Genomic DNA, 43,469 nt, shown 5'->3' on the forward strand with positions numbered 1-43,469 from the left:
GAACTCGCGAGTTCCGGGCCTGATCACGCGAGTTCCGGTCCCCATCACGCGAGTGACGAGTTCGAGCACGGGCCGCGGGCTGGTCAGGTGGCGAGGCCGAGGTGGGTGGCGAGGGCTTGGGAGCCTTCCGGGGTGAGGCGGAGGGCTCGGTGGGCCGGGGAGCGGCGTGTCACCCAGCCCGCGTCGAGGAACCTGGTCGCCAAGGCCGCGCCCAGCGCGCCCGCCAGGTGGTGCCGTTGCTCGCTCCAGTCCAGGCAGAACTTCAGCAGCGGACGACGTCCGGCCGCGGCCAGGTCCAGATCCACCCCCAGCGAACCGAACACCGCAGCGGCCGCAGGACCCAGCGTGTACGGGTGTTCGCGCAGCGGAGCCGAAATCCGATCCCCCGGACGCCGTCGCGTGTCGGAAGCCCCGGCCAGGGCGCCCCGCAGGAGCAACGCCGACGTCACCGCCACCCCGAGCCGTCCGGCCAGGTGGTCGTAGCACGTCCGGGCCGTCCGCAGCGCATCCGCCCGCGTCCCCTCGCGCAACGACGTCACCGTCTGTGACGGCGAACACCGCGCCAACGTCTCCAGCAGCTCCGCGGTGTCCGGGCCGGCCAGCCGGTAGAACCGGTGCCGCCCCGACTTCTCCGCGACGACCAGCCCCGCCGACCGCAGCTTCGCCAGGTGCGCGCTGACGCCCTGTGCCGACAACCGCGCCTCGGCGGCCAGCACCGACGCCGCCAGCGCCCGGCCGTCGGCGAGCGCGAGCAGCACCCGGACCCGCGCCGGGTCGGCGAACAGCGCGGCCGTGCGCGCGATGTCGGCGTCGCCCTCCACGTCACCCAGGATGCCCGCGCGACACTTCCACCCAAACGGAAGTGTCCCCGCGGTCCACTGGGGGCATGCTCCTGTTCACCATGTGCGCCGGGATGTTCCTGGTGCAGCTGGACGTCACGGTCGTCAACGTCGCCCTGCCCGCCATCGGCGCCGGCCTCCACGCCGGCCTCGCCGCGCAGCAGTGGGTGGTGGACGGCTACTCCGTCACCCTGGCCGCGTTCCTCCTCACCGGCGGCGCCCTCGGCGACGTTCAAGGCCACCGCCGGGTCGTCCTGACGGGCTTCGCGCTGTTCGGCACCGCGTCGGCCGCGTGCGGGCTCGCCACCTCCGCACCCCTGCTCGTCGCCGCCCGCGCCGGCCAGGGCCTGGGTGCGGCGTTGCTGCTGCCGGGCACCCTCGCCGTGATCACGAACGCCTACCCGGGACACGCCGAGCGAGCGCGGGCCCTCGGCATCTGGGCCGGGGTCTCGGCACTCGCCCTGGCCGCGGGCCCGGTGCTCGGCGGCGCCGTGGTGACCGCGGTGGGCTGGCAGCCGGTCTTCTGGCTCAACGTCCCCGTCGTGCCGGCGGCCGCGTTCGCGACGGCGCGGCTCGTCCCGCGCGGCGCGCGCGTGCCCGGACGGCGGATCGACGTCGCCGGCGTCGTCACGGCGGTGCCCGCCCTCGGCGCCGGCGTCTACGCGGTCATCGACCGGAACGTCGTGGCCGGGATCGTGGCGGCCGGCGCACTCGCCGCCTTCGTGGCCGTGGAACGCCGCTCGCCCGATCCGATGCTGCCCCCGGACGTCGCCCGCCGGACGCTCGGCCCGAACTTCGTCGCGGCGGCGATGAACTTCACCGGCATCGGCGCGATCCTCGTCCTGACGCTCTACCTGCAGGGCGTGCGGCACGCGAGCCCGCTGCAAGCCGGCCTCGAGGTCCTGCCGCTGTTCGGCCCGCTCTCGCTCCTGGCTCCCGTCGCGGGCCGGCTCACCGGCCGCTTCGGCCCCCGCCCGCTCATGGTGACCGGCTTGGCCCTGGGCGCGCTCGGCATGCTGAACCTGCTGCTGCTCAACGAAACCAGCGGCTACCCGGCCCTGCTGCCGACCCTGCTCGGCCTCGGCATCGGGATGGGCCTGCTGACGACGGCGGTGGTGACGGCCGCGGTCGGCGGCATCCCGCCCGAGCGCGCCGGCGTGGCCAGCGGCGTCAACAACACCGCCCGCCAGGCCGGCGGCGCGCTCGGGGTGGCGGTGCTCGGCACCGCCGTGGCCGGCCCGTTCGTCACCGGCCTGCACGAGGTCGGCCTGATCGCGGGCACGCTCTGGCTGGTCGCGATCGGCGTGACCGTACGTGCCCCTCGTGACAACCCGGTTGCGCGGGCCGGTTAACCTGGTAGGCAACACGGCGTCGATCCGGCCATCACCGGGGAGCCTCCGGAAGAACCGAGCGTCACGCTCTCAGTAGAACCGGACGGGTGCGGCCCGTGACAGCCGTTCAACGAAGCGGCCTGTGAGAACAGGCAAGCGGGGTGGTACCGCGGAACACCGGAAGGTGTCTCGTCCCCGTGTGGGTGACCGGTGCGGGAGCCGGTCGTCCGTACGCGAGCGACGAACCGAGGAGCACCCGGATGTACCCCCAGGCCCAGCTTGGCGACGGCGCAGGAGTCCCGTCGCAGCCGTCGTTCCCCGCCCTGGAAAAGCAGGTCCTCGCCTACTGGGAGAGCGACCGGACGTTCCAGGCGACGATCGACGCGCGTCCCGCGGGCGAGAAGGGCGAAAACGAGTACGTCTTCTACGACGGCCCGCCCTTCGCCAACGGCCTGCCGCACTACGGCCACCTCCTCACCGGGTACGTCAAGGACCTGGTGCCGCGGTACCAGACCATGAAGGGCCGCAAGGTCGAGCGCCGGTTCGGCTGGGACACCCACGGCCTGCCCGCCGAGCTCGAAGCCATGCGCCAGCTCGGCATCACCGAGACGTCCGAGATCGAAGAGATGGGCATCGCGAAGTTCAACGCGGCTTCGCAGGAGTCCGTCCTCCGCTACACCGACGAGTGGCGCGAGTACGTCACCCGCCAGGCCCGCTGGGTCGACTTCGACAACGACTACAAGACCCTCGACGTCACCTACATGGAGTCGGTGCTCTGGGCCTTCAAACGCCTGTGGGACAAGGGACTCGTCTACGAGGGCTACCGCGTCCTGCCGTACTGCTGGCGCGACGCGACGCCGCTGTCCAACCACGAGCTGGGCATGGACTCCGACGTCTACCGCAACCGCCAGGACCCGGCCGTCACCGTCGGCTTCCGCCTGGAGGGCAACGACAACGAGCTCGACGGCGCCTACCTGCTCATCTGGACGACGACCCCGTGGACGCTGCCGTCGAACCTCGCCACGGCCGTGCACCCGGACGTGCAGTACGTCGTCGTCGAGAACGACGGCAAGCGGTTCCTGCTCGCCGAAGCGCGCGTTGCCGCGTACGCGCGTGAACTCGGCGAAGAGCCCACGGTCGTCGCGCACTACACCGGCACGGAGCTGCTCGGAACCCGTTACGCGCCACCGTTCCCGTACTTCACCGGCACCGAGAACGCCCACCAGGTGCTGGCCGCCGACTACGTCACCACCGACGACGGCACCGGGATCGTCCACATCGCACCCGCCTACGGTGCCGACGACAAGCTCGTCACCGACGCCGCCGGCATCCCGCCGGTCACCCCGGTCGACGCGCACGGCAAGTTCGACGCGACCGTGCCGGACTACGAGGGCCAGCAGGTCTTCGACGCCAACCCGAACATCGTGCGGGACCTCAAGAACGGCACCGGTTCCGCGGCGCAGCAGGGCGCCGTGCTGCTGCGGCACGAGACCTACGACCACAGCTACCCGCACTGCTGGCGCTGCCGGAACCCGCTGATCTACCGCGCGGTCTCCTCGTGGTTCGTCGCGGTGACGCAGTTCAAGGACCGGATGGTCGAGCTGAACCAGCAGATCACCTGGTACCCGGAGAACGTCAAGGACGGCCAGTTCGGGAAGTGGCTGGAGAACGCCATCGACTGGTCGATCTCCCGCAACCGGTACTTCGGCACGCCGATCCCGGTGTGGCAGTCCGACGACCCGGCGTACCCGCGCACCGACGTCTACGGCTCGCTCGACGAGCTCGAGGCGGACTTCGGCGTGCGGCTGGACAACCTGCACCGGCCCTACATCGACGAGCTGACCCGGCCGAACCCGGACGACCCGACCGGGAAGTCCACCATGCGCCGCGTCCCGGACGTCCTCGACGTCTGGTTCGACTCGGGCTCGATGCCCTACGCCCAGGTGCACTACCCGTTCGAGAACGCCGAGTGGTTCGAGCACCACTACCCGAGCGACTTCATCGTCGAGTACATCGGGCAGACCCGCGGCTGGTTCTACCTGCTGCACGTGCTCGCGACGGCGCTGTTCGACCGGCCGGCCTTCCGCACCTGCGTCTCGCACGGCATCGTGCTGGGCTCGGACGGCGCGAAGATGTCCAAGTCGCTGCGCAACTACCCGGACGTCAACGAGGTCTTCGAGCGCGACGGCTCCGACGCCATGCGCTGGTACCTGATGGCGAGCCCGATCCTGCGCGGCGGCAACCTCGTCGTCACCGACAAGGGCATCCGCGACGCCGTCCGCCAGGCCGTGCTGCCGCTGTGGAACTCGTACTACTTCCTCGCGCTGTACGCGAACGCCGAGGGCGTGGAAGGCCAGTGGCGCACGGACTCGCCGAACGTGCTCGACCGGTACGTCCTGGCGAAGACGCACGAGCTGGTCACCGACGTCGAGTACGCGATGGACAACTACGACGTCGCGGGCGCGTGCCAGACCGTCCGGGACTTCCTCGAAGTCCTCACGAACTGGTACGTGCGCCGCTCGCGCGACCGCTTCTGGGCCGGCGACCAGGACGCGATCGACACGCTGCACACCGTGCTGGAGGTGACGTCGCGGGTCGCGGCGCCGCTGCTGCCGCTGACCACCGAGGTCGTCTGGCGCGGCCTCACCGGCGGCCGTTCGGTGCACCTGAGCGACTGGCCGAACGCGAACGACCTGCCCGCGGACGCGGCGCTGGTCACCGCGATGGACCGGGTGCGGCAGGTGGCGTCGTCGGCGCTGTCGCTGCGGAAGGCGAACAAGCTGCGCGTGCGGCTGCCGCTGTCGTCGCTGGTCGTCGCGGCCGAGGACGCCGAGACCCTGGGCGCCTTCGCCGACATCCTGCGCGACGAGGTGAACGTCAAGGCGGTCGAGCTGACCACCGACGTCGCCGCGCACGGCGGGTTCGAGGTCGCGGTGAACGCCCGCGCCGCCGGGCCGCGCCTGGGCAAGGACGTCCAGACGGTGATCAAGGCCGTCAAGGCGGGGGACTGGTCGTTCCAGGGCGGCGCCGTGGTCGCGGCCGGGATCGCGCTGCAGGAGGGCGAGTTCGAACGCCGGCTGGTCGCCAAGGGCAGCGGCGCGGCAGCGGAACTGCCCGGCGGGTCCGGGCTGGTCCTGATCGACACCGACGTGACGCCGGAGCTGGCGGCCGAGGGCCTGGTCCGCGACCTGGTCCGGGTCGTGCAGCAGGCGCGTCGCGACGCTGGGCTCGACGTCGCCGACCGGATCGCGCTGACCGTCGACGCGCCCGCCGACGTCGTGGAAGCGGCGCGGACGCACGAGGAGTTCCTCGCGTCCGAAACGCTTTCCACGTCGGTGACCCACGGCCCGGCCGGCGAGGGCTTCGCCGGGACGGTCGGCGACGGCACGAAGGTGACCGTGGCGGTGGCGAAGGCCTGATTGTCAGGGGTGGCCGGTAGGGTGCAGACTCGATCGGCCACCTTCGGGTGGCTCCTTGGGGGAGGGGAACCGGGATGAGGCCTGGCACGAGACGCGGCGTCCTGATCGGTGGCGCGCTGCTGGTCGTCGTGGTCGTGGTGGCCGCGTTCTTCCTGCTGAACAGCGGGAATTCGACACCGGAGGCCGCCGCCGGCGCGACCACCGTGGAGAGTCCGGGTGCGCTCGACCCGAACTCGGCGATCACCGAGTACCTGCAGGACCTTTCCGAGAACAACCCCGACGCGGCGGGCCGGCTGACCGACGACAACGCGGCCGCCGCGGTGGCGCTGCGGGCCACGCGGAACACGCTGAACCCGACGTCGGTGGCCGCCAAGCTGACCGTCCTGCAGCCGTCCCCGGCCGGGGCGAAGCGGACGGGCGGCACGTTCAGCATGGCGTGGACGCTGAAGCCGGGCCAGGTCTGGACCTACGACGTGCCGTTCGAGCTGGTGCAGAGCAGCGGGAAGTGGCTGGTGCACTGGGCGCCGTCGCTGGTGCACCCGAAGCTGGAGGCGGGCCAGCGGCTGGTGATCAGCACCGCCGCGCAGGACACCGTCGCGGTCGCCGACCGGGACGGCAAACCGCTGGTGATCAGCGGGTCCGGCGGCCCACGGATGGTGGATGGCAACCCGGCGCCGCTGCTGCGTTCGGCGCTGGTCGGGCAGGTCACCGCCGCGGCGGGCGCGGGCTTCGCCGTCGAACGCGTCGATGCCGGCGGCAAGAGCCTCGAGCGGCTGTACGGGAAGACGTCGGACGCCGAGGCGAAGCCGCTCGTGTCGAGCCTGAGCCTGACCGCACAGAACGCCGCCCAGGCCGCCGTCGACGGCTACCAGGGGTCGGCGATGCTCGTCGCCCTCGACACGGGTTCGGGGGACATGCTCGCCGTCGCGCAGAACGCCGCCGCCGGGAACTCGCCGAAGGCGCTCAACGGCCTGTACGAGCCGGGGTCGTCGTTCAAGATCGCCACGGCGGTGGCGGCGGTCCAGCAGAGCGGCCTCAACGCGACGTCGCCGGTCGACTGCCCGGGCGTCGCGACGATCGGCACGCGGACGGTCAAGAACGAGGGCTTCGAGCTGGGCGCGACGAACCTGCAGACGGCGTTCGCGCGCTCCTGCAACACGACGTTCGGCCAGCTCGCGCTCGGCCTGCCCGCGGACGGGTTGAAGAAGGCGGCCGACGAACTGGGCCTCAACGCCGACTACGACATCCCCGGGATCAAGACCGAGCTGGGGAAGGTCGAGCCCGCGGCGAGCAAGGACGAGCAGGTCGAGGACGGGTTCGGCCAGGGCCGGATCCAGGCCAGCGCCCTCGGCGGCACGCTGATGGCGGCCACGGTCGCCACCGGCAAGGCGATCACGCCGAGGCTGTGGCACGACCTGGAGACGACCGTGGTCAAGGGCTACTCGCCGCCGCCGTCCTCGGTGCTCGGTGAGGTGCGGAAGCTGATGCGCGCGGTGGTGACGAGCGGCACCGGCCGCGCGGCGGGGGCGGCCGGGAACGTCTTCGGCAAGACGGGCACGGCCCAGTTCGGCGACGGTTCGAACGCGACGGGCTGGTTCGTCGGCTACCGCGACAAGATCGCCTTCGCGGTGGTCTTGGAGAACTCGAACGACTCGGGCCCGGCCGTCCAGCTGGCCGCCAAGTTCCTCAAGGCCCTCTGACCCCGCCCACGGGTAACTTTCCCAGGGAAAGTGCGGCTCAGGCCGGCCTCGAGCGGCACTTTCGTAGGAAAAGTGCCGCGTCGCTTCGGCCGTGGCCGACGGGTCGGGGCTCTAGCGTGGGGGCATGGAGACGATCGCGCTGGCCGAGGTGGCCGCGGTGCTGGCCGACCCGAGCCGGGCCACCATGTGCCTCGTGCTGCTGGACGGGCGGGCCTGGACCGTCGGCGAGCTCGCGAAGGCCGCCGGGATCGCCCTGTCGACGGCCAGCGAGCACGTCACCCGGCTGGCCGGGGCCGGCTTCGTCGCCCGCGTCAAGCAGGGGCGGGCCAGCTACGTCCGGATCGCCGACCCGCGCGTCGCCGAGCTGATCGAGCACCTGGCCCAGCACGCCGAACACCGGCCCGTCACCAGCCTGAAGTCGTCGCTGCGGGCCCGGCGGCTCGGGTTCGCCCGCACCTGCTACGACCACCTCGCCGGCGAGCTCGGCGTCGCCCTCCGCGAAGGCATGCTCGCCACCGGCCTGGTCGACACCGCCGACGGCCTGGCGCTGACCCCGCGCGGCCGCGACGTGCTGGCGAACCTCGGCGTCCCCGTCGCCGCCGGGCGGCGGCCGCTGCTGCGTGACTGTCTGGATTGGACGGAGCGCCGCGACCACCTCGCCGGGGCCCTGCCCGCGGCGCTGCTCGACCGGGCGGTCGACGCCGGCTGGGTGGCCAGGGACGGCCACCGCGCGGTCAAGGTGCTGCCGGCGGCGGGGGAGCCGTTCGCCGCGCTCGGTGTCGATCTCGACGCGCTCGGTGGTGTCGCGGCGCCTTAACACACCGGGTGTCCGGCGCCGGGCAGCGGTACACGAACGAGTTAACCCTCGCGCCTCACTATTCTGAGGGCCCCACGGCACTCGGGAGGAGGCGGGCATGGACCAGCTTCCCGTGCTGCTCGGCGTCGGCGGCGTCGTGCTCCTCGCCTCCGTGCTGGCCGTGCGCGTGTCGATCCGGCTCGGCCTGCCCTCCCTGCTGCTGTACCTGGGGATCGGCGTGCTGCTGGGCGAAGCCGGGTTCGGCATCCGGTTCGACAACCCGGAACTCACCCAGTCGCTCGGCCTCGCCGCGCTCGTCATGATCCTCGCCGAAGGCGGGCTGACCACCCGGTGGTCGGCGGTGAAACCCGCACTGGGCCGCGGGATCGCACTGTCCACAGTGGCCGTCGTGGTGAGCGTCGCGGCCACCGGCGCGGCCCTGCACTGGCTGCTGGGCCTCGACTGGCGGCTGGCGCTGCTGTGGGGCGCGGTGCTCGCCTCGACCGACGCGGCCGCGGTGTTTTCGGTGCTGCGCACGGCGGGGATCGGAAAACGGCTCACCGGCGCGCTCGAACTCGAGTCGGGGATCAACGACGCACCGGCCTACATCGCCGTCGTGGTGCTGGCCGAAGGCACCACTGTGGACTGGACGCTGCCGCTGCTGGTGGTCTACGAGCTGACGGCGGGCCTGGTCATCGGGCTGGCGTTCGGCTGGCTCGGCGGGATCGCGCTGCGCCGGGCCGCGCTGCCGGCGACCGGCCTCTACCCGCTGGCCACGGTCGCGGTGTGCGTCGTGGCGTACTCGTCCGGGCAGCTGCTGCACGCGTCCGGGCTGCTCGCCACCTACGTCGCCGCGCTGGTGCTCGGCAATTCGAAGCTGCCGCACCGGTCGGACACGCTCTCGTTCGCCGAAGGCCTGGGCTGGCTGGCGCAGATCGGGCTGTTCGTGCTGCTCGGCCTGTTCGCTTCGCCGAGCCGGCTGCTCGACGCGATCGTGCCGGGCCTGGTCGCGGGCGCTGTCGTGCTGCTGCTGGCGCGGCCGGTCTCGGTCGTGCTGTCGATGCTGCCGTTCCGGCTGCCGTGGCGGGAACAGGCGTTCCTGTCGTGGGCCGGGCTGCGCGGTGCCGTGCCGATCGTGCTCGCGATGATCCCGCTGTCGCAGGGCCTGCCGGGCGCGCAGCGGCTGGTCGACGCGGTGTTCGTGCTGGTCATCGTGCTGACCCTGGTCCAGGGGGCGACGCTCGGCCCGCTCGCCCGCCGGCTCGGGCTGGCCAAGAAGTCCGAGGCGCACGAAATCGAGGTCGACTCCGCGCCGCTGGACGAGCTGGGCGCCGAACTGCTGCAGGTCCGGATCCAGCCGGGGTCGAAGCTGCACGGGGTGTACCTGTCCGAGCTGCGGCTGCCCGTCGGGGCGACGATCAGCCTGGTCGTGCGCGACGGCGCGAGTTTCACCCCGCAGAAGACCAGCCGGCTGCAGGAGCACGACCAGCTGCTGGTCGTCACGACGAGCGCGGTCCGCGACGCGGCCGAACGCCGGCTGCGCGCGGTCGACCGGGCCGGGCGCCTGGCTCGCTGGAGGGGCGAGTCCGGCAAGTAATTCACGAACAGTCTTCCCAGTCGTCCCTCTTTTGGCTTAATGTGCGCTCGATCGAGTGAACATTGCGTCAGAGGAGAACACGCCGTGACTGTTTCCGTGCGCGCGGCGGGCTTGACCGCCGCGGTCATCGCGGCCGTGGGCCTGCTCGCCGCTCCGGCGTCCGCCGCGGCGTTTCCGGAGCTCACCTTGCCGTTCGAAGCGGGCCAGCAGGTCTACTCGGCGGGCATCCACTCCGACGACGGCAGCACCGGCGTGAAGAACGCCATCGACTTCAGCCCCGCCGACGGCACGGTCCGCGCGCCCCTGGCCGGCACGGTCCACCTGCAGCACTGCTCCGGCGGTGACTGGGTGACCGTCGATCACCCGGATGGGTGGCGGACCGGCTACTACCACCTGGAGGGCATCCGGGTCACCGACGGTGAGCAGGTCGAGGCCGGAATGGTGCTGGGCTCGACCGGCAACGCCCTCCCTTGCGGGGGCAGCAGCACCGGCGCGCACGTGCACTTCACGCTCTGGACGCTCCCGGACGCGGCCGCGGGGAACTGGGACGGCGTCGCCTTCTCCCGGATCGCGACGACGGTCGCGGCGGCGCTCGGCGAGCCGATCGACGGCAAAACCCTCGGCGGCTGGCGCTTCACGGCGGGCTCCGAGCAGTACTCCGGCACCGCGACGCACCTCGCGGACGGCGCGGTGGTCCAGCTGCCGGGCAGGTTCCGCGCGAGTCTCTGACGCCGCGACCGCCGCCGGCCGCGCTCGGTGCTCCGCCCCGAGGTGGCATCGCGACCGCCGCCGGCCGCGCTCGGTGCTCCGCCCCGAGGTGGCGTCGCGACCGCCGCCGGCCGCGCTCGGTGCTCCGCCCCGAAGTGGCATCGCGGCGGCTACCGTCTGTGAGCGGCGTCTCAGAATGTGAGTCCGGGGTTGGCCGCCGCCCGCCTTCTCGGTTACCTTCTGCCTCAGGTCATGAGTGCCAGCGCGAAGCCCCGGCTTGCTGGCCGGCAACCCTCCTACCGCGGTGGGGTGCCCCGGGTGAAGACCGGGCCGGTCGCGCCGTGCGACGGGCAAGCGCGGGCCCCTCGCCGGGGTCCCCCGGATCGCCGAGGAGGCACCCCGATGACTCTCGCCATCGACCGCACCCAGTTCGAAAGCCTCGAAACCGAGGAAACTCGGGAACCCCACGGCATCCCCACCGTCGCCGGGGCGTCGCTGCGGGTTCCGCTGGTGACCGGCGAAACCATCGGCTACGCCAACCTCGACCACGCCGCGAGCGCCCCCTGCCTCGACGCCGTCCGCAAGAAGGTCGACGAGTTCCTGCCCTGGTACGCCAGCGTCCACCGCGGTGCCGGCTTCGCGTCGCAGGTCTCCACCAAGCTCTACGAACGCACCCGTGACGTCCTGCGGCGCTTCGTCGGCGCGCGGCGGACCGACACCGTCGTCTTCACCCGCAACACCACCGACTCCTTCAACCTGCTCGCGCGCAGCCTTCCCCGCCACACCACGGTCATCGTGTTCGACACCGAGCACCACGCCGCGCTGCTGCCGTGGCCGGGCCCGAACGTCCGGCGGCTGCCGACCCCGCGCACCCGCCTCGCCGCGGTGTCCGCTGTGGACGAAGCACTCGCGAGCGCCCCGCAGGGACCGCGGCTGGTCGTCGTCACCGGAGCGTCCAATGTGACCGGTGAGCTGCTCCCGGTCGCGGAAATCGCCGCCGTGGCGCGGAAACACGGCGCCCGCATCGCCCTCGACGCCGCCCAGCTGGCCCCGCACCGCCGGATCTCGCTCAAGGAACTGGACGTCGACTACGTCGCGCTGTCCGGCCACAAGCTGTACGCACCCTTCGGCGCGGGCGCCCTGATCGGCCGCGCCGACTGGCTGCGCGCGGCCCGCCCCTACCTCGCCGGCGGCGGCGCGACGAAGCTCGTCACCGAAGACGCCGTCGTCTGGAACACCGGCCCGGAGCGCCACGAAGCCGGCTCGCCCAACACCGTCGGCGTGTACGCGCTCGGCGTCGCGTGCGAAACCCTCGGCGAAAACTGGGCCGCGATCGAGGACCACGAGCAGGTCCTGCTCACCCGGCTGCGCAAGGGCCTCGAAGGCATCCCGGGCTGCGCCGAGCTGCGGCTGTTCGACGCGCCGGTCGACCGGGTCGGCACGGTCAGCTTCGTCGTCGACGGCTTCGACCCCGGCTGGCTCGCCGCGGTGCTGTCCGCCGAGTACGGCATCGGCGTCCGCGACGGCGCCTTCTGCGCCCACATCGCGGCCAAGCGGCTGATCGGCGTCACCGGCGGCGACGGGCAGCAGGCGGTCCGCGTCAGCCTCGGCCTCGGCAGCACGGAGGAGCACGTCGACCGCGTCATCCTGGCGCTGCGGCAGATCGTCGCCCGCGGGGCCCGCTGGGAGTACGCGAAGGTGGACGGCCGCTGGGCGCCGGTCGGCGACCCGCGGGAGCTGCCGCCCTTCTGCTGAGCGCTAGCCTGGGCCGATGGGGAGAGGGCCGCGTTTCTGGTTTCCGCTGGCACTGCTGGGGTTCGCCGAGGTCGGCGTGGCTGCGGCGGAACTGCTGGCCCGCCGCAGCGGCGCCGAAGCCGAGTCCGCGAACCTCCTCCTCCACCCGGTGGTCCCGACCGGCCCGACCTACGGCTACGCGCAATTCCTGACCCAGGACGAGTTCTTCGCGCACGGCCGGGAACTGCCCGACGGGCCGGCGTGGCTGGTCGCGCTCGGCGTGGTGCTCGTCGGCACGGCCGTCTGGTACGCGGTCGCGTCGCGGCCGGTCCGCACCGGGTGGTTCGTCCTGGGCACGGTGGGCGCGCTGCTCGCCGTCCCGCTGCTCGACCTGGTCGGGTCCTGGCAGTTCCGGCTCGACGACAACCTGCGCGGCCCCCTCCTGGCCACGCTGGGCCTGCTCATCCTCGCCGCCTACGAGCGCAGCCGCTTCGTCCTGGTGACGACGGCCGCGTTCGCCCTGGTCGCCGTGGTGCTCTCGGCGGACATGGCGGGCGTGCTGATCTCGGCGCTGATCCTGCTGGCCGCCGCCTTCATCGCCCTGCTGCGGGGAACCCCGCGCTCGATACCCTGAGGCGATGGGGAGTTCACGGCAGTCCTGGTTCCCGCTGGCGGCGCTGGGGTTCGCGCTGCTGGTGATGGTGGCCGTCGAAGTGGTCCCGGCCGACATCGAAGCCGCGCAGGTGTACCAGCCGTCCCAACGCCTCTACGGCTTCGGCACCGGCGGGGTCGGCGGCACCGGCTATCCGGACGGGAACGTCTTGCACGGAGTGGCGACCGCCGTCGCGGTCGCCGGGGCGCCCTCGGCCAGGCTCGGCTGGCTCGCCGGTCTCGTCTGCGTGGTGCTCGCCGTGGCCGCCTGGTACTGGTGGCAGCTGCGGCCGCCGCGGCCGGCCCGGTTCCTGCTCGGCACGCTCGGGGCGGTGGCCGCCGTCCCGCTGCTCGACCTGGTCGGCGCCCTCGAGTTCCGCCTGGGCGCCGACGTCCGCGGCGCCCTGCTGGCGGCGCTCGGCCTGGTGCTGCTGGCCGGTTACGAACGCAGCTGGTTCCTGCTCGCCGTCGCCGGGGTGTTCACGCTGGTCGCGACCGTGTTCCTGCCCCCGGCCGCCGGTGCGCTCGCCGCGGCGGGCGTCCTGCTCGCGGCCGCGTTCGCCGTGCTCCTGCGGCCGCGTCCGGACGGGCCCGCCGCCGCCTGACCCGGGCCGTGGACAATGGACCGGTGAGCACCGAGCCCAGCCACTCCGAACCCGACACCGCCGCGCCCGCCGATGCGGTGCCCGATCCGGCCGCCGACGCGCCCGAGAACCCGGAGGTCCCGGCGAAGCCGCTGCTGCCGAAGCGGCGGGTCGGCTGGGTCTTCGCGGTCGCCGTCGTGTTCTGGGCGATCGACCTGGTGACGAAGAACCTGGTCGTGGCCAACCTGGAGGGCAAGGAGCCGGTCAAGATCCTCGGCGGGCTGATCTACCTGCAGGTGATCCGCAACCCCGGTGCCGCGTTCTCGATGGCCACCGGCATGACGTGGGTGCTCGCCCTGGTCGCGCTCGCCGTGGTCATCGCGATCATCTGGCTGTCGCGGCGGCTGCGCTCGATCGGCTGGGCGATCGGCCTCGGCCTGGTGCTCGCCGGCGCCACCGGCAACCTGACCGACCGCATCTTCCGCGCGCCCGGCGGGCTGCAGGGCCACGTCGTCGACTTCATCTCGGCCTTCGCCCCCAACGGCAAGGGCTTCGCGATCTTCAACATCGCCGACTCCGCGATCTGCGTCGGCGGCGCCCTGATCGTCCTGCTGTCGCTGCTGGGCAAGGACTACGACGGCACGTCGACCAAGGACAAGAAGAAGCAGGACCAGCAGGAGGAGCAGGCGTGAACTCGCGGATGCTCCCGGTGCCCGACGGGCTCGACGGGATGCGGGTCGACGCCGGCCTCGCCAAGCTGCTCGGGCTGTCCCGCACGGTCGTCGCCGAGCTCGCCGAGGCCGGGGACGTGCTGCTCGACGGCCGTCCCGCGGGCAAGTCCGACCGGCTTTCCGGCGGCGGCCTGCTGGAAATCACCCTGCCGGAGCCGGCGAACCCGGTCGAGGTCGTCGCGGAGCCGGTCGCGGGCATGCAGATCCTGCACGACGACGACGACATCGTCGTGATCTCGAAGCCGGTCGGCGTCGCGGTGCACCCGAGCCCGGGCTGGACCGGCCCGACCGTCGTCGGCGGCCTCGCCGCGGCCGGCCTGCGCATCGCGACCTCGGGCGCGGCCGAGCGCCAGGGCGTGGTCCACCGGCTCGACGCGGGCACCACCGGCGTGATGGTGGTGGCCAAGAGCGAGCACGCCTACACCGTGCTCAAGCGCGCGTTCAAGGAGCGCACGGTCGACAAGGGCTACCACGCGATCGTCCAGGGCCACCCGGACCCGACGCGCGGCACGATCGACGCGCCGATCGACCGCCACCCGCGCCACGACTACAAGTTCGCGGTGGTCCAGGGCGGCCGCCCGAGCGTGACGCACTACGAGGTCGTCGAGGCGTTCCGGGCGGCGTCGCTCGCGCACATCAAGCTCGAAACCGGGCGGACGCACCAGATCCGCGTCCACTTCTCGGCGCTGCGGCACCCCTGCGTCGGCGACCTGACCTACGGCGCCGACCCGGTCCTGGCCCGCCACCTCGGCCTGAGCCGGCAGTGGCTGCACGCGAAGACCCTGGGATTCGCCCACCCCGCGGACGGCCGCTGGGTCGAGTTCGAGTCGGAGTACCCGGACGACCTCGCGAAGGCCCTCGAGATCCTGCGCGACGAAAGCTACTAGTCCTCGATCGACCAGGTGAGCGTGCGCTCGTCCGGCTCCGGCCGCGGGCTCCAGCGCACCGAGACCACGCGGGTGGCGTCCGGGAGGACGTACACCGTGTGGCCGCCCAGCGTTTCGCCCGGTTTGACGCCGATCTTGTGCGGTGGCCGGGACGTCAGCGACACCGGCGCCTTGCCGATCGCCTGGCCGTCGGCGGCGAGCAGCTCGAGGTAGTTGTCCGGCAGCGACGCGAACGGGATCGACCCGCGGTTGGTGATCTCGGTGTGCACCACCACCGCGCGCTCGCCCTCCTCCAGGCGGTAGCCGGCCGCGCTGAACAGGTAGTCGGCCGGGTCCTGGACCTCGAGGAGCTGCACCGACAGCTGCTCGCCCTCCAGGCCCTGGGTCTCCATGACCTCGCCGAGCCTGCCCTGCCGGCCGGCCGCGGGCCCACTCGGCCGGGCGGGCTCGTCGCCGCGGGCCCACGACGCGGTCTGCGGCACGCCCCAGGTGCTCACGGCCGGGTCGAGCGGCACGGGCGGCGGCGTGAACGGCCGGGGCGGGCGCGGCGGCTGCGGTTGCTGGGGCGGCGGGCCCGGGTAGCGGCCGGACGGCGTCCCCTGCACGTGGTGCGGCCCGGACGGCGTGCCCTGGACGTTGTAGGGCCCCGAGGGCGCGCCTTGGACGTTGTAGGGCCCGGATGGCGCGCCCTGGACGGTGTACGGCCCGGAAGGGGCGCCCTGCACGGTGTACGGCCCCGAAGGCGTCCCCTGGACCGGCGGGGGCATCGGCGGGCCGGGCGGCTGCGGCTGCTGCGGCACGGGCTGCGAAGGCGGCGGCGGGAACTGCTGCTGCGGCGGCCGGTTCGCCCACGACGGCGGCGAGCCGGCGATGGCCGCGCGGAGGCCGTTCGGGTCGCTTTCGACGCCGACGAGCAGGGGAAGCCCGCTGCCGGAGAGGGCGACCAGCCGGTAGGCGACCTCGCGGGGGTCCATGCCGACCTTGGCCGCCAGCTCGTGCACCGCCGCCTTGCCGAGGTCGGCGAGCGCGGCGAGCAGGCGGGTATCCACGGGATCGGTCACGGCCACCCGAAGAACGCTACCGCCTGGCCGATCGGCGGTGCCGCAGGCCGTCCGCCCCGGGCGAACGGCCCGCCGTTCCTGTCGGTGATCTCCGTTAGGGTCGGCCGGGAGCACATCAGCCGAAGCTGGGGGTCCTGCCATGACCGCGGTCACCGAACTCGCCGACGAGTTCGTCGAAGCGCTGTTCGCCGCCGATCCGCTGACGCCGGCCCTGCTGGGCATCCGCCCGGCGGAGCCCGGCCTGGCGGACCTGTCGGCCGAAGCCGAGCGGGCGTTCCGCGCCCGGCTCGTGGCGTTCCTCGAGCGGGCCCGCGCGCTGGAGACCGCGGACGCCGAGGACCGGGTCACCCGCGAGGTGCTGATCACCACGGCCGAGAACCGGATCGCCTCGATCGACAGCCGGCTGGCCGAATTCGCGGTCACCGACCTGTCCATCGGGCCCGCGGCGGGCCTGCTGATGGCCCTGCCGATGACGACGGTGACTGCGGGCGAGGCCGCGGAGGCCCAGCTCGGCCGGCTCGCCGCGATCCCCGGGTACCTGCGCCAGGCCGCGCGGCGGCACGCCGAGGGCATCGCCGACGGCCTGCTCCCGGTGGCCCACCTGGTCGACGCCGCGGTCGCGCACCTCGACCGCTACCTCGCCGACCCGGCCGCCGATCCGCTGCGCCGCCAGCCCGCCCCGGACGAGGAGTTCGAGCGGCGGCGGGAGGAGCTGCTCGCCGACGTCGTCCGGCCGGCCTTCGCCGAGTACCGCGACTTCCTGATCACCGAGGTCAAGCCGCACGGACGGCCCGCGGACCGGCCCGGCGTGTCGTGGCTGCCCGGCGGTGGGGAGACCTACGTCCGCTTGGCGCGGATGCACACGACCACCGGGCTCACCCCGGAAGAGCTGCACCGGATCGGCCTCGACACGATCGAGGCGCTCGCCGTCGAGTACCGCGAGCTGGGGCTCAAGGTGTTCGGCACCGACGACCTGGCCGCGATCTTCGAGCGCCTGCGCACCGATCCGGAGCTGCGCTGGCGCAGTGCCGACGAGCTGCTGGAGACCGCCCGCACGGCCGTCGCCCGGGCGGCCGCGGAAGCCCCGAAGTGGTTCGGCCGGATCCCGGAGCAGCAGTGCACGGTCGAAGCGGTGCCGGCCGAGGTCGCCCCCGGCGCGCCCGCGGCGTACTACCTGCGCGCGGCCGCCGACGGTTCCCGGCCGGGCATCTACTTCGCGAACACCCACGAAGCCACCGAGCGGTTCCGGCACATGGCCGAGACGACCGCGTTCCACGAAGCCGTGCCGGGCCACCACTTCCAGATCAGCATCGCGCAGGGGCTCACCGAGCTGCCGCTGCTGCGCCGCATCGGCATGTTCAACGCGTACGTCGAGGGCTGGGGGCTCTACAGCGAGCGCCTCGCCGAGGAAATGGGGCTCTACTCCGACGACATCGCCCGGCTCGGCATGCTGGCCGGCGACTCGGTGCGGGCGGGCCGGCTGGTCGTCGACACCGGGCTGCACGCGCTGGGCTGGAGCCGGCAGCAGGCGGTCGGCTACCTGGCCGAGCACACGCCGATGGCGCCGCTGGAGATCGAATCCGAGGTCGACCGCTACATCGCCTGGCCGGGTCAGGCGCTCGGGTACATGGTGGGGCGGCTGGAGATCCAGCGCGCCCGGGCCCGCGCGTCGCAGCGGCTCGGCTCGCGGTTCGACGTCCGCGCGTTCCACGACCTCGTGCTGGCCGGCGGCCAGCTGCCGCTGTCGGTGCTGGCCTCCGTCGTCGACGAGTGGGTGGCCGGGCACGGTGACACCGTCGACGGCCTGGCGAGCGAGCTGGTCGAGCTGTCGTTCGAGCAGGAGCCGCTGCACCCGTCGGTCCTCGGCCTGCCCGGCGACCACGACCGGCTCGGTGACCAGACGCGGGCGGCGCAGGAGCGCTTCCGGACCGGGTACCGCGCCCTCGCGGCCCGGGCGCGGGCGCTGGCCACCGACGGCCTGACGCCGGAGGAAGCCGTCACCCGCGAGGTCGTGATCGCGTCCGCCGAGGTCGAGGCCGACCGGCTCGGCGCGCGGTCCGCCGATCTCGCGGTCAGCGACGGGCTCACGTCGCCCGCCCTCGGGCTGCTGATGTACCTGCCGTACTACAAGCTGGACGACGAGAAGAAGGCGCGCGGCTACCTCGCCCGGCTCGCCGCGATCGAGCCGTTCCTCGCCGAGTTGACCGAGCGGCAGCGCGCGAGCCTCGCCGAAGGCCTGGTGCCACCGGCGTACCTGGCCCGCGTCGGCATCGAGTACATCGGCCGCTACCTGGCCGCGGCGGACACGGACCCGCTGAAGGTGGGCACGACCGCGGCCGTCGAGGGCTTCGACGTCGAGCGCGATCGCCTGCTCGCCGAGGTCGTCCACCCGGCCTACGCGCGGTACCGGGACTTCCTGCGAACGGAGGTCGAGCCGGTCGGGCGGCCCGACACCGCCCCGGGCATCTCCCACGTGCCGGGCGGGGCCGAGCGGTACGCCGCGCTGATCCGCGCGGAGACGACCACCGAGCGCACGGCGCAGGAGCTGCACGAGACCGGGCTGGCGCTGATCGGGAAGCTCGCGGAGGAGTACCGCGAGCTGGGCGCGAAGGTGTTCGGCACCACCGAGCTCGCCGAGATCTTCGAGCGCCTGCGCACCGATCCGGCGTTGCGCTGGCGGGACGGCGAGGAGCTGCTGGCCGCGGCCCGGGACGCGATCGCCCGCGCCGAAGCCGTCGCACCGCGGTGGTTCTCGCGCATCCCGGCCGAGAAGTGCGAGGTCGCGCCGGTGCCGGAGGCCGACGCGGCGAGCGGCACGATCGCGTACTACCTCCAGCCGTCGCTGGACGGGACACGCCCTGGCACGTACTACGCGAACACGCACGAGGCGGAGAAGCGGCCGCGGTTCACCAGCGAGGCGATCGCGTTCCACGAAGCCGTGCCGGGGCACCACTTCCAGCTCAGCCTGGCCCAGGAACTGGGGGACCTGCCGCTGCTGCGGCGGATCGGCATGTTCAACGCCTACGCCGAAGGCTGGGGCCTCTACGCCGAGCGGCTGGCGGACGAGATGGGCCTGTACTCCGACGACGTCTCGCGGCTGGGCATGCTGACGCAGGACTCGATGCGGGCGGGCCGGCTGGTCGTCGACACCGGGCTGCACGCGCTGGGCTGGAGCCGGCAGCAGGCCATCGACTTCCTGGTCGAAAACACGCCGATGGCCCAGCTGGAGATCGAAGCGGAGATCGACCGGTACATCGGCTGGCCGGGGCAGGCCCTGGGCTACATGGTGGGGCGGCTGGAGATCCAGCGGCTGCGTGCCGAAGCCGAGCAGGCGCTGGGCGAGCGCTTCGACATCCGCGGCTTCCACGAAGTCGTGCTGGGCCACGGCATGCTGCCGCTCTCGGCGCTGGCGAAGGTGGTCGAGGACTGGGTGGCCGAGCGGCTCGACACGCCCGATCGGCTGGCCGACGAGCTGGTCGCGCTGGACTTCGAACGGCAGCCGCTGTACCCGTCGGTGTTCGGCCTGCCCGGCGACCACGACCGGCTGCCCGATCCGAGCGCGGAGGAGGCGGCCCGGCTTCGCGCGGGCTACCTCGCGATCGCCGAGCGCGCCGAAGCCGTCGACCCCACCGGGCTGCCCGCCGTCGAGCGCGTCACCCGGGAAGTCGTGCTCTCCCAGGCGAAAGCGGCCATCGACGAGATCGACTCCGGCCGCGCCGACATCTCGGTCAGCGACGGGCTCGGCGCGCCCGCGCTGCAGCTGCTGCTCTACCTGCCGCAGACGGTGCTGGACGACGAGCCGAAGGTCCGCGGCTACCTGAGCCGGCTGGCGGGCCTGGGCGGCTACCTCGACGCGCTGATCGACCGGCAGCGCGCCGCGGCGGCCGAAGGGCTGGTCCCGCCGGACTTTTTGGTGCGCATCGGCGTCGAGTACGTCGACCGCTACCTCGCCGCGCCGGAGAGCGACCCGCTGCGGGTGACACCGCCGTACGCGCTCGAGGGCTTCGAAGCCGAGCGCGACCGCCTGCTCGCGGAGGTCGTCCGGCCCGCGTATGCGCGGTATCGCGCGTTCCTGGCCGACGAGCTCGCGCCGGTGGCCCGGCCCGAGACGTCGCCGGGCATCGGCGCCCTGCCGGGCGGGCCGGAGCGGTACGCCGCGCTGATCCGCGTCGAAACGACCACCGACCGGACGGCGCAGGAGCTGCACGAGACCGGCCTGGCGCTGATCGGGAAGCTCGCGGAGGAGTACCGCGAGCTGGGCGGGAAGCTGTTCGGCACCACGGACCTCGGGGAGATCTTCGACCGGATCCGGACCGACCCGGCGCTGCGCTGGAAGGACGGCGAGGAGCTGCTGGCCGGAGCCCGGGCCGCCATCACGCGCGCGGAAGCCGTGGCCGGGCAGTGGTTCTCGCGGGTGCCGGAGCAGAAGTGCCAGGTGGCGCCGGTGCCGGCGGCCGAAGCCTCCAGCGGCACGATCGCGTACTACCTGCGGCCGTCGCTCGACGGGACGCGTCCGGGTGTCTACTACGCGAACACGCACGAGGCGGAGAAGCGGCCGCGGTTCACCAGCGAGGCGATCGCGTTCCACGAAGCCGTGCCGGGGCACCACTTCCAGCTGTGCCTGGCCCAGGACCTCACCGGCCTGCCGCTGCTGCGCCGGATCGTGCACGTCAACTCCTACGGGGAGGGCTGGGGCCTCTACGCCGAGCGGCTCGCGGACGAGATGGGCCTGTACTCCGACGACGTGTCGCGGCTGGGCATGCTGACGCAGGACTCGATGCGGGCCGGGCGGCTGGTCGTCGACACGGGCCTGCACGCACTCGGGTGGAGCCGGCAGCAGGCGGTCGACTACCTCGCCGAGCACACGCCGATGGCGCGGCTGGAGATCGAGGCGGAGATCGACCGGTACGCGGCCGATCCGGGCCAGGCGCTGGGCTACATGGTGGGGCGGCTGGAGATCCAGCGGCTGCGCGCCGAGGCCGAGCAGGCGCTGGGCGAGGCGTTCGACATCCGCGAGTTCCACGACGTCGTGCTGGGCAGCGGAACCCTGCCGCTGCCGGTGCTGGCCGGCGTGGTCGCCGAGTGGGTGGCCCAGCACCGCGACACGCCCGAGAAGCTCGCCGACGAGTGCCTGGAGCTGATGTTCGAGGCGGAGCCGCTGTTCCCGTCGCTGTACGGCCTGCCGGGCACGCACGACAAGCTCGCCGACCAGACCGCCGAAGCCGCTGCCCGGTTCCGCGCCGGGCTCACCGGTGTCATCGCGCGCGCCGAGGCGATCGACGCGGCGGCGCTGACCCCGGCCGAGCGGGTCACCCGGGACGTCGTGATCTGGCAGGCCCGCACCCAGATCGACGTGCTCGACTCGGGGCGGGCCGACATCGCGGTGAGCGACGGGCTGGACGCGCCGGCCCTCAGGCTGCTGATGCAACTGCCGCAGACGATCCTCGACGACGACGTCAAGGCACGCGGCTACCTGAGCCGGCTCGCCGCGATCGGGACGTACCTGGACCAGGTGATCGAGCGGCAGCGGGCCGCGCTCGCCGAGGGGCTGACGCCGCCGGAGTTCCTGGCGCGCATCGGCGTCGGGTACGTCGAGCGGTACCTCGCCGCCCCGGACACGGATCCGCTGAAGGTGCCGGTCCGCGGCCTCGAGGCCGAGCGCGACCGGTTGCTGGCCGAAGTGGTGCGGCCGGCGTACCGCCGGTACCGGGACTTCCTGGCCGACGAGGTCGTCCCGGTGTCCCGCCCGGAGACCTCGCCGGGGATCGGCGACCTCCCGGGCGGCCCGGAGCGCTACGCGGCCCTGATCCGCGCCGAGACGACGACCGAGCGCACCCCGCAGGACCTGCACGACACGGGCCGGGCGATCATCGAGCGGCTGGCGGCGGAGTACCGCGAGCTGGGCGCGGAGCTGTTCGGCACGACCGAGCTCGCGGAGATCTTCGACCGCATCCGCACGGACCCGGCCCTGCGCTGGCGCGACGGCGACGAGCTGCTGGAATCCGCCCGCGCGACGATCAGCCGGGCGGAAGCCGCGGCGCCCCAGTGGTTCTCGCGGGTGCCGGAGCAGAAGTGCCAGGTGGCCCCGGTGCCCGAGGCGGAAGCCGAAAGCGGCTCGATCGCCTACTACATCGAGCCGTCACTGGACGGTGCCCGGCCGGGCACGTACTACGCGAACACGCGCGACGCGGACCAGCGGCAGCGGACGCTGAGCGAGTCCGTGGCGTTCCACGAAGCGGTGCCGGGCCACCACTTCCAGCTGACGTTGGCCCAGCAGGTGACCGACGTGCCGATGCTGCGCCGGATCGGCATGTTCAACGCGTTCTGCGAAGGCTGGGGCCTGTACGCCGAGCGCCTGGCGGACGAAATGGGCCTGTACTCGGACAGCACGTCCCGGCTCGGCTTGCTCACCCAGGACTCGATGCGCGCCGCCCGGCTGGTGGTGGACACGGGCCTGCACGCCCTGGGCTGGAGCCGCCGGCAGGCGGTGGACTACCTGGTGGAGAACACGCCGATGGCCCGGATCGAGATCGAGGCGGAGATCGACCGCTACGCGGGCCTCCCGGGCCAGGCCCTCAGCTACATGGTGGGCCGCCTGGAGATCGAGCGCCTGCGAGCGGAGGCCGAGAGCGCACTGGGCGACCGGTTCGACATCCGCGAGTTCCACGACACGGTCCTGGGCAGCGGAACCCTGCCCCTCCCGGTCCTGGCGGACGTGGTGGCGAACTGGGTGGCCACCCGCACCGCAAAGGCCCCCAGGTGACAACAGCCGGCGGCCCCCACCGCCGAGCCCAGCCCCACCTGACGGCGGCCGGCTTGGTTGCCGGTGCGGGCCGCCCAAGGCGGGGCGTGCTGGCCGCCGCCGGCGCGGCCCAGCGGCCCGAGGCGGAGCGCGGTGGCGGCCGGCTGGCGGCAAGGACGGCCCGAGGCGGAGTGCCGTGGCGGCCGCCCTGGCGGGCCGAGCGGCCTGGCCGTGCTGCCTCGCGACCGGTCCTGGCGGTGCCTGCCGCGGAAGGCGGGCAGTGATGGCGACGGCAGGCGTGGCTTGCCCGAGGGTGAGCCCGACCGCCGCGGACCTGGCCGGCGCCGCGGGCCGCCCACGGCGATGCTCGATCGTGGCGGCCGCCCCGTCCGGCGGCGCCGCCGACCCGAAGCCCCGCGTGATCGTGGGCGATTACTCGGCGGTGCGAGCCGCCTCGGATGAGGAGTTGACGTGACCTGGCTCGAGCTTGCCGAAGACAGCCCCTTCGGCCTGGACAACCTGCCCTACGGTGTCTTCTCCGTCGGCGGGGCACCCGCGCGGCGGGTCGGCGTGCCCGTCGGCAATCAGGTGCTCGACCTGACCGCCGCGGCCGCCGAAACGGCCGCCGCCTTTGCGCCGCTGCTCACCGCCGGTGTCCTCAACCCGCTGCTGGCCGCCGGGCCCGCCACCTGGCGCGAAGTCCGCTCGAGCCTCACCGAATGGCTGACCGAACCCCGCTACGCCGACCAGCTCCGGCCGCACCTCGTGCCGCTGGCCGAGGTCACCACGCACCTCGCCGTCGAGGTCGCCGACTACGTCGACTTCTACTCCAGCGAGCACCACGCCCTCAACGCCGGCAAGATCTTCCGCCCGGACGCGACCGAGCTTCCGCCCAACTGGAAGCACCTGCCGATCGGCTACCACGGCCGGGCCGGCACCGTCGTCACCTCGGGCACGCCGGTCGTCCGGCCGCACGGGCAGCGCAAGCCCCGCAACGCCGATGCCCCTTCGTTCGGCCCCTCGCAGCGGCTGGACATCGAGGCGGAGGTCGGCTTCGTCGTCGGTACTCCGTCCGCTGCGGGCACCCGGGTGTCCACAGCGGACTTCGCGGACCACGTGTTCGGCGTCTGCCTCGTCAACGACTGGTCGGCGCGGGACATCCAGGCCTGGGAGTACCAGCCGCTGGGCCCGTTCCTCGGCAAGTCGTTCGCGACGTCGGTGTCGCCGTGGATCGTCCCGCTGGCCGCGCTGGAGCACGCGCGCGTCGACGGCCCGCCGCAGGACCCGGAGCCGTTCGAATACCTCCGGACCTCCGAAAAATGGGGGCTGGACCTGGCCCTGGAGATCCGGCTCAACGGTCACCTGGTGTCGAGCCCGCCGTTCGCGACCCAGTACTGGACGGCTCCGCAGCAGCTGGCGCACATGACGGTCAACGGCGCGAGCCTGCGCACGGGCGACCTCTACGCCTCCGGCACGGTGACCGGCCCCGAGCGCGACCAGCGGGGTTCGTTCCTGGAGCTGTCCTGGGGCGGCCAGGAGCCCCTCGAGCTGCCGGGCGGCGTGACGCGCACGTTCCTCGAGGACGGCGACGAGGTGGTGATCAGCGCGACCGCTCCCGGCCCGGGCGGCACGCGCATCGGCTTCGGCGACGTGCGGGGGACGGTGGTCGCGGGCGGATAGTGGCGGTGCCCATACCGGCCGGAGCCGGGCAGCGCGCATAATGACCTGCGACTAAGCGCTTGCTCACCACGGGAGGACGCCCATGAAGATCGGGACCGGGATCAGCTACTCCGGAGGCTTCGCCGAAAGCGTCGCCGACGTCGTCGAACTGGAGAAGGCCGGCCTCGACGTCGTCTTCGTGCCGGAGGCGTACTCGTTCGACGCGGTCAGCCAGCTCGGCTACCTGGCCGCGAAGACCGAGCGCGTCCAGCTGGCGTCCGGCATCTTCCAGATCTACACCCGCACGCCGACGCTGACCGCGATGACCGCGGCGGGCCTCGACTTCGTCTCCGACGGGCGGTTCATCCTCGGGCTCGGGGCGTCCGGCCCTCAGGTCATCGAAGGGTTCCACGGCGTGAAGTACGACGCGCCGCTGGGCCGCACGCGCGAGATCGTCGACGTCTGCCGCCAGGTGTGGCGCCGCGAGCGCGTGGTGCACGAGGGCAAGCACTACACGATCCCGCTGCCGCCCGAGCAGGGCACCGGGCTCGGCAAGCCGCTCAAGCTGATCAACCACCCGGTCCGCGAGCGGATCCCGGTGCTGCTGGCCTCGATCGGGCCGAAGAACGTCGCGCTGACGGCCGAGATCGCCGAGGGCTGGCAGCCGATCTTCTTCCACCCCGAGAAGGCGGCCGACGTCTGGGGCGCGTCCCTCGCCGAAGGCAAGGCCAAGCGCGACGCGGCACTGGGCGAGCTGGACACGTTCGTCACGGTGGCCCTGGCCATCGGCGACGACGTCGAGCCGCTCCTCGACCACGTCCGGCCGGTGCTGGCCCTGTACATCGGCGGCATGGGTGCGCGCGGCAAGAACTTCTACAACGACCTGGCCTGCCGCTACGGCTACGAGGCCGAGGCGAAGCTGATCCAGGACCTGTACCTGGACGGCAAGAAGGAAGAAGCGGCGGCGGCGGTTCCGCTCGAGCTGCTGCGCGCGATCTCCCTGGTCGGCCCGGCGGGGTACGTGAAGGAGCGCGTGGCGGCCTTCGCCGAGGCGGGTGCGACGACGCTGGTGGTGAACCCGCTGCAGCCGGGCCGTGAGGGCCGGGTGGCGGCGGTGTCGCAGCTGCGTGAGCTGATCGGCTGACCTCGCCGCGCCGTGAATGACTCTTTCCTTGCGGTCCCACGCAGGAAAGAGTCATTCACGACCCACCGCGCGTCAGGCCGGGGACGCGTAAACCGCAACCCGCGTCTCGCCGAGCCCCGCGCCGTCATACGTTCCGTCGCTGGTGATCAGCCGCAGCTCCGGCCCCGCCCCGTCCGGCGCCACCAGCGCCCCGTCCGGCTCATCCGCGGGGAACACCGCCGTCCGCCGAACCGTGAAGCGCGCCTCCTGCCCTCGAGCGTCACGCACCGTGATCACCGCTCCCGGCGAGAGCTTGCCCAGGCGCGCGAACGCGCCCGCCGAGTACCCGAAACTCGCGTGCGCGGACAACACCGCCACCCCGGGCGCTCCCGGCACCGGCCCGTCGGCGAACCAGCCGACCCCCAACGCGGTTCCCGGCTGCTCGCGGCGCCCGTCGACGTGACCGAGCGCGATCACGGGAGCCGGCGTCAGGCCCAGTGCCGGGATCAGCACCGTGACCGGCGGAGCTCCGGCCACCGGGGGACGATCCGCCGCCGGGGCGATCGCGGGCGCCGGGGACAGCACCGAGGTCACCCCGAGCAGGACGCAGCCGAGCCCCGCCACGACCGCGAGCACGACCGCGGCCGGCCGCACGAGCCGCTCGGGCCGTTGCATCTCTTTCCCCTGCTCTACGCCGGTTCCGATGTCCGATTAATCGCCGTGCGCACACGGGCGTTACCGAATCGTGTCCGGTTGCACCGTAGTTCACTCGATCGGGTTATCTCACTGTGACCTTCGCGTCAGGAAGGCACGCCCGGAGGGCCTCAATACCGGAAATGCCCGGCGGCGAGCCGTGAGATCGGACATCATTGCTGGTTTCGAGCGGCCGGACTGGGGATATTCAGCAGGCGGAAGTGAGGTGCGCCGAGCAGTGCGAAAAAGAGAAGAGCCCGCGGTGGGCGTGCTGGACGTCGGTTCGTTCAGCGCCCGGCTCGTGGTGGTGCCGGTGGACGGCTCACCCCGCGAGCCGGTGGTCAACCACCAGACGCGGCTGCGCCTGGACCGCGAGCTCGACGTCCGCGGCCGCCTCTCCGATCGCGGCATCGAGGCCGTCACGGCCGCCGTCGCGGCCGGCATGACCACGGCGTACCGCCACGGCGTCAGCGACGTCTACCCCCTGGCCACGTCCTCGATCCGGGACGCGGCCAACGCGGCGGACGTCGTCCGGCACGTCGCCGGCGAAACCGGGGTCGAACTGCGGTTCCTCTCCGGCCGTTGCGAGGCCGAACTGACCTACCTCGCCGCCCGCCGCTGGTACGACGCCGAGCCCGGGCCGATGCTCGTGCTCGACATCGGCGGCGGCACGGTCGAACTGGCCGCCGGCTCCGGCGAAAAAGCCACGTTCGCGCGCTCGCTGCCGCTGGGCGCCCGCTCGATGACGCGGGACTGGCTGCCGTCCGAGCGCGTGTCGAACAAGCAGGTCAAGGCCCTGCGCGCGCACGCCCTCGACGTCGTGACCACCACGCTCGGCGCCGCCGACGTCGACGACCCGCGGGTGGTCGGCTGCTCGAAGGTGCTCCAGCAGCTCGCGCGGCTGGCCGGCGCCCGCCCCGGCAAGTGCAAGGAACTGCGCCTCGGCGACCTCCGGGCGTGGATCCCGCGGCTCGCCGCGCTGCCGCCGTCGAAGCGGGCGGAACTGCCGGGCATCTCGCGCAGCCGCGCCCACCAGGCGCTGGCCGGCGCGATCGTCGCGGAAGCCCTGCTGACCGTCGCCGGCGGCAAGGTGACGATCTGCCCCTGGTCGACCCGCGACGGCCTGCTGCTCACCCTGCAGGACAAGGCGCGGGCCGCGGCGGGCAAGCGCGCGGCCTGATCCCGCTGGCCGTCGCCGGGAAAACCGGGTATTCCGGAAGGCATGAGCGAGCAGCAGCGCCGCCACGGCCGCGACGAAGAAGACGAAGAGCTCCCGAAGCTCCCGACCCCCGGCAAGCTGACCCACGACGTGCCGACCGCACCGGATCCGGACGTGAGCCCGGGTGGGACCGAGGAAGTCCCGGCCCCACCCGCACGCGAGGCCGCTAGCGACCTTCCTCGGTGATCGGGTTCGCCGGCTCCGCGTACTGACGCACCGCCTCCGAGTCGCGCCGCATCGGCGCGCGGCCGGGAGGCTGCTTCGGCGGTGTGCCGGGGTCGACCTTCGGGACCGCGTACCGCCGCGGCTCCGCCGTGACGGTGATGCGCTCGCCGTGGTGCAGCACTTCCAGCGGTGGACCGGCGATGACGTGGTACGTGGCCTGGTCGGGGTCGATCTCGACCTGAAACCGGGTGCCCCGGAACATCAGGCGGAAGGTGATCCGCCCCAGCTGCGGGGGCAGCCGCGGCGCGAAGGCCAGCGTCCCGCCGTGGTCGCGCAGGCCGCCGAACCCGGCCACCGCGCCCTGCCACGCCCCGGCCAGGGACGCCATGTGCAGGCCGTTGCGCACGTTGTTGTGGACGTCGTGCAGGTCGGTCAGCGCGGCTTCGGCGAGGTAGTCGTAGGCCAGCTCCAGGTGCCCCACCTCGGCCGCGATGACCGCCTGCGTCCCCGCCGACAGCGAAGAATCGCGCACGGTCCGTGCTTCGTAGTAGGCGAAGTTGCGGGCTTTCTCCTCCGCGCTGAAGGAATCGCCGCACAGGTGCAGCGCCAGCACCAGGTCCGCCTGCTTGACGACCTGCTTGCGGTAGAGGTCGAAGTACGGGAAGTGCAGCAGCAGCGGGTAGTGCGCCTGGTCGGTGCCCTCGTAGTCCCACTCGTCGTGGTCGAGGAAGCCCTCCGACTGCGGGTGCACGCCCAGTTCTTCGTCGTAGGGCAGGAACATCGCCGCCGCGGCCGCGCGCCAGGAGTCCAGCTCGACGGTGTCGACGCCGAACCGCGCGGCCACGCCCGCGTGCCGCTCGCACGACTCGGCCGCCGCCTGCAGGTTCCGGCGCGCCATCAGGTTCGTGTAGACGTTGTTGTCCGCCACCGCCGAGTACTCGTCCGGCCCGGTGACGCCGTCGATGCGGAACGCGCCGTGCCGGTCGTGGTGGCCCAGCGACGCCCACAGCCGCGCGGTTTCCAGCAGCAGCTCGGTGCCGTAGTCGCGTTCGAACTCCTCGTCGCCGGTCGCGTTGAGGTAGCGCACGACCGCGTCGGCGATGTCCGCGCTGACGTGGAACGCCGCCGTGCCCGCCGGCCAGTACGCCGAGCACTCGGCGCCGTTGATCGACCGCCACGGGAACGCCGCGCCGCGCAACCCCAGCTGGTGCGCGCGTTCCCGCGCTTTGTCCATTGTGGAGTGACGCCAGCGCAGGGCGTCGCGCGCCGCGTCCGGGATGGTGTAGGTCAGCACCGGCAGGACGAAGGATTCGGTGTCCCAGAAGGCGTGCCCGTCGTAGCCGGGCCCGGTCAGCCCCTTGCCGGCGATCGCGCGGCTCTCGCCGCGGGCCCCGGCCTGCAGGATGTGGAAGAGGGCGAAGCGGACGGCCTGCTGCAGTTCCGGATCGCCCTCGATCTCGATGTCCGACGTGGTCCAGTAGTCGTCCAGGAACTCGCGCTGCTCGGTGAGCAGGCCCTTCCAGCCGGTCTGGCGGGCACCGGCCAGCGCCGCCTCGACCTGCGAGCGCAGTGCCGGCACCGAGCGCTGCGCGGACCAGCCGTAGGCGAGGAACTTGGTGATCCGCAGCCGGCCGCCCTTGGGCACGTCGACCGCGACGGTCAGCCGCGCGAGGTCCTCCTCGGCGTGGATGCGGGCGCGGATCCCGTCGTCCACCTCGATCTTGTGGTCCATCGCCGCGGCCATCCGCAGCCCGGACCGGCGGGTCCGGTGCACCAGCACGGCGTTGTACTCCGACGCGCGGTGGAACTCACTCACCAGCGGTGCCTCCAGCGCCGCGGCCACCCGCGGGTCGCTGGTGTCGGATTCGATCGGCTCGTTGGCCAGCAGGTCGGACTGGACGACCAGCTGCAGGTCCTCGTCGAGCGGCTCGACCTCGTACCGGATCGCGGCGATCGCGCGCTGGGTGAACGACACCAGCCGCTCGGTGCGCACGCGGACCCGCCGCCCGGTCGGCGACGACCATTCGGTGGTCCGGCTCAGCGTGCCCTTGCGGAAGTCCAGCACGCGGTCGTGCGCGGTGGCCGCGCCGTAGCGCATGTCGAGCGGTTCGTCCTCGACGAGCAGCCGGATGATCTTGCCGTCGGTCACGTTGACGACGGTCTGCCCCTCTTCGGGGTAGCCGTAGCCCGCTTCGGCGTAGGGGAGTTCGTGCTGCTCGTAGAAGCCGTTGAGGTAGGTGCCGGGCAGCCCGCGCGGCTCGGCCTCCTCGAGGGTGCCGCGCAGGCCGATGTGGCCGTTGGACACCGCGAACGCCGATTCGGTGCGCTGCAGGGCGTCGACGTCCATGCCGCGCCAGCGCAGGGCCCACGGCGAGCATTCGTAGCCGTGCGGTTCGGTCATCGGTCCTCCAGGAGGTCGGCGAGGTCGTCGACGACGATGTCGGCCCCGTGGGCCTCGAGCGCGGCGGCCTGGTCGGCCCGGTTCACGCCCACGACGTAGCCGAAGCCGCCGGCCTTCCCGGCCTGGACGCCGGACTGGGCGTCCTCGAACACGGCCGCGTGCGCGGGTTCGACGCCGAGGGCCGCGGCGCCGGCCAGGAACGAGTCCGGGGCCGGCTTGCCGCGCAGGTGGCGTTCGCGGATGACGATGCCGTCGATGCGCGCCTCGACGTACTTGCTCAGGTCGGCGCCGTCGAGGACCTTCGCGCCGTTCGCCGACGACGTCACGACGGCGATCCGCAGCCCGGCGGCCTTGGCCGCTTCGAGGTAGCGCACCGAACCCGGGTACGGGTTGACGCCGCGCTCGTCGATGATCTTGAGGACGAGTTCGTTCTTGCGGTTGCCCACGCCGTTGACGGTCGGGGCGTCCACCGGGTCGTCCGGTTCGCCTTCGGGCAGCACGATCCCCCGTGACCGCAGGAACTCCCGCACGCCGTCGGCGCGGGGGCGGCCGTCCACAAAGGCCGCGTAGTCGTGGTCGGTGAACTCCGCGAACCCGGCGCCGTCGCGGGTGCGGAGGAATTCGTCGAACGTCCGCTTCCAGGCCTCGCGGTGGAGGACCGCCGTGCCGGTCAATACTCCGTCGAGGTCGAACAGGCAGGCGGTGATGGTCTCGGGCAATCCCGTCATGCCCGCACGCTACCGGTCTTTGGTTGTGTTCGCGGGTTGTTCGGAGTGGGGCCGCACCCGATGGATGAGTTCGTGCACGGTCGCGTCGGCGAGCCGGTACCGCACCACGCGGCCGGTGCGCTGCGGTGTGACCAGCCCGTGTGCCCGCAGCAGCCGCAGGGCCTGCGACACCGCGGTGTCGGTCATGCCGGTGGCGGCGGCGAGGTCGGTGACGCTGATCTCGCGGGCGTAGTGGATGGAGACCAGCAGCGCCAGCCGCGAGGGGTCGGCGACCACGGAGAAGCGCCGGGCCCACTCGTCGATGACGGCGCGGTCGCCCAGTCCGTCGACCGCCGCCGCGACGCGTTCCGGGTCGATCAGCTTGCGGTCGGTGCTCACCCCCGGATGATTCCACCCTCGCCGCGGGCGGACCACCGGTGGTGTGGGTCACGACGCGCTTGACGCTCGCGTTCCCGCGGGCGACGCTGGCGTTAAGACAGTTGTCATAATCGAGGAGCCCGCATGACCGACGTCGAAGCCCCGGTCCGTTCGAAGACCATCACGTGGCAGGACCCCCTGGAGACGGCCCGGCTCGGCGCGACGATGTCCGGCCTGGAGTACATGCGGGCGATCGCCGAGGGCCGCGTCCCGCCGGCGCCGATCGCCGAACACTTCGGCATGCGGTGGGAAAGCATCGAACCCGGCGAGGTCGTCGCGGTCGCCGAGCCGGACGAGTCCCTGTACAACCCGATCGGCATGGTGCACGGCGGGGTGGCGGCGACGATGCTGGACTCGGTGGTCGGCTGCGCGGTCCACACGACGCTCCCGGCCGGCGTCGGCTACGCGTCGGTGGAGCTGAAGGTGAGCTACCTGCGCGCGATCCACGCCGGCCGCGGGGAAATCCGCGCGACCGGCCGCGTGGTCAAGGAGGGCTCCCGGATCGCCTTCGCCGAGGGGGAGATCCGCGACGCCGAAGGCAAGCTGCTGGCCACGGCGTCGGGGACCTGCGTCATCACGCGCTGATCGGCTGCTTGACGTCCCAGTGCTCGACGAGCAGGCCGTCCTCGACGCGCAGGATGTCGACGATGGCGGTCCCGGCCACGTGCAGGTGCGCGACGACGAGGTCGTCCTCCGCGACGACGTGCTTGAGCACCGCGCTCGCGCCGGCCAGCGGCGAGTTCTTCACGGCGTCGGTGAACGCCTCGCGGCCGGAGGGCAGCCCGGGGCTGTGGGTGACGAAATCGGGGTGGAGCGCGGCCATTGCCGCGTCGAAGTCCTGGCGCACGAACAGGTTCTCCAGGCAGTCGACGACGATCATGCGGTTCTTCGCGGATTCGCTCATGCGCCGATCGTCGGCCTTCCGGGCGACGGCGTCGATTACGCCGGAGGTAGTCAGCGCGGCGGCCGGACCCGCCGGGCGCGGATCGCGTCGCCGCCGCCGTAGCGGCCGATGACCGCGGCCAGGAGGGCGCGCGCGTCTTCGACCCGGCCGGCGCCGTACTCGGTGACCAGTTCCTCCTGGAGTTCCTGCCGCAGCGCCCGCGTCGCTTCGACGGCGGCCAGCGCGTGGTCGGTCAGGTGCAGCAGTTTCGTGCGCGCGTCCGCCGGGTCGGCCTCGCGGCGCACCAGCCCCCGGCGTTCGAGGTCCGCGACCGCCTTCGACGCGGCCTGCTGGGTCACGCCCATCCGCTCGGCCAGCGCGGTGATGGACAGCGGCGCGGCCAGGACGTGCTGGATGACGACGCCGTCGTTGAAGCGCAGGTCGCCGAAGCCGCGGGTCGCGAGCCGCCGCTGGACCTCGTCCGTCATCGCCCAGCCGGCGAAGAGGGCCGTCAGTGACAGGTCGAGGCTCTCGGCGGTAGGATGCACAACCATGGTTGTGGAATCTAGCGGAGTGCCGGCGGAACTGGCGGAAGCGTTCGTCCGCGTGGCGCACCGGATCGTCTGGTGCACCTTGGCGACGGTCGACCGGCGCGGCCGCCCGCGGTCCCGGGTCGTCCACCCGATCTGGGAGCACACGCCGGACGGCCTGGTCGGCCGGCTGTTCACCCGGCCGACGCCGGTGAAGCTCGCGCACCTGGCGGTGTCGCCGTACGTGTCGTGCTCGTACTGGGACCCGCAGCACGAGGTGGCGGTGGCGGAGTGCCGCGCGGAGTTCGAGGACGACGAGGAGACGCGCAAGAACCTGTGGGACCTGTTCGCGGCCACGCCCGGGCCGCTGGGCTACGACCCGAAAATCCTCGGCGGCGAGGACCACCGGGACCCGAAGATCACGGTCCTGCGCTTGACACCCTGGCGCATCTCGGCCGGCGGCGAGGCCTGGCGCGCGGCTTAGGCGGCACCCACGCGGCGGTCGAACACCAGCCCTTCGGCCGCCCGCAGGCCCACGCTGATCGCGCCGGCCAGCACCGCGTCTTCGCCCAGCTCACCCTGGACCACCTTCGGCACCAGCGGCGTGAACGCCCGCAGCGCCCGGTCGATCGGCTCCAGCAGCAGGTCCGCCGCCGTGCCCATGCCGCCGCCCAGGACGATCAGTTCCGGGTCGATCACCGCTGCCACCGAGGCCACGGTGTAGGCGAGGCGATCCGCTTCCGCCGCCAGAGCCTGCCGCGCCAGCTCGTCGCCTTCGCGGGCCAGGCGGAACACCTCACGGGCCGATTTCGCCGTGCCCAGGCCGAGTTCGCGGGCACCCTGGACGACCGACTGGGCCGCCGTCGCCTCTTCGAGGTGGCCGCGGGCCGGGGGTGTGCTCGGCTCGTCGGCCGCGCGCGTGCGGCCGTACGGGAGGTAGCCGATCTCGCCCGCCGCCCCGGTCGCGCCGCGGAACACCCGGCCGTCGACCATCAGGCCCATGCCGACGCCGGTGCCGATCGTGATGCAGCCGAACACCGACGCGCCGCGCGCGGCCCCGCTTTCCCACTCGCCGACCGCGGTGAGATTCGCGTCGTTCTCGACCATCAGGTCCGGGCCCAGTGCCGCCTCGAGGTCGTCGATCAGTCCCGCCCGGCCCCAGCCCGGCAGGTTCGGCGCGTGCCGGAAGCACCGCTTCTCCGGATCGGCGACGCCGGGGGAGCCGACCACGCGGACAACGATGTCGCCCGCCGAAAGCCCGGCCTCCGCGACCGCCGCGGCCGCGATCTTCCCGACCGCCGTCACCAGCGCCGCCCCGGACCGCGCCGTGTTGCGCTCGTCGCGGCGCACCACCAGCGTGCGGCCGAGGTCCGACACCGCGACCCGCAGGTGCTCGCGGCCGATGTCGACGCCCAGCACGTACCCGGCGGTGGGGTCGGCTTCGTACAGCACGGCCGAGCGTCCGGTGCCGGTGGACGTCTGCCCGGTCGGGCGCGCCAGCCCGGCCGCCTCCAGCGCGAGCAGCGCCTGGCTGACCGTCGGCTTCGACAGCCCGGTGTCCTTCGCCACCTGCGGCCGGGTCGCCGGCCCGCCGCGGCGCAGCAGGTCGAGCACCGCCCGCTGGTTGATCTTGCGCATCCCGGCGGGGGTACCGACCGTGGGGATCTCTACGCCGGCCACCCGTGCCCGCCTCCTGTCGTCCTCGTGCTGCCTGCCACGCTAGCCGTCCCGGCCCGGATCCCGGCGGAATACCCGCACTTCGCGGCCCGTTGAGCGGAGCATGAACACTCCGGGACGCGGCCGGGTCCGCGTGGTACAGGGCGCGAAGCGGGTACGGGTGTTCCTCGGCGGGCAGATCGTCGCGGACACGGTGCACCCCCTCCTGGTGTGGGAAGTTCCGTACTACCCCACGTACTACATCCCGCGCGCGGACGTCGTGAGCGGTGTTCTCACCCCCTCCGGCCGGACGGCGCACTCGCCGAGCCGCGGAGAAGCTGTTCTGTCGACGATAAAGGGTGCCGCAGCCGAGGCGGTGGACGGCGCGCTGGAGTACCCGGATTCCCCGATCGAAGAGCTCCGCGGCCACGTCCGCTTCGAGTTCGCCGCGTTCGACTGGTTCGAAGAGGACGAGCAGATCTTCACCCACCCCCGCGACCCGGGCGTCCGCGTCGACGTCCTGCCGAGCTCACGCCACGTGCGGATCGAGGTCGACGGCGTGCCGGTGGCGGACTCGGTGCGGCCGCACCTGCTGTTCGAGACCGGCCTGCCGACCCGCTACTACCTGCCCCGCGTGGACGTCCGGATGGACCTGCTGGCGAAGATCGACGTGGTCACGCACTGCCCCTACAAGGGCGCCGCCGAGCACTTCGACGTGGCCGGGCACCAGGACCTCGCCTGGAGCTACCCGACGCCGCTGCCCGAGAGCATCCGGGCCGCGGGACTGGTGGCGTTCCTCGACGAGAAGGTGGACGTGTACGTGGACGGCGTCCGGCAGGAACGCCCGAAGACGAAGTTCGCCTGACCCTCGTATAACGCCCTATACCTCAGGCGGCGTGTCGGCCGTGGGCGTGCCGCCGGAACGGGCGGGGACGCGGCCGTCCCGCCGCCGGGGCGTCCACAGTGGACCCCGACGTCGCGGCGCCGTCGTCGGCGGTGGCGGCCGGGAGCGGGGCGCCCCGGTCCCGGTGGCCCCGGTGCACCGCGTACAGCAACGCCAGCCCGAGCACCACGAGCAGGTGCGTCGACAGCCGGGACAGCGTCACCTGGCCCGCCGCCAGGTCGCCCGCCGAGAACACCAGCAGCACCCCGACGAACCCCGTCAGCAGCGGCAGCTGGCCGCCCGCCGTCCGGGGGAGGAGGGCCGCCGTCAGCAGGCCGATGCCCACCGCCAGGTTCCACGCGCCGGTTTCGTGGCCGAGGTGGACGCCGCCGTGGGCCGTTCCGAGCAGTTCGGCGAACGCCAGCCCCAGCTGGGCGATCGCCACCGCCGCCAGTGCGATCCGCCGTCCCCAGCGCTCACCGGACGGCGCCGGCGTCCGCTCGAGGATCGCCGCGGTCAGGTCGGGCACCGGCGGGGCCGGGCGCAGCAGCATCGCGCGTCGCAGCCGTTCAGCGCCGGTGAGCCATGCCCGGCACTCCGCACAGGACGCCAGGTGCTCATCGGGCGAAACCGGCTCGGCCTCGCCGTCCAATCGCGCCGACAGGGCTTCACGGCAGTCCTCGCACCTCATGGTCCGGTAGTCGGACGGCGGATCCGGAAAGTTCCCGGTCACTGCTAAGTTCCGGATCATGACCCACCGTGAGGACGACGACCGCGTCACCGCCCTGGCGCTCTCCGCCGGTCGCGGCGACCAGCGCGCGCTGGAAGCGTGGGTCCGCGCCACCCAGGCCGACGTCTGGCGCTTCCTCGCCCACCTCACCGACACCGCCGCGGCCGACGACCTGACGCAGGAGACCTATCTCCGCGCCTTCGGCAGCCTTCGCCGCTTCGCGGGACGCTCGTCTTCGCGGACCTGGCTGCTGTCCATCGCGCGCCGCGTCGTCGTCGACCAGATCCGGGCCGCCGGCGCGCGGCCCAAGATCGCCGACACCGACTGGGAGGCCGCCGCCGAGCGCACCCGCGATCCGGGCGCCGGCTTCGAGGACCTCGTCGAACTGCGCCTGCTGCTCGACGGGCTGGAGCCGGACCGGCGCGAGGTGCTCGTCCTGACCCAGGTGCTCGGGCTGTCCTACGCCGAGGCGGCCGACGTCTGCGGCTGCCCGGTCGGCACCGTCCGCTCCCGCGTCGCCCGGGCCCGGGAGGACCTGATCCAGGCCCGGCGCGCCCGCGGGGCCGGCTGAACCAGGCCGTACCCCCATCCGGCGCTGTGGCGGCGCACACATTCGGCGGCTTCCGCTGTCATCTCGTCACAGAGATGGGCGAACACGACTACTGCGCGTTGACGCCCTGCCGAGGGGTCCTTAGCGTGGCGCGCACCCCGCCACCACCCAGCAAGGGATCCCCGATGGCCAGTCCCACCACCGAACAGCCCGAGCCCGGGCAGGTCGGCCGCCGCCGCTTCCTGACCTACCTCGTCGCCGCGCCCACGCTCACCGTCGCCACCAAGCTCACCGCCGACGCGGTCGCCCCGGCCCGCGCCGACGCCGTCGTCCCGACCCTGCCGCAGCCGGCGGAGATCCTCGACCTCGGCGACGTCCTGACGCTGTCGTGCGCGCCGACCGCCGGGATGCTCGTGCTCGAACTGACGTCCGACGGCCGGGCGCGGCTGCAGCTGCCGCGCGCCGAGGTCGGCCAGGGCATCACGACGGCGACCGCGATGCTCGTCGCCGAAGAGCTGGACCTGCCGCTCGACCGCGTCGACGTCGTGCTCTCCGACGCCCGCACCGAGCTGCTGTTCAACCAGCTCACCGGCGGGTCCAACACGATGCGCTCGCTCTACGACCCGGTCCGCGCCACCGCGGCGGCCGCGCGCGCCCGGATGGTCGCCGCGGCCGGGGCGCAGTGGGGGACCGACGCTTCGCGACTGTCCACACGCGACGGTGCGGTGTGGGCGCCCGACGGGCGCAGCGCCTCCTACGGCACCCTCGCCGGGCCGGCGTCGCGCACGGACCTGACCACCGGGGCCATCGCGCCGAAGGCCGAGTCGGCGCACACGCTCGTGGGGACGCCGACCTCGCGCACGGACGCCCGCGCGATGGTCACCGGGAAGCAGGTCTACACGCTCGACCTCGACGTCCCCGGCGCCAACCCGGTGATGGTGCGCCGGCCGCCGACCATCAACGGCACGGTGCGGAAGGTCAACAACGAGGCCGCCGTCCGCGCCATGCCCGGGATCATCGACATCGCGGTCGTGCCGACCGGTGTCGCGGTGATGGCCGAGACGTTCGGCCAGGCCCTCGACGGCAAGAACGCCCTCGACGTCACCTGGGGCCCGGGCACCGTCGACGGCGAGGACAACGAGACGATCAAGAAGAAGCTGCGGGCCGCGGCGCTGCCGTTCGTGGTGCCGCCGCTGCTGACCCAGTACGTCGACGGCGAGTTCGACTTCGCCTTCGCGAGCCACGCGCCGATGGAGTCGAACTCCGCGGTCGCCGACGTCCGCGAGGACAGCGCGACGATCTGGGCCGGGCTGAAGTCGCCGATCGTGGCGAAGCAGACCATCGCGCAGGAGCTGGGGCTGCCGGAGAACAAGGTCACCGTGCACGTCCAGCAGGGCGGCGGGTCCTTCGGGCGGCGGCTGTTCTTCGACGCCGCCCTCGAAGCCGCGCACATCTCGAAGGCGATGAAGAAGCCCGTCCGGCTGATGTGGAGCCGCATCGACGACATGCGCCACGGCCGGGCGCGCGCGGCCAGCTACCACCGGATCCGCGCGACCTTCGCGCTCGGGCAGGTGCTGACGTTCGAGCACCGCGTCGCGAGCGTCGAAACCGACTGGAGCCACGGCCTCGGCGAGATCCTCACCGCATTCGCGGCGAAGCTGCCCGTCGGCGGCAACCTGAGCTTCGCGCAGACGGTGTTCCTGCTGACCGTGAAGTCGCCGTACAACTTCGGCGTCACCACGCAGCTGCTCAACGAGGTCCCGCTGAAGTTCCACACCTCGGCGTGGCGGTCGGTCTACTCGGCGAACACCCGGGGCGCCGAGGAGATCATGGTCGACGAGATCGCGAAGAAGCTGGGGAAGGACCCGGTGCAGTTCCGCCGCGAGTTCATCAAGGAAGAACGTCAGCGCGCGGTGCTCGACAAGGTCGCCGAGCTCGGCGAGTGGGGCAAGAAGATGCCGGCCGGGTTCGCGCAGGGGATCGCGGTGCACGGCGAGTACAAGTCCTACACCGCCTGCCTGGTCGAGCTGGACGCGCGCGATCCGAAGCACCCGCGCGTCACGAAGGCGACCATCGCGGTCGACGTCGGCAAGCCGGTGAACCCGCGCGGCATCCAGGCGCAGATGCTCGGCGGCCTGACCGACGCGATCTCCACGACGCTCACCGCGGGCCTGCACATCGACAAGGGCCTGCCGCTGGAGGGCAGCTACTCGCAGTTCCACTACGCGCGGCAGAAGAACTCGCCGACGGACGTCACCGTGCACGTCATGCCGGCGACCGGCGACGACATCGGCGGCGCGGGCGAGCTGGGCCTGCCGGCCCCGGTCGGCGCGATCGCCAACGCCTACGCCCGGGCCACCGGGATCAAGCCCCGCAGCTTCCCGATCACCTTCCCGGTCGACTTCGACCCGTTCCCGCGCTGAGGAGACCCATGCCGAACTACACCTTCGTGGTGAACGGGAAGACCGTCACCGTCGACGCGCCCGCCGACCTGCCGATGCTGTGGGCGCTGCGCGACAAGCTCAAGGTCCGCGGGCCGAAGTACGGCTGCGGCATCAACGTCTGCAAGGCCTGCACCAGCCACCTCGACGGTGAGGCGTTCAACCCCTGCGTCACGCCGGTGTCGGAGTGCGCCGGGCGCGAGGTCACCACGATCGAGGGCCTGGCCGACGGCGACGAGCTGCACCCGGTCCAGGAGGCCTGGCTTGAGCAGGACGTCGCCCAGTGCGGCTACTGCCAGCCCGGCCAGATCATGGCGGCGGTCGCGTTGCTGAAGAAGACGAAGAACCCGACGGACGCCGACATCGACGCCATCCAGAACGTCTGCCGCTGCGGCACCTACTTCCGGATCCGGGAGGCGATCAAGAGCGCGGCCGCCAAGATGGCCTGACGCGAATGCGGAGGTTCCACAAAAGAACCTCCGCATTCGCGGTTCCTGTAGCAAGTTCACCCGAACGTGGTGGCCTCGTTCGGGTTAGATGTCGGTCTCGGACCTCGACGAAGAGGCCGGGGACCGGAGGCCACCATGCACTACCAGGCGCTTCTGTCCGACGGGCTCGCCCCGCGTGTCGCCGTCCTCGCCACCGAGGTCGAGCGGAAACTGCCGGAACTCGTCGAGAGCACGGTGCGGCAGATCCGCGCCGAAATGCCGGTCTACGCCGACGCCCGGTTCGTCACGCACGCCGAGCTGCGGAATTCGGTGCGCGCCAACCTCGAGCACGTGATGCGCACGCTGCGCGGCTCGGACGTGCCCGACCTGTCCCAGGCCCGCGCGACCGGCCGGGCCCGGGCCCTGCAGGGCGCGCCGCTGCCGGAGCTGCTGCGGGCCTACCGGATCGGGCTCACCGAGGTCTGGCACCGGTTCGTCGAGCTGACCGCCGGTGCCGAGGACCTCGCCGGCCTGGTCGCCGCGACCACGGCGATCTGGGCGCTCATCGACGACCTCGCCGAAGCCCTCACCACGGCCTACCGCGACACGACGGCGGAAGTCATGGTGGCGCACCAGAACCGGCGCTCGGCGCTGGTGGAAGCGCTGTTCGCGGGCGGCGCCGCGACCGAGGGGACGCTCTGGGACATCGCCCGCGTGCTCGACCTGTCCCTGGACGGCACGTTCGTCGTCGTCGCGGCCGAAACCCCGCGGCTGGGCCACGAACCGCTCCCGCAGATCGAGGCCCGGTTGCGCGCGGCGCAGCACGCCTCGGCGTGGCGCCTCACCCCGGACCTGCAGGTGGGTGTGGTGTCCCTGCGCGACCCGGCCGCTTCGAAGGCGATCGTCGCCCTGGTCCGCGAGCACCCGGTGGGCCGGGTCGGGATGAGCCCGGTGTTCACCGGCCTCGGCAACACGGCCCGCGCGCTCCACCTGGCCCGGGTGGCGCTGTCGAGCATGACGCCGGGCACGCCGGGGCTGGTGCAGTTCACCGAGTCCCCGCTGGCCGGCCTGGTGGCCAGCGCCCCGGAGGCGTCGGTGCAGCTGGCCCACCACGTGCTCCAGCCGGTCCTGGACCTGCCGGGCGACGACCGCAACGTGCTGCTGCTGACGCTGCGCGCGTGGTTCGACTGCCAGGGGTCGACGAAGCTGACGTCGGAGCGGATGTTCTGCCACCCCAACACGATCCGCCACCGCCTGAAGCGCATCACGGAGGAACTGGGCCGCTCCCTGACGAACCCGGCGGACATCGCCGAGCTGGGCGCGGCCCTGCGGGCACTGAACCTGTTCCCGGACGCGACCCACCTGCCGGCACCGCGTTAGCCCTCGCCGGGCTGTTCCGGCTCATCCGCCCCGGAGCCGCGGTGGTGGCCTCCCGGGGCGCCGAAATTGTCGGTGCCTGCCGGTAGAGTGGAAAACGGGGGGCGCCCCCGCGGGCCGGCTCAGGTGTTCGCGCAGCCGCCGCACGACCGGGCGCAGGTCGTCCGCCAGGGCCGGTTCACGCGGCCAGCAGTTCCCGGGTGCGGGCCTGCTCCTCCGCCGAGCCGACCGGCATCACCAGCAGCTCCGTCGCCCCGGCGTCCGCGAGGGATTTCACCTGGCGCCGCACCGTTTCCTCGTCGCCGATGAGCGCGCTGTCCGACACGCGCTCGTGGCCCTCGCGGTCGAGGATCGCCCGGTACGCCGGGATGTTCGCCGCCCCGCCGTAGGTTTCCTCGACCCACCTGCGCCGCTCGTCCACTTCGGACGTCACGCAGACCAGCTGGCCGGAGACCACGCGGGACGGCCTGCCCAGCGCCGGCACCACGAACTCGCCGATCGCCCGCGGGCCCGCCCAGGTCGTGATCACGCCGTCGGCGAGCTCGCCGGCCAGGCGCGTCGACTGCGGGCTCACCGAGCCGATCAGCACCGCCGGCCGCTGCGCGCCGGGTGCGTTCACCGCGCCCGCGGCCGTCAGGGACTCGCCGTGGACGTCCGCCCTTTCCCCGCGCAGCAACGGGTGCAGCGCCTGGAGGTACTCGCTCAGGTGCCGGATCGGACGGTCGTAGGAGTAGCCGAACTCGCCTTCGACGATGAACCGGTGGCTCAGCCCGAGGCCGAGGTGGACGGGCACCCCGGCCGCCGCCTGGACCGTCAGCGCCTGCGCGGCCATCGTGATCGGGTGCCGCGAGTACGTCGGCACGACGCAGGTGCCCAGTTCGAGGCCGGGCGCGGCCGCGGCGAGCGCGGGCAGCGCCGTGAGCGCGTCCCAGCCGCCGCGCTGCGCCACCCAGAGCGTGCCGTAGCCGAGCTTCGCCGCTTCGCGGGCTTGGGCCGTCATGGTGTCGAAGCCGACGCCGAGTTCGTCGATCAGGATTCCGGTGCGCATGGGTCCTCCCCGTGGTCAGTACGCGCGTTCGAGCTGTTTGCGGTCGAGTGCGACGGCTTCGGTGAACAGCGCCAGCGCCCGTGGCGCCACGGCGCGCAGCTGCCTCGTCGACACGGCGAGCGGCTCGAAGGCGTGCGCGACGGTGTCGGCGATCAGGCCCGGCTCGGGCGGGGGAGTGCGGCCGAGGAAGCCGTGCAGCACGGCCTGGAAGGCGACGGCGAGTTCGCGGACCGGCCGGTCGGTGCGCAGCAGGTCGTTCGCGGCCAGCAGCTCGAGGTAGTCGACGAAGGCTTCCGCGTGCCGCGGGTCGAGCTTGCCGTGCAGCTTCGGCAGCAGCTTGCCGAGCGTGTCGGCGTCGTCGGCGTAGCCGGCCCGCAGCAGCGGGCGGCCCAGCACGTTGGCGTACTGGAGCTCGGTCAGCCGCGAAAGCCGCACGGCGAGGGGGTCCGCCGCGATCGCCGCGACGAGATCTTCGAGCGCCCGGACGGATTCGCGGAGCAGGACGCCGAGGAACAACTCCTCGCGGTTCTTCCAATGCAGGTAGACGGTGCCCTTGCCGACACCTGCCCGCTCGGCGACGTCCTCGACGGTCGTACGCCGGTAGCCGGCACGCAGGAGCAGCTCGGCGGCGGCGTCGAGGATGCGTTCGGCCCGTTCGGCCCGGTCTTCGGCAGGAGGCACGCTGGCATCGTATGACCAGATTTCTCATTTGGTCAAACGTCGGTGCTCTTCCAGGTGACCGGCGTCACCTCCTCGTGCTGTCACGGGTGTCCGGCTGCCGGTGTCCTGTGGGCAATCGCATGCAGTGCAGAGAATGGGGAAACACCATGAGCAAGGTCTGGTTCGTCACGGGTTCGTCGCGCGGCTTGGGGCGCTGCTTCGTCGAGGCCGCCCTCGGCCGGGGTGACCGGGTCGCCGCCACCGCGCGGTCCACCGAGAGCCTCGACGAACTCGTCGCCACCTACGGCGACGCGATCCTGCCCCTGGAGATGGACGTGACCGACAAGGCCGCCGTCTTCGAGAACGTGAAGCGGGCGGCCGAGCACTTCGGACGCCTCGACGTCGTCGTGAACAACGCCGGGTACGCGCAGATCGGCGCCATCGAAGAGCTGACCGAGGCCGAACTGCGCGCCCAGCTGGAGACCAACGTGTTCGGCCCGGTGTGGGTCATCCAGGCCGCCCTGCCCGTCCTGCGCGACCAGGGTGCCGGCCACTTCATCCAGCTGTCGTCGGCCGCGGGCCTCATCGCGATGCCGCTCGGCGGCGCGTACCAGGCGTCCCGGTGGGCGATCGAGGCGCTGAACGAAACCTTGGCCAAGGAGGTCGCCGGCTTCGGGGTGAAGGTGACGATCATCGAGCCGGGCGGCTACGCCACCCGCGACGGCAAGAACCCGGACCCCCTGGCCAACGGCCACGTCGCCGAGACCAGCCCGGTCTACGACGAGCTCCGCCGCCGCCTCGGCGAGGTGGCGGGCAAGCAGCCGGCCGGGGACCCGGTGGCGGCCGCCCAGGCCCTGCTCAAGGTCGTCGACGTCGCCAACCCGCCCCTGCGGGTGCTCTTCGGCAAGGGCTTCTACCCGATGATCCAGCAGGCCTACGCGGACCGGCTCGCGACCTGGGACGAGTGGCAGGACCTGTCGGCGGAGGCCCAGGGCATCGCCCCGGCCGAAAATGTCGGTGCCCACCGGTAGCGTGGAAAACGGGGGGCGCCCCCGCGGGCCGGGCTTGCGGCGACCGGGCCGGGCTTGCGGCGACCGG

At 72.8% G+C, this 43,469-nt stretch carries 36 protein-coding genes and 1 riboswitch; of the genes, 24 read left to right on the forward strand and 12 right to left on the reverse strand.

The genetic code is table 11. The annotated features are described in order from the left end of the window. Positions 1–83 precede the first annotated feature (83 nt). On the reverse strand, positions 84–821 hold the full coding sequence (locus CCN39_RS29460) for an ArsR/SmtB family transcription factor (protein WP_086847448.1): 738 nt from the start codon (positions 819–821) through the stop codon (positions 84–86). A 65-nt stretch (positions 822–886) separates the two neighbouring features. Between CCN39_RS29460 and CCN39_RS29465 the strand changes: the two genes are divergently transcribed. The 11 genes from CCN39_RS29465 to CCN39_RS29515 all read left to right on the forward strand — a co-directional run bounded on the left by CCN39_RS29465 (position 887) and on the right by CCN39_RS29515 (position 14,977). After that, entirely contained in the window at positions 887–2,191 is a 1,305-nt protein-coding gene (locus CCN39_RS29465) for an MFS transporter (RefSeq protein WP_086847450.1), read from the forward strand. Between the two features lie 239 nt (positions 2,192–2,430). After that, on the forward strand, positions 2,431–5,589 hold the full coding sequence (gene ileS / locus CCN39_RS29470) for an isoleucine--tRNA ligase (RefSeq protein WP_086847452.1): 3,159 nt from the start codon (positions 2,431–2,433) through the stop codon (positions 5,587–5,589). A gap of 74 nt (positions 5,590–5,663) precedes the next feature. Continuing rightward, positions 5,664–7,289 (forward strand): penicillin-binding transpeptidase domain-containing protein, encoded by a 1,626-nt coding sequence (locus tag CCN39_RS29475; RefSeq protein WP_086847454.1) that lies wholly within the window; start codon positions 5,664–5,666, stop codon positions 7,287–7,289. A gap of 124 nt (positions 7,290–7,413) precedes the next feature. Further along, the gene (locus CCN39_RS29480; protein WP_086847456.1) at positions 7,414–8,106 is read left to right on the forward strand and encodes an ArsR/SmtB family transcription factor; all 693 of its coding nucleotides are present in this window, start codon (positions 7,414–7,416) and stop codon (positions 8,104–8,106) included. Between the two features lie 97 nt (positions 8,107–8,203). Beyond that, positions 8,204–9,682 (forward strand): potassium/proton antiporter, encoded by a 1,479-nt coding sequence (locus tag CCN39_RS29485; protein WP_086847458.1) that lies wholly within the window; start codon positions 8,204–8,206, stop codon positions 9,680–9,682. An 84-nt stretch (positions 9,683–9,766) separates the two neighbouring features. Further along, positions 9,767–10,411 (forward strand): M23 family metallopeptidase, encoded by a 645-nt coding sequence (locus CCN39_RS29490; RefSeq protein ID WP_244211055.1) that lies wholly within the window; start codon positions 9,767–9,769, stop codon positions 10,409–10,411. Between the two features lie 227 nt (positions 10,412–10,638). After that, positions 10,639–10,753: riboswitch (SAM riboswitch) on the forward strand. A gap of 39 nt (positions 10,754–10,792) precedes the next feature. Beyond that, positions 10,793–12,145 (forward strand): aminotransferase class V-fold PLP-dependent enzyme, encoded by a 1,353-nt coding sequence (locus CCN39_RS29495; RefSeq protein WP_086847462.1) that lies wholly within the window; start codon positions 10,793–10,795, stop codon positions 12,143–12,145. Positions 12,146–12,161: 16 nt separating this feature from the next. Then, positions 12,162–12,758, forward strand: a complete 597-nt coding sequence (locus CCN39_RS51250) for a hypothetical protein (protein WP_208630441.1) — start codon at positions 12,162–12,164, stop codon at positions 12,756–12,758. A gap of 4 nt (positions 12,759–12,762) precedes the next feature. Further along, a complete protein-coding gene (locus CCN39_RS29505) occupies positions 12,763–13,380 on the forward strand; it encodes a hypothetical protein (protein ID WP_086847464.1) in 618 nt (205 codons plus the stop codon). Between the two features lie 77 nt (positions 13,381–13,457). Then, positions 13,458–14,051, forward strand: coding sequence for a signal peptidase II (gene lspA / locus CCN39_RS29510; protein ID WP_086847516.1), 594 nt, complete (start codon positions 13,458–13,460; stop codon positions 14,049–14,051). After that, the gene (locus tag CCN39_RS29515) at positions 14,048–14,977 is read left to right on the forward strand and encodes an RluA family pseudouridine synthase (protein WP_086847465.1); all 930 of its coding nucleotides are present in this window, start codon (positions 14,048–14,050) and stop codon (positions 14,975–14,977) included. The genes lspA and CCN39_RS29515 overlap by 4 nt, the downstream gene beginning before the upstream one ends. On the opposite strand, the gene CCN39_RS29520 is transcribed toward CCN39_RS29515, so the two are convergent. Then, on the reverse strand, positions 14,974–16,044 hold the full coding sequence (locus CCN39_RS29520; protein WP_086847467.1) for an Lrp/AsnC family transcriptional regulator: 1,071 nt from the start codon (positions 16,042–16,044) through the stop codon (positions 14,974–14,976). The genes CCN39_RS29515 and CCN39_RS29520 overlap by 4 nt on opposite strands. A 133-nt stretch (positions 16,045–16,177) precedes the next feature. Between CCN39_RS29520 and CCN39_RS29525 the strand changes: the two genes are divergently transcribed. The 3 genes from CCN39_RS29525 to CCN39_RS29540 all read left to right on the forward strand — a co-directional run bounded on the left by CCN39_RS29525 (position 16,178) and on the right by CCN39_RS29540 (position 25,583). Beyond that, complete coding sequence (locus tag CCN39_RS29525; protein ID WP_086847469.1) at positions 16,178–22,801, forward strand: DUF885 domain-containing protein; 6,624 nt, start codon at positions 16,178–16,180, stop codon at positions 22,799–22,801. A 450-nt stretch (positions 22,802–23,251) separates the two neighbouring features. Beyond that, the gene (gene fahA / locus CCN39_RS29535) at positions 23,252–24,460 is read left to right on the forward strand and encodes a fumarylacetoacetase (protein WP_086847473.1); all 1,209 of its coding nucleotides are present in this window, start codon (positions 23,252–23,254) and stop codon (positions 24,458–24,460) included. Between the two features lie 82 nt (positions 24,461–24,542). Then, complete coding sequence (locus tag CCN39_RS29540; RefSeq protein ID WP_086847475.1) at positions 24,543–25,583, forward strand: LLM class F420-dependent oxidoreductase; 1,041 nt, start codon at positions 24,543–24,545, stop codon at positions 25,581–25,583. Positions 25,584–25,655: 72 nt separating this feature from the next. On the opposite strand, the gene CCN39_RS29545 is transcribed toward CCN39_RS29540, so the two are convergent. Continuing rightward, complete coding sequence (locus CCN39_RS29545; RefSeq protein ID WP_086847477.1) at positions 25,656–26,237, reverse strand: class F sortase; 582 nt, start codon at positions 26,235–26,237, stop codon at positions 25,656–25,658. 256 nt (positions 26,238–26,493) lie between these two features. Here CCN39_RS29545 and CCN39_RS29550 point away from each other — a divergent pair, with 256 nt between their 5' ends. Further along, positions 26,494–27,435 carry a Ppx/GppA phosphatase family protein gene (locus tag CCN39_RS29550; RefSeq protein WP_208630443.1) on the forward strand — a complete coding sequence of 314 codons (942 nt, stop codon included), beginning with the start codon at positions 26,494–26,496 and terminating at the stop codon, positions 27,433–27,435. A 42-nt stretch (positions 27,436–27,477) separates the two neighbouring features. After that, complete coding sequence (locus CCN39_RS29555) at positions 27,478–27,660, forward strand: hypothetical protein (RefSeq protein WP_086847480.1); 183 nt, start codon at positions 27,478–27,480, stop codon at positions 27,658–27,660. On the opposite strand, the gene CCN39_RS29560 is transcribed toward CCN39_RS29555, so the two are convergent. Genes CCN39_RS29560 through CCN39_RS29570 form a run of 3 tightly spaced genes read right to left on the reverse strand, consistent with a single transcriptional unit; the run spans position 27,641 to position 31,146 of the window. Then, positions 27,641–30,040: a glycoside hydrolase family 65 protein gene (locus CCN39_RS29560; protein WP_086847482.1), complete on the reverse strand. Its 2,400-nt coding sequence runs from the start codon at positions 30,038–30,040 to the stop codon at positions 27,641–27,643. The two genes, CCN39_RS29555 and CCN39_RS29560, sit on opposite strands and share 20 nt — an antisense overlap. Continuing rightward, complete coding sequence (locus CCN39_RS29565) at positions 30,037–30,768, reverse strand: HAD family hydrolase (RefSeq protein ID WP_086847484.1); 732 nt, start codon at positions 30,766–30,768, stop codon at positions 30,037–30,039. Before CCN39_RS29565 ends, CCN39_RS29560 begins: the two co-directional genes overlap by 4 nt. Positions 30,769–30,777: 9 nt before the next feature. After that, a complete protein-coding gene (locus tag CCN39_RS29570; RefSeq protein WP_086847486.1) occupies positions 30,778–31,146 on the reverse strand; it encodes an ArsR/SmtB family transcription factor in 369 nt (122 codons plus the stop codon). A gap of 123 nt (positions 31,147–31,269) precedes the next feature. On the opposite strand from CCN39_RS29570, the gene CCN39_RS29575 reads away from it, so the two are divergent. Beyond that, positions 31,270–31,770: a PaaI family thioesterase gene (locus CCN39_RS29575; protein WP_086847487.1), complete on the forward strand. Its 501-nt coding sequence runs from the start codon at positions 31,270–31,272 to the stop codon at positions 31,768–31,770. Here CCN39_RS29575 and CCN39_RS29580 read toward each other — a convergent pair. Beyond that, a complete protein-coding gene (locus CCN39_RS29580; RefSeq protein ID WP_086847489.1) occupies positions 31,760–32,089 on the reverse strand; it encodes a nuclear transport factor 2 family protein in 330 nt (109 codons plus the stop codon). The genes CCN39_RS29575 and CCN39_RS29580 overlap by 11 nt on opposite strands. A gap of 50 nt (positions 32,090–32,139) precedes the next feature. Further along, positions 32,140–32,622, reverse strand: a complete 483-nt coding sequence (locus CCN39_RS29585) for a MarR family winged helix-turn-helix transcriptional regulator (protein ID WP_086847491.1) — start codon at positions 32,620–32,622, stop codon at positions 32,140–32,142. Between CCN39_RS29585 and CCN39_RS29590 the strand changes: the two genes are divergently transcribed. Further along, entirely contained in the window at positions 32,621–33,082 is a 462-nt protein-coding gene (locus CCN39_RS29590; RefSeq protein ID WP_086847494.1) for a pyridoxamine 5'-phosphate oxidase family protein, read from the forward strand. The genes CCN39_RS29585 and CCN39_RS29590 overlap by 2 nt on opposite strands. On the opposite strand, the gene CCN39_RS29595 is transcribed toward CCN39_RS29590, so the two are convergent. Beyond that, entirely contained in the window at positions 33,079–34,278 is a 1,200-nt protein-coding gene (locus CCN39_RS29595; RefSeq protein ID WP_086847496.1) for an ROK family transcriptional regulator, read from the reverse strand. The two genes, CCN39_RS29590 and CCN39_RS29595, sit on opposite strands and share 4 nt — an antisense overlap. Before the next feature lie 100 nt (positions 34,279–34,378). Here CCN39_RS29595 and CCN39_RS29600 point away from each other — a divergent pair, with 100 nt between their 5' ends. Beyond that, entirely contained in the window at positions 34,379–35,119 is a 741-nt protein-coding gene (locus CCN39_RS29600) for a DUF427 domain-containing protein (protein ID WP_208630444.1), read from the forward strand. Between the two features lie 22 nt (positions 35,120–35,141). Here CCN39_RS29600 and CCN39_RS29605 read toward each other — a convergent pair whose 3' ends face one another. After that, positions 35,142–35,828, reverse strand: a complete 687-nt coding sequence (locus CCN39_RS29605; RefSeq protein WP_167455212.1) for a zf-HC2 domain-containing protein — start codon at positions 35,826–35,828, stop codon at positions 35,142–35,144. Positions 35,829–35,886: 58 nt separating this feature from the next. Here CCN39_RS29605 and sigC point away from each other — a divergent pair, with 58 nt between their 5' ends. The 4 genes from sigC to CCN39_RS29625 all read left to right on the forward strand — a co-directional run bounded on the left by sigC (position 35,887) and on the right by CCN39_RS29625 (position 40,666). Beyond that, entirely contained in the window at positions 35,887–36,438 is a 552-nt protein-coding gene (sigC, locus tag CCN39_RS29610; protein ID WP_086847501.1) for an RNA polymerase sigma factor SigC, read from the forward strand. Positions 36,439–36,602: 164 nt separating this feature from the next. Beyond that, on the forward strand, positions 36,603–38,840 hold the full coding sequence (locus CCN39_RS29615) for a xanthine dehydrogenase family protein molybdopterin-binding subunit (RefSeq protein WP_086847503.1): 2,238 nt from the start codon (positions 36,603–36,605) through the stop codon (positions 38,838–38,840). Positions 38,841–38,848: 8 nt separating this feature from the next. Beyond that, the gene (locus tag CCN39_RS29620; protein WP_003056009.1) at positions 38,849–39,307 is read left to right on the forward strand and encodes a (2Fe-2S)-binding protein; all 459 of its coding nucleotides are present in this window, start codon (positions 38,849–38,851) and stop codon (positions 39,305–39,307) included. A gap of 135 nt (positions 39,308–39,442) precedes the next feature. After that, positions 39,443–40,666: a PucR family transcriptional regulator gene (locus CCN39_RS29625; protein WP_086847505.1), complete on the forward strand. Its 1,224-nt coding sequence runs from the start codon at positions 39,443–39,445 to the stop codon at positions 40,664–40,666. Between the two features lie 175 nt (positions 40,667–40,841). On the opposite strand, the gene CCN39_RS29630 is transcribed toward CCN39_RS29625, so the two are convergent. Both CCN39_RS29630 and CCN39_RS29635 read right to left on the reverse strand, forming a co-directional pair. Then, a complete protein-coding gene (locus CCN39_RS29630) occupies positions 40,842–41,711 on the reverse strand; it encodes a TIGR03564 family F420-dependent LLM class oxidoreductase (protein WP_086847506.1) in 870 nt (289 codons plus the stop codon). Between the two features lie 15 nt (positions 41,712–41,726). After that, the gene (locus CCN39_RS29635) at positions 41,727–42,392 is read right to left on the reverse strand and encodes a TetR/AcrR family transcriptional regulator (protein ID WP_086847508.1); all 666 of its coding nucleotides are present in this window, start codon (positions 42,390–42,392) and stop codon (positions 41,727–41,729) included. A gap of 146 nt (positions 42,393–42,538) precedes the next feature. Here CCN39_RS29635 and CCN39_RS29640 point away from each other — a divergent pair, with 146 nt between their 5' ends. Continuing rightward, positions 42,539–43,402, forward strand: coding sequence for an SDR family NAD(P)-dependent oxidoreductase (locus CCN39_RS29640; protein WP_086847510.1), 864 nt, complete (start codon positions 42,539–42,541; stop codon positions 43,400–43,402). The last annotated feature ends 67 nt before the right edge of the window (positions 43,403–43,469 follow it).

The organism is Amycolatopsis kentuckyensis (genome assembly GCF_002155975.1).
GTDB classification, from domain to species: domain Bacteria; phylum Actinomycetota; class Actinomycetes; order Mycobacteriales; family Pseudonocardiaceae; genus Amycolatopsis; species Amycolatopsis kentuckyensis.

Coding starts and splice junctions, on each gene's coding strand:
- CCN39_RS29465 (WP_086847450.1), top strand. CDS start 887: ATGCTCCTGTTCACCATGTGCGCCGGGATGTTCCTGGTGCAGCTGGAC.
- ileS (WP_086847452.1), top strand. CDS start 2,431: ATGTACCCCCAGGCCCAGCTTGGCGACGGCGCAGGAGTCCCGTCGCAG.
- CCN39_RS29475 (WP_086847454.1), top strand. CDS start 5,664: ATGAGGCCTGGCACGAGACGCGGCGTCCTGATCGGTGGCGCGCTGCTG.
- CCN39_RS29480 (WP_086847456.1), top strand. CDS start 7,414: ATGGAGACGATCGCGCTGGCCGAGGTGGCCGCGGTGCTGGCCGACCCG.
- CCN39_RS29485 (WP_086847458.1), top strand. CDS start 8,204: ATGGACCAGCTTCCCGTGCTGCTCGGCGTCGGCGGCGTCGTGCTCCTC.
- CCN39_RS29495 (WP_086847462.1), top strand. CDS start 10,793: ATGACTCTCGCCATCGACCGCACCCAGTTCGAAAGCCTCGAAACCGAG.
- CCN39_RS51250 (WP_208630441.1), top strand. CDS start 12,162: ATGGGGAGAGGGCCGCGTTTCTGGTTTCCGCTGGCACTGCTGGGGTTC.
- CCN39_RS29505 (WP_086847464.1), top strand. CDS start 12,763: ATGGGGAGTTCACGGCAGTCCTGGTTCCCGCTGGCGGCGCTGGGGTTC.
- CCN39_RS29525 (WP_086847469.1), top strand. CDS start 16,178: ATGACCGCGGTCACCGAACTCGCCGACGAGTTCGTCGAAGCGCTGTTC.
- CCN39_RS29540 (WP_086847475.1), top strand. CDS start 24,543: ATGAAGATCGGGACCGGGATCAGCTACTCCGGAGGCTTCGCCGAAAGC.
- CCN39_RS29545 (WP_086847477.1), bottom strand. CDS start 26,237: ATGCAACGGCCCGAGCGGCTCGTGCGGCCGGCCGCGGTCGTGCTCGCG.
- CCN39_RS29555 (WP_086847480.1), top strand. CDS start 27,478: ATGAGCGAGCAGCAGCGCCGCCACGGCCGCGACGAAGAAGACGAAGAG.
- CCN39_RS29560 (WP_086847482.1), bottom strand. CDS start 30,040: ATGACCGAACCGCACGGCTACGAATGCTCGCCGTGGGCCCTGCGCTGG.
- CCN39_RS29565 (WP_086847484.1), bottom strand. CDS start 30,768: ATGACGGGATTGCCCGAGACCATCACCGCCTGCCTGTTCGACCTCGAC.
- CCN39_RS29575 (WP_086847487.1), top strand. CDS start 31,270: ATGACCGACGTCGAAGCCCCGGTCCGTTCGAAGACCATCACGTGGCAG.
- CCN39_RS29580 (WP_086847489.1), bottom strand. CDS start 32,089: ATGAGCGAATCCGCGAAGAACCGCATGATCGTCGTCGACTGCCTGGAG.
- CCN39_RS29590 (WP_086847494.1), top strand. CDS start 32,621: ATGGTTGTGGAATCTAGCGGAGTGCCGGCGGAACTGGCGGAAGCGTTC.
- CCN39_RS29585 (WP_086847491.1), bottom strand. CDS start 32,622: ATGGTTGTGCATCCTACCGCCGAGAGCCTCGACCTGTCACTGACGGCC.
- CCN39_RS29600 (WP_208630444.1), top strand. CDS start 34,379: ATGAACACTCCGGGACGCGGCCGGGTCCGCGTGGTACAGGGCGCGAAG.
- CCN39_RS29605 (WP_167455212.1), bottom strand. CDS start 35,828: ATGAGGTGCGAGGACTGCCGTGAAGCCCTGTCGGCGCGATTGGACGGC.
- sigC (WP_086847501.1), top strand. CDS start 35,887: ATGACCCACCGTGAGGACGACGACCGCGTCACCGCCCTGGCGCTCTCC.
- CCN39_RS29615 (WP_086847503.1), top strand. CDS start 36,603: ATGGCCAGTCCCACCACCGAACAGCCCGAGCCCGGGCAGGTCGGCCGC.
- CCN39_RS29620 (WP_003056009.1), top strand. CDS start 38,849: ATGCCGAACTACACCTTCGTGGTGAACGGGAAGACCGTCACCGTCGAC.
- CCN39_RS29625 (WP_086847505.1), top strand. CDS start 39,443: ATGCACTACCAGGCGCTTCTGTCCGACGGGCTCGCCCCGCGTGTCGCC.
- CCN39_RS29630 (WP_086847506.1), bottom strand. CDS start 41,711: ATGCGCACCGGAATCCTGATCGACGAACTCGGCGTCGGCTTCGACACC.
- CCN39_RS29640 (WP_086847510.1), top strand. CDS start 42,539: ATGAGCAAGGTCTGGTTCGTCACGGGTTCGTCGCGCGGCTTGGGGCGC.